Raw genomic sequence first — 54,693 nt, 5'->3', positions numbered from 1 at the left:
ACCTGATCTCATTGCATTTTGCGTCCGTCGTGACGCGAGGCGTCAGGTGCCGGGATTCTCGACCTTCCATTCGTGCTCGAAGATATGCCCTTCGGTGTCCTTGGCTTCGGCACGGAAGCGCTTGGCGCCATTCGAGACGTAGGTGAAGCGGATATTGGGATCCTCGGAAATCGAGATTCCGCCCTCCATCGCCAGCACCGGACTGTCGTCCTGCCAGATGTGCAGCTCGTTGACGAAGAAGGCCGGGATATAGAGCTGCGTGACCTGGTCCATCTGCAGGCCTGAATTATTCGGATGCCCGATCATGATCTGGGCTTCCCGCGTGCTGGTCGCAGGTCCCTGTTCGGACTTGGTGAATTGCCGGTAGCGCATCTGGCCGAGGCGGTTCTTGGCTTCCTCGACGTTCTTGCCGGCGGGCGCTGAGCAGCCGCCGGACGCCTTGACATAGACCTTGCTGACATAGAGCTTGCCGTCGCTGAGCTCCGCGACGGCGTGCACATTGGTGTAGTTGTTGACGCGGACACGGGTCGAGATCTCGGTGACGTTGGCGGCCGGCCCCAGCGTGAACTTCGCGGCCATCGGCGCCGGGTTCTCGTCGATCACAAGCGTGATCGCGACGACGCGGCGGCTGTCGCTCGGCTGCAGCTTGGTGCGCAGCGTCACTGGCACGATCGCGGCGTCTTCCGCACGCATCGGCATCTCGATGCCGATGACATCATTGCCGTCATTCATCGGACGGTTGCTGAAGATGTCCTGGACAAGACCCGGCCAGGGATCATAGGCCTCCGCGGCGGGCGCAGCCGGTGTGCCCAGCGCGATCGTGAGCAGGCTTGCGATGCAAAGCAGGCGGGCGCGATGTCCGGTCATGTTCGCGAAATCCTATGTAGCCGCGTCATCATAGGACGAACAGCTACTCCCATTCAATTTCCGAGAATGCTGCAGTTGCGTTGCGGGCGTTGTAATCGTCGAACAATTGCCAGCGCGGCCGCTCGGCGGCCGCGGCGTGCTCGGCCGCGGCCGTGATCGGTTTGCCGCTTGCGACCAGTGCGCGCACATCCGCGGCCAGCACCCCAAGATAACGCCGCTCGTCGGCAAGCGCGGCCGGCCACGCGCTCACGGGCCCGTGACCGGGAACCACGCGCTCGGCGGAGATCGCCGCGAGCTCGTCGAGCGTACGCAGCCAGCCCTTGAGGCTGCCGTCGACCACGGGAATATGGATGAGAAAAACCATGTCGCCGGCGAACAGGGTGCTGGTTTGCTCGTCGAGGACCGTGAGGTCGTTGTCGCTATGGGCGGGCGGCCACGCTTTCAGGGTGAGGGCCCGTCCGCCGAGGTCCAGCTTCAGCGTGTCCGCGACCAGCACGGTCGGGGGGATGATCTTCACCTCGTCGATCAGCTCGTCGCCCATGGTCCGGCGAAACCCGTCGAGGTAGAATTGTCCGCGCGCGGCCAGCGCGCGTGGCAAAGACTTGTGGCCGACGAAGCTGGTCCCGTCGCCGACGAAAGCCGCATTGCCGAAGCTGTGATCTGGATGGGCGTGGGTGTTGATCACATAGCGGATCGGCTTGTCGGTACGGCTGCGGACCGCGGCGAGCAGCTGTCGTCCTTCGCGGACGCTGCCGCCGGTGTCGATGACGGCGACGGCGCTGTCGCCGATCACGAATCCCACATTGGCGATGGCGCCTTCGTTCTCGCGCGTCATCAATGCGGTGACCCCGGTGTGAACGAATATTCCGGGAGCGACTTCGCTTACAGGCAATTCCGCCTCTTGCGCCCGCGCTATGGTCGGCGCCCAAAGCATCAGGAGCAGCGCAAGCACCGAACCGCCATGAGCCATGTTTCCGCCTCAGTTACTCCGCGACGCGCGATCGATGTCGTCGCGTTCCAGTTTGCGCTGCAGCAAGCAGCGCGGCGTGGTCGCGATCATTATTCCTGTTGCACGTCATGGTGCGCCGGGCAATTGCTGGATGGCGGCGATCGATCCGATCAAGAGGAGACCGCGTAATGAGAATTGTCGGATGCCGTCCTGTTCTGCTCGCGCTTGTCGGCTTCATCGCCTGTCTGGCCGGCCGCGACATCGCGCGGGCACAGGTCAATGATCAGGGCGAGCTTTCCATCGAGCTCATCGATGCCCGCGTGCTGCGCATCTGTGCCGATCCCCGCAACCTGCCGTTCTCGAACGACAAGGGCGAGGGGTTTGAGAACAAGATCGGCGAGCTGCTGGCCGGAAAGCTGCAAAAGAAGCTCGACTACATGTTCTTTCCGCAGGCGACCGGGTTCGTGCGGATGACGCTCGGCGCGCATCGCTGCGACGTGATCATGGGCTTTCCGCAAGGCGATGACCTCGCGCAGGGCACCAATCCCTATTACCGCACAGCCTATGCGATCGTTGCCAAGCCGGGCAGTGGGCTCGATGAGGTCACGACGCTCGAGGACCAGCGGCTGAAAGGCAAGCATATCGGCATCGTGGCGGGAACGCCGCCCGCGACCAACATGGCCATCAACGGGCTGATGACCAATGCGAAGCCTTATCCGCTGATGATCGATACGCGCTACGATTCGTCGGCCGAGGCGATGATGAACGATCTCGCCAAGGGTGAGATCGACGCCGGCATCCTGTGGGGGCCGATGGCGGGCTTCTACGCCAAGAAGGCCAACCCGCCGCTGCACATCACGCCGCTGGTCAAGGAGACCACGGGACCGAAGCTGATCTATCGCATCGGCATGGGCGTGCGGGCGTCCGACCAGAACTGGAAGCGCCAGCTCAATCGCCTGATCCAGGAGAACCAGCCCGAGATCAACAAGATCCTGCTCGACTACGGCGTCCCGCTGCTCGACGAGAACGACCGTCCAATCGGGCCGGAGACCGCGACCAAATCACCATGATCAGGCTCGCGGCCACGCTTGCGGTGATGTTCGTCGCCGCTTCGCCTGTCCGCGCGCAAGACCCACCCGCAGAGCCGGAGGGCTATCGCACCGAGGACTACCGCGCTCCGGTGCCGGTGACGCTTGCCGGCGCACGGGTGCTCACCACCGCGGAAGCGGAAGCGATCTGGCGCGACAAGTCCGCCGCCTTCGTCGACGTGCTGCCGCGTGCACCGAAGCCAAATCTGCCCGCCGGCACGGTGTGGCGCGAACGGCCGCACCTCAACATTCCCGGCAGCATCTGGCTGCCTGACACCGGCTACGGCAAGCTCGCCGCGCCCACGGAGGACTACCTGCGCCGCGGGCTGGTCCGCGCCTCAGGCGGTGACGCGACCAGATTGCTCGTGATCTACTGCCAGGAGAATTGCTGGATGTCGTGGAACGCGGCCAAGCGCGTGCTGTCCCACGGCTACCGCAACGTGGCGTGGTATCCGGAGGGAACTGACGGATGGGAGCGTGCCAAATTGCCGCTGGCGGATGCCGAGCCCGAGCCGCGCGAGGGAGAGCAGTAAGCCCGGCCTCGCGCGCCACGCGGGCCGTTACTTCTGCTTGTCGAGCTTGTTGATGGTCTTGCCGCCGTCGCTGTCCGTTGTGGTGAACGAGACCTTGTCACCGGCGTGGAAGGCCTCCAGCGATTGTCCCTTCGGCACCTTGTATTCCTGGATCGCGCCGCCGGACGCGCCCACCGTGCCGCCTTGCGTCTGCTGGATCGAGATGGTTCCACTCAGTCGGTCAATCTTGGTGACCATTCCCGACATGGATTGCTGGGCCAAAGCCGCTGTGGTGACCAGGCTCGCGGCGGCAAGGCTGGTCATGACGATCTTGGCTGCTTTCATGGAGGTCTCCCAAGTTCAGATATAGTTGGAGACAACGAGCGGGCAGTGCAGTTTGTTCCGGATCGGCGTGGCCCAACAGACTGTTACCCAAAAGACCGTCAAAACGGCGCGTTGACGATCCCGGGGCGTTCGGTCGCAGGCGTCAATCGAGCTCCTGCTGGATGGTGCGGCCGAGCGCGAACAGGCGCTGATCGATGGCGGTCGGCACCTCGCAGACGAATTTCACCACGCGCCCGCGGTCCTCGAAGATGCGGGTCTCCCAGACCAGCTGATTGCCGAGCTCGTCGACCTTGGCCTGGTCCGGCGGTGTCGCGTCCTGCAGCGCCTGCAGCTTGAGCGTGTCGTCGCGGATCTTCTCCGCGGCTTCGCGCTGCTTGCGCATCACGCGCTCGAGCCCGTTCATGACCGAGGCGCGCTGTCCGTTCAGCGTATCGAACAGACCGGCAAACAGCAGTTTTCCCGCATTCGCCTTGTCGGCCGCGGCAGCTGACAGGAATTCGGTGATTTCCTTCTGCGCTTCTTCGAGCGGAACGCGGCGCGCCGCGAGCTTGATCGCGAGCGCGCTGACTTTCGGGTCGTCCTTCCACTTGGTCTCGGCATCGCCGAGCGGCGGCCCGGCCCAGACTGCGGCGAGCGAAATCTCGGGCACCTTGGCCTGTTGGCAGGGCCAGTCCGGATAGCGCGGGTCGGCAGCCGATGCGGCCTGGTTCGACAGAACCATCGCGAGCAGCGCGCCCAGTCCTGTTCGCCAGCCTGTCATGCCTCGCCTCCGCCGGGTCCGCGGCGCACCAGGCCGCGCGATGGATCGTAAGCCAGGATCGCGCCGATCATGAAGACGACGGTGCAGCCGCCGACCACCGCGAGCGAAACCCAGTTCATCTTGCCGTACAGTGCAAACCGGATCAGCTCCACCGCATGCGTGAACGGATTGCACTGGCAGATATAATACAGCATCGGGCTGCCTTCCTGCACGCGCCACAGCGGGTAGAGGGCCGACGATGCGAAGAACATCGGGAAGATCACAAAGTTCATCACGCCGGCGAAATTTTCCAGCTGCTTGATGCTGGCCGAGATCAGCATGCCCAGCGCGCCGAGCATCAGGCCCGACAGCACCAGCGCCGGAAGTACGGTGAGGTAGCCGATGGTCGGCGGCGCGATGTCCCAGAACCAAGCGATGACGAGGAAGGCATAGACCTGGAGCAGCGACACCGCCGTGCCGGCGAGCAGCTTGCAGAACAACAGATAGCCGCGCGGCAGCGGGCTGACCAGCAGCGTGCGCATATTGCCCATCTCGCGGTCGTAGACCATCGACAGCGAGGACTGCATGCCGTTGAACAGCTGGATCATCGCCATCAGGCCGGGCGCGATATAGACCTCGTAGAGGATGTAAGTCTCGTAGGGCGGGATGATCGAGATGCCGAGCACCTGCCGGAAGCCGGCCGCGAAGATGAACAGCCAGACCAGCGGCCTGACCAGCGCCGACACGAAGCGCTCGCGCTGATGCAGGAAGCGCAGCGCCTCGCGCCACACGATGCCGTTCAGGCAGACGATGTATTCCGACAGCGAGAAGCCGCTTCGCTCAGGCGTAACCGTCGTGCTGGTCATGACGGCGGTCTCCCCGCGAGTGTTGCCGTTCCGGTCAGGCGCATGAACGCGGTGTTGACGTCCTGGGCGCCTGCGTCCGCGATCACCCGTGACATCGGGCCGTGCGCCAGCATTCGGCCCTGATGCAGCACGACGAGGTCGTCGTTTGGCATGATCTCGTCGAACAGATGCGTCGCCCAGAGCACGCCGATGCCCTGCTCGGCGACGAGCTGCCGGACATGGTCGAGAATGTCGGCGCGCGCCTTGACGTCGAGCCCGACCGTGGCCTCGTCGAGCAGCAGCAGCCGGGGCCGGTGCAGCAGCGCGCGGGCGATCTCAAGCCTTCGCATCTGGCCGCCCGAGAGATCGCGCACCTTGCTGGCGGCGCGGTCGGCAAGCCCGATGCGGCCGAGCACCTCGGCGCTGCGCAGCCGCGCCTCGCGCCGCGAGATGCCGTGCAGCGCGGCGTGATACAGCAGGTTCTGCGTCAGCGAGAGGTCGAGATCGAGCGTGCGCGGCTGGAACACCACGCCCATCAGCCGCAGCGCTTCACCCGGCGTCCGGCTGATGTCGTGGCCGAATATCTTGATCTGGCCGTTCTGGATGCCGAACAGCCGCGTCACCAGCGAGAACAGCGTGCTCTTGCCGGCGCCATTGAGACCCAGCAGCGCGGTGAAGCTCGCAGGCTGGACCGTGAAACTGACATCGATCAAAGCGCGGCGCGGACCGTAGCTGTGGCTGACATTGCCGATCGACAGGGCCGGCTGCACGGCCGCGGCTGTTCCAGGGCCTGCATCCGGCGAGAGCTGGTTCGCGATATGGGCGTCGGTTGCGGTCATGGCTGCGCGATCGTGATCCCCCAGGGCAGTTCGCCGACCTGAATGGTCTTGATCACCTTCTGGGCCGCGACGTCGATCACGGAGACGTCGTTGGAGACGCCGTTGGTGACCAGCAAATATTTTTCGTCCGGGGTGAAATCCATGTGCCAGACCCGCTGGCCGACCAGCAGATATTTGAGGACCTTGTGGGTCACACCGTCGACGACGGCGACGCGGTTGGCGGGGCCGAGCGCAATGAATGCGGTCTTGCCGTCCTTGGTCATGCCGATGCCGACCGGCTGGATCGCCTCGTTGCGCAGGCCCGGAATTTCGAAGGTGATCTTGCCGGTCACCTCGCGCTTGACCGGATCGATGATCGACACGGTGCCGCCGATCTCGGAGGAGACCCACAATTCGGAGCCGTCACGCTTGAACTGGGCGAAGCGCGGCCGCGAATCGACCAGCACATTGGCGACGATCTGGCGCGTCGACGTGTCGATGAAATGCGCCATGTTGGTGGTCTCGGAGGTGTTGATCAGGATCTTGCCGTCCGGGCTGATCGTCATGCCCTCAGGCTCGACGCCGACCTGGATGTCGCCGATCCGGGCGCGCTTTTCGAGGTCGATCACGGTGACCGTGTTGTCGTTCTCGTTGGCGACATACATGGTCTTGCCGGCGGCATCCTGGGTGAACAATTCAGGGTCGGGACCGGAGGGCAGGGTGTCGACGATCTCCTGGGTCTTGGTATCGATCACCTGGATCGTGTCGTCGTCGCCGACCGCAACCATCACGAACTTGCCGTCGCGCGAGAACTCGATGCCGCGCGGCCGCTGGCCGACCTTGATGGTTTTGGTCACCGTCCAGCTGCTGGTGTCGATCACCGTGACGGTGTTGCCCTTCTCGTTGGAGACGTAGGCAACGAAGGCGGACGCCGGTGTCGCGGCAAGCCAAACGAGCATCCCGGTCAACAGACAGCGGCGCCACATGCGTTTCATCTCCCTCACTGCAGCTTGCACTTCGTTTCAGGCCGGTCAACTCCGAGCGTGTCGAGTTCGGAGACCTGATGCAGGAAACCTTCCTGCGGCGAGACCGAAACAACCATACGACCATCGGCCAGCAGGATCGGCTGGCGAAGCTGCAGATTCCAGTCTCGCAGGGTCAAGCGCGTACCCTTGAAGGCGGCAATCGAGAAATCCTTGCCCTTGAGGAAGGCGATGACCTTCTTGGGGTCCCCCGAATTGGTGCGCGATGTGGCTTCCCCGATCATGCGCGCGGCGGTCCAGGCCTGCATGTCGAGCGCCGTCATGCGGCGCATGTTCAGCTTGACGAAGCGGTTCTGGATCTGGACCGCGCCCCACTGGTCATGCGCCGCGTCCCAGCTGGTCGGCACGAGGCCCGCCGAGCCCGCCACCGGCCGCGGGTCCCAGGTACGGTACGGCAGATAGTTCGCGAACACCTCGCTCTCGTCGGCGGCGACCAGCACGTCGTAAGCCGGCGCCTGCTGCGTGAACACCGGCATCTGGCGCTGGATCAAGGTCACGCCGCTGTCGGTGCGGCGCGCGCCGCCGGTGTCCTCGAAAGTCCGTTCCTGAACGATCTTGGCGCCGAAGCGGGTCGCGGCGCGGCGCAGCGCGTCGGCGTAAAGCTTGTCCTGATCATGCGAGCCGACCACCAGCAGCCAGCGCTTCCACTGCTTCCACACCAGATATTGGCCAAGCGCGTCCGCCAGCATCGAGCGGGTGGGTGCGATGTGGATGACGTTGGCGCGGCAGTCCTGCTCGCGCAGCCGGTCGTCGATTGCGCCGGCGTTGAGCAGCACGGTGCCGCGGTCGCGCAGCGCGTCGGCGACCTTGAGCAGGGCATCGGCCGGCAGGTCGGTGATGATATAGTCGTTGCGTCCGCCGAAGTCGGTCGCGACCTTGGCGACATCGTCGCTGTCCTTGACCTTGACCTCGTCGAGCACGAAGCGCTGATTGAGGAATTTCCCGGTCGTGTTGTTGTCCTCGATCGCAAGGCGCGCGCCGGCGATGCCGTCATTGTCGGCGGGTTGCTCGACCAGCGAGAGCGTCGATTTGACGCCGGCATGGCCGAGATAGCCGATATGAACCTCGACGGGATCAGCCGCCAGCGCGCCGGTCGCCACCATGCTGAGCGCGATCGTGCCGATCAGCCATCGCAACATAACTCCTCCCGCAGTCTTTTTTCACTCGGCATGGCGTTCGGAAATCCGGCCTCCATGCTGTTGACTTGCAAGATGCCGGAATTGGCCTAGCTTGCAACCCCGCTTTTTGTCGTTGCGACGTTACAAATTACGATTGGTTCACAATCATGAGATCAGCGTTTGCCTTCGCCGTTTCTTTGCTGGTGGTGTCTTCGGCGGCAGCGCGCGCCGAGCCGCCCAGGCTCGCGGTGTTCGACCTCGAGATGATCGACACCAGCCTGCAGGGGGAAGTGAGCGGGCCACGCAGTGATGAGCAGGCGCGGCTGCTCCGGGCCGGCGATCAGGTGCGCAAGGAGCTCGCGGACTCCGGCAAGTTCCGCGTGCTCGACATCGCGCCGGTCAATGCTGCGGCGCATGGCAGCAATCTTCAGGCCTGCGGTGGCTGCGATGTGAAGCTGGCCGGCGAGTTGGGCGCTGATCTCGTGATGACGGGCGTGGTGCAGAAGGTGTCCAACCTCATCCTCAACATCAATCTCTATTTGCGCGACGTGCGTAGCGGGCAATTGCTGGCGGCGGCGAGCGCCGACATGCGCGGCAACACCGACGAATCCTGGTCGCGTGCCACCGACTACCTCGTGCGCAACCGCCTGCTCGCGCCGAACTACGGCGTGCCGAAGGCGCAGTAGCCTGCGCTCACGAATGGACTTCCGTTATCCTGAGGTGCGAGCTTTGCGGCGCAATTGCGCCGCTGAGCGAGCCTCGAAGGATGAATCGGCCCGGTTACAGCCACACGTAGCAAATTCGGGCCGTGCATCCTTCGAGACCGGCCGCTTCGCGGCCTTCTCAGGATGATGGGATGAACGGACTGCGTGACGCTCACGCCTTCAACCGCGCGGCGTGCCAGCGCAGATGATCGGCCATGAAGGTCGAGATGAAGTAGTAACTGTGGTCATAGCCCGGCTGACGCCGCAGGGTGAGGGGGATGTTGGCCTTCTCGCATGCCGCCTTCAGCAATTCGGGCCGCAGCTGCTCGGTGAGAAAGCCGTCGGCATCGCCGTAGTCGACCAGCAGATCGGCGAAGCGGGCACCGTCCTCGATCAGGGCGACGGCGTCATGCTTGCGCCACGCCTGCTTGTTGCTGCCGAGATAGCCGCCGAGCGCCTTGTTGCCCCATGGCACCTGCGACGGCGCCACGATCGGCGCAAACGCGCTCGCCGCCCGATAACGATCGGGATGGCGCAGCGCGACCGTCAGCGCGCCATGGCCGCCCATGGAATGACCGAGGATCGACTGCCGCGTTGTGTCGACCGGGAACTGCTCGGCGATCAGCTTCGGCAATTCCTCGGTGATGTAGCTCCACATCCGGTAATTGGTCGCGAACGGCTGCTCCGTCGCATCGACATAGAAGCCGGCGCCAAGACCGAAATCGTAGGAGTTGGCGGGATCGCCGGGGACGCCTTCGCCGCGCGGGCTGGTGTCGGGCGCGACGAAGATCAGGCCGAGCTCGGCGCATGCCTGGCGGAATTCGCCCTTCTCGGTGACGTTGGCGTGGGTGCAAGTCAGGCCCGACAGGTAGGTGACGACGGGCAGCTTGGCGCCGGCCGCATGCTCAGGGACGAACACCGAAAAGGTCATGTCGGTCTTGGTCTCGCGGCTTGGATGCCGATAGACGCCTTGCGTGCCGCCATGCGACTTGTTCTGGGAAATCGTCTGCATTGTCGTATTCCTCTTGGTTGGAGCGCTGCGTCAGGCGACGCCGCTCTCGATCGCCAGCCGCACCAGCTCTGCCGAAGTGCGCACGCCAAGCTTCTGGCGCATGATCGATGACGTGTTTGCGACCGTCTTGTATGATGAATGCACCAGCCAGGCGATCTCCGACAGGCTCTTGCCGGAACTGAGCAGGCGCAGGATCTCCATCTCGCGCGAGGTGAGCTTGGAGAGCGGATTTTGCGCAAAGCCGGGCCGCGCAAACGCCACGTTGCGCGCGATCGCCGGTGGCAGATAGACGCCGCCATTGCCGACCTCGCGCACCGCTTCCACCAGATCGTTGGGATCGCCGGTCTTCGAAACGTAACCCTTGGCGCCGATGTCGATGGCGCGGGCGGCGAACACCGGGTCATCGTTCATGCTGAACATGATGAGGCGCGCAGACGCATCATGCGTCAGGATGCGGCGCGCCAGCTCGAATCCGGAGACCGTCGGCAGGTTGATGTCGATCACGCAGAGATCGGGCTTCTCCGCGACGAACGCCCGTTCGCCGCTTTCGGCATCCGCGGCTTCCAGCAGCGTGATCTCGGGATCGTCGGCGAACACGGTGCGGCAACCGGAGGCAACGATGGGATGATCGTCAACGATCAGAATGCGCATGGCGTTGTTCCGGCGACCTGCTTCGATTCACTCATCATCACGTCGGTTTGCGCGAAGGACAGGTCGGTTCCGACCGGTTGTGCACCTCGTGCGGGATTGCGATAGGGTGCGATTAGATAGCCGGGCAAATTTGGCTGTCAACGATCCTCTCGGAGGAGGGATCGCGGTCGGGGGCAACGTCATGTGGCAAAAGCTATCCTTGCGCGCGCGGATCAACCTGCTGCTGGCGCTGATCCTGGCGCTTGGCCTCGGCATCAATATTGCGCGGCTCGTGCTGGAAGCGGGGCCGCGTGTCCAGGCCGAGGACCAGAGCGTGATCCGCCTGGCGCGTGAATTCGTTGCGACGATCGTGGCCGGTCTCGACGAGGCGCCGGATCCCGATGCGCGGCTCGACCAGATCGTCCAGGACCTGAGCCGGCTGCGTCACGTCAGCATCACGCGGCAGGATGGCGCGACCGCAAAATCTCCTGATCGCCCCGAGGACGTCGGCGATCAACGCGCTCCGCCGCAGTGGTTCGTCGCGCTGGTTCATCCCGAGCAGACCTCGGTGCGGGTGCCGATCTCGGTGCACGGCAAGCCGCAATCGCTGGTCATCACCTCGCATCCCGACGACGAAATCGCCGAGATCTGGGATGGCATCGTCACCCAGATCGAGGTCGGCTCCGCGATCGCGGTCGCGCTGCTTCTGGTCACCATGCTGGTGGTCGGCCGCGCGCTGGCGCCACTGGAGGCACTGTCGCAGGCCATGACCGGCATCGAGGCCGGGGATTACGATGCCCGCGTCGAGCCCGGCGGATCGCCGGAATTGGCCGCCATCTGTGCCAAACTGAACCATCTGGCGGCGACCCTTGGCGATGCCGTCGAGGGCAAGCGGCAGCTCGCCGAGCGCGCGGTCTCGCTGCAGGATTCCGAGCGCAAGGAGATCGCGCGCGAATTGCACGATGAGTTCGGGCCCTATCTGTTTGCCTTGCGCGCGCATGCCGGCGCGCTGACCCGGCTTTCGGAAGTCGAAAAGCCGGACCCTGCGGCATTGCGCAAGCACGGCAATGCCATCCTCGAGCAGGTCAACGCGCTCCAGCAGTTCACGCGCCGGATTCTTGAGCGATTGCGGCCGGTCGGCCTGGCCGAACTCGGGCTTGCGGAAGCGCTCGGCGCGCTGGTGCGGCTATGGAGCGAAACGCACCCGGAGGTGGAGATCGAGAGCCGCATCTCGCCGGCGCTCGGCGATACCGGAGAGATGGCCGACCTCACGATCTATCGCATCGTCCAGGAGGCGCTCACCAACGTGTTCCGCCATGCCGGCGCGACGGCGGTCGATATCACGATCGAACCGGCGGAACGCCAGGCCGGCCTACGCGGCAGCCGCGACTGCGCGTTGGTGCGGGTTCGCGACAATGGCCGCGGCTTGCTGAGGGATCACAGGCTTGGCCGCGGATTGACCGGGATGCAGGAACGAATCCTCGCGCTCGGCGGCACGCTTAACATCAATTCCAGCGATGATGGCGTGACGGTCGAGGCGCTCGTGCCAAAGGCCGCACAGTCCTAGACGATTGGCTGTCGCCAATATCTGAAAGCCGCCCAAGCCAGCGCCGCCGCGCCGGCGATCCAGAGCACGACGATCGCGATCATTCCCGCCCGGCTGGTCGGACGCTGCAAGACGGCGCCGGCCTTGGCACGGCATTCCGCCATCACCTCGTCCGGCACGAGCGAGATCGCAAGCCAGATGCCGAGCGGCAGCAGGATCAGATCGTCGAGATAGCCGATCACCGGAATGAAATCCGGGATCAGATCGATGGGAGACAGCGCATAGGCCGCGACGGCGACGGCAAGGGCCTTGGCATACCAGGGCACGCGCGGATCACGCGATGCGAGATACAACGCAACGCTGTCCCGCTTGAGGTTGCGTGCCCAAACCCTGATCGAGGACAGCTTGATTGAGGACAACTTGGTTGGAGAAAGTCTGTCGGCGGACGGCATGGCGCAACGCCTGCGCGTCGGATGGAACCGCTATTCGAGCACCACATCGGCCGGCATACCGCCGTGCAGGCCCTTGTGGACGGAGGAGGGCGCGATGCCGAAATACTTCCGGAAGACGCGGCTGAAATGCGACGAACTCGAGAAGCCCCAGGAGAACGCGACGTCGGTGATGGTCTTGCCGTTCTGGGACTCCAGCTCCTGCCGGCAGTTCTGCAGCCGGGCCTTCCAGATGTAGTCGCTGACCGTCATGCCGCGATCGCTGAACAGCATGTGCAGATAGCGCTTCGAGCAACCAAGCGCCGCGGAAATGCGGTCGATGCAGAGATCCGGATCGCGCAGATGCTCGCGGATGAAGCCCTGGGCACGCACATAGGTGGCCTCGGCGCTGCCGCGGTCGAACATGGCGCCGGTCTCGCGCAGCGGCAACAGCAGCAAGTCGATCAGCGCATCAGCCACGCCGACGGCGTTGACCGGCGTCAGCGTCGGTGCCTCGCCGAAGGCGGCATGGACGAAATCATAGGCGATGCGGCCGGTGCCGTTGCGCGCCGACAGCTTGCACGGCGCCATCTTGGAGAGCTGGAAGCCGCGCTCCTTGAGCAGGTCCTTTGGAACGATGACAACCTCGTGCCGCGTCAGCGACGGGCTGATGATGGTGTGCGGACACGACACGTCGTAGGCGAAGCAGTCGCCCGGCATGATGTCGAAGTGCAGGCCGTCTTGCTCGAAATGCGAGACGCCGTGGGTCTGGAACACGATCTTGATGTAGGGGTGCTCGCTCAGCTTGATGCGCGAGATGGTATGCGCGATCCGGTGCTGGCTTGCCTCGATCTGACACAGCTTCAGGCGCGATACCGTCGTGAAATTGACCCGGGCTTCGAGCGAGGATCCTTCCAGCGCATCGACGTCGAACTGGCCGCAAAGGTCAGTGAGCGCATCCGACCAGCGCTGAATCTGCCGCTTGGGCGTCAATCCGTTCGTGCTAAGAGAATGGACTGTATCGGACATCTTTCCAGCCACCGATTCGATCCCCACGTGACTGCTCACCGAGCTTAAGTCTGGCCCGGAATGATGCGCCTTCTCCCTGATTCTGAATAGCTTAGGGAGGCGGCGGGATTTCTTCCCGGTTAATGTCGGGTGATCCTCCGACTTAGTTCTGGGCGCGTCAAGCGCAACCTTAGCACGCGTCAATCTGGCATCCGGATCGCGCCGGCCGCGATTGATGCCCTGCAACATGAAGCAAGCTTTCCAGCCAATTCAGGGCCGGGCGACAAAAATCTGACGAAGCTTCGCTTTTGAGCAAACGGCTCTTCTCTTTTGGGCAAGTCAGCGCGCTTCGAGAGGACTACGACTGGGGCACCAAAATGGAAGAAGTGGGGCCGTTTCGGCGGAAACCCTTGAGCTCTTGAACCTGGGAGGAAATCCACGATGCGCAAGATGCTTTACGCGACCGGCCTTGGGGCAATGGCGGTATTTGCCGCCGGAGCGGCCAACGCCAATGACGAACTCCACAAGATGTCGCAGAACCCGAAGGACTGGGTGATGCCGGCCGGAGACTACGCCAATCAGCGTTACTCCAAGCTGAATCAGATCAACGCCTCGAACGTCGGAAAGTTGCAGGTCGCCTGGACGTTTTCGACCGGCGTGCTGCGCGGCCACGAGGGTGGCCCGCTGATCGTCGGCAACATCATGTACGTCCACACCCCGTTCCCGAACAAGGTCTATGCTCTTGACCTTTCGCAGGACAACAAGATCGTCTGGAAGTACGAACCGAAGCAGGATCCGAACGTCATTCCGGTGATGTGCTGCGACACGGTCAACCGCGGCGTTGCCTATGGCGACGGCAAGATCTTCCTGCACCAGGCCGACACCACACTGGTGGCGCTCGATGCCAAGACCGGCAAGGTGGAGTGGACGGTGAAGAACGGCGATCCCAGCAAGGGCTCGACCGGTACCTCCGCGCCGCTGGTGGTCAAGGACAAGGTGCTGCTCGGCATCTCCGGCGGCGAGTTCGGCGTCCAGGCTCATGTGACCGCTTACGACATCAAGACCGGCAAGCAGGTCTGGCGCGGCTTCTCGGAAGGCCCGGATGACCAGCTCCTGGTCGACGACAAGACCACCGAGCTCGGCAAGCCGATCGGCAAGGATTCGAGCTTGAAGACCTGGCAGGGCGATCAGTGGAAGATCGGCGGCGGCGCGACCTGGGGCTGGATCTCCTACGATCCCGAACTGAACCTCGTCTATTATGGGTCGGGCAATCCCTCGACCTGGAATCCGAAGCAGCGTCCCGGCGACAACAAGTGGTCGATGACGATCTGGGCGCGTAACCCGGATACCGGCGTCGCCAAGTGGGTCTACCAGATGACGCCCCATGACGAATGGGACTATGACGGCGTCAACGAGATGATCCTCTCGGATCAGACGATCGACGGCAAGGCGCGCAAGCTGCTGACGCATTTCGATCGCAACGGCCTCGGCTACACGCTCGATCGCGCCACCGGCGAACTGCTGGTCGCCGAGAAGTACGATCCGAAGGTGAACTGGACCTCCGGCGTCGACATGAAGAAGGACTCGCCGACCTATGGTCGCCCGAAGGTTCTTGATGCCGCGTCGACCGACAAGGCGGGCGAGGACGTCAACGTCAAGGGCATCTGCCCGGCAGCGCTCGGCTCGAAGGACGAGCAGCCGGCAGCCTACTCGCCGGACACGCAGCTGTTCTACGTGCCGACCAACCACGTCTGCATGGACTACGAGCCGTTCAAGGTGAGCTACACCGCAGGTCAGCCCTATGTCGGCGCGACGCTGTCGATGTATCCGCCTCCCGGTGAGACCAACATGGGCAACTTCATCGCCTGGGACGGCAAGACCGGCAAGATCGTGTGGTCGAACAAGGAGCAGTTCTCGGTCTGGTCGGGTGCGCTCGCGACCGCCGGCGGCGTGGTGTTCTACGGCACGCTGGAAGGCTACCTGAAGGCTGTCGACGCCAAGACGGGCAAGGAGCTCTACAAGTTCAAGACCCCGTCCGGCATCATCGGCAACGTCACCACCTATGAACATGCCGGCAAGCAGTACGTCGCCATTCTGTCGGGTGTTGGCGGTTGGGCGGGCATCGGCCTCGCGGCCGGTCTGACTGATCCGACGGCCGGTCTCGGCGCAGTCGGCGGCTATGCCGCGCTGAGCAACTACACTGCGCTCGGCGGAACGCTCACCGTGTTCTCGCTGCCGCAGCAGTGAGCTGAGCGACCTCGTTCCGGCGCATGGAGCGATCTCCATGCGCCGGTCCGTCTTCAATCTGCACGCGAGGATATGCTTTTGCGTAAGATCTGGTTTGTGAGTGCTGCGATCTTTGTCGTGGCAATGGGTGGAGTTGCCTCCGCCGAGGACGCTGGCGACCCGACCGCCGTCAAGTCCGAGGACGGCAAGTATCTCGACAAGGATGGAAACCCGACGTTCAAGGTTACGGCCGACGGCACGACGGACTGGTACACCTACTCCGGCTATCGCCGCTATCATTCGGAGTGCCATGTCTGCCATGGCCCCGACGGCATGGGATCGACCTATGCGCCGGCGCTGTCGAATTCGCTGAAGACCATGAGCTACGCGGATTTCATGGGCGTGGTCGCGAGCGGACGCAAGAACGTTTCCACGGCGCAGGAGAACGTGATGCCGGCGTTCGGCGATAACCCCAACGTTGCCTGCTACATGGACGACCTCTATGTCTACCTGCGCGCCCGCGCCAATGACGCGGTTGGGCGTGTTCGGCCGGCCAAGCACGAAGACAAGTCGGAAGCCTATGGAAAGGCGGAAGACGCCTGCATGGGGCACAACGACAAGAAGTGAGCCCGTCCGGTGCGAACGAGAAACCTGTTTGACGTTTTGTGGAGACCAAGATGAAGACCCGCGCCGCAGTCGCATTTGAAGCAAAGAAGCCGCTTGAGATCGTCGAGCTCGATCTGGAGGGTCCCAAGGCCGGCGAGGTCCTGGTCGAGATCAAGGCGACGGGCATCTGTCACACCGATGCCTACACGCTCGACGGCTTCGACAGCGAGGGCATCTTCCCCTCGATCCTCGGGCACGAAGGTGCAGGCATCGTTCGCGAGGTCGGCGCCGGCGTGACGTCGGTCAAGCCTGGCGATCATGTGATCCCGCTCTACACGCCGGAATGCCGGCAGTGCAAAAGCTGCCTGAGCCAGAAGACCAATCTCTGCACCGCGATCCGCGCCACCCAGGGCAAGGGCGTGATGCCCGACGGCACCTCGCGCTTCAACTACAAGGGCAAGACGGTCTTCCACTATATGGGCTGCTCGACCTTCTCGAACTTCACCGTGCTGCCCGAGATCGCGGTGGCCAAGATTCGCGAGGACGCGCCGTTCGACAAGAGCTGCTACATCGGCTGCGGCGTCACCACCGGTGTCGGCGCGGTCGTCAACACCGCGAAGGTGACGCCGGGCTCCAACGTGGTCGTGTTCGGCCTCGGCGGCATCGGCCTCAACGTGATCCAGGGCGCCAAGATGGTCGGCGCCGACAAGATCATCGGCGTCGACATCAATGACTCCAAGGAAGCTTGGGGCAAGCAGTTCGGCATGACGCATTTCGTCAACCCGACCAAGGTTTCCGGCGACATCGTCCAGCACCTGGTGGGCCTGACCGATGGCGGCGCCGACTACACCTTCGACTGCACCGGCAACACCAACGTGATGCGGCAGGCGCTGGAAGCCTGCCATCGCGGCTGGGGCGTCTCGGTGGTGATCGGTGTCGCGGAATCCGGCAAGGAGATCGCGACCCGGCCGTTCCAGCTCGTCACCGGACGCGTCTGGAAGGGCACGGCCTTCGGCGGCGCGCGCGGCCGCACCGACGTGCCGAAGATCGTCGACTGGTACATGGGCGGAAAGATCCAGATCGATCCGATGATCACCCACGTGCTGAAACTCGACGAGATCAACAAGGGCTTCGACCTGATGCACGAGGGAAAATCGATCCGTTCGGTCGTCGTATTCTGAAATCAATACACCAAGCACTAGGAGGATAGGTCAATGACTGTTCATATCCACCCGTCGGTCGACAATGGCGTCAAGCAAGGCTCCGGCAGTTTTGCCGGCGGCACGCTGGTCTGCAAATGCGCGGACAAGCCGGTCAAGGTCGGCATCAAGGGCGACGTCGCCCACAACCATGCCTGCGGCTGCACCAAGTGCTGGAAGCCTTCGGGCGCCACCTTCTCGGTGGTCGCGGTGGTGCCGCGCGAGAACGTCACCGTGTTGGAGAACGGCGACAAGCTAAAGATCGTCGATGCCGCGGCGGTGATCCAGCGCCATGCCTGCACCGGATGCGGCACCCACATGTACGGCCGGATCGAGAACAAGGGCCATCCGTTCTATGGCCTCGACTTCATCCATCCCGAGCTGTTCCAGGAGTCCGGCTCGGCAGCGCCCGGATTTGCCGCCTTCGTGTCGTCGGTGATCGAGTCCGGCGTCAAGCCGGCCGATATGGCCGGGATCAGGTCGCGGCTCAAGGAGCTTGGGCTCGAGCCCTATGACTGCTTGTCGCCGCCGCTGATGGATGCGATCGCTACCCACGTGGCGAAGTCCAAGGCGGCCTGACGACGGCACCGTGACAAAGGCGGCCTGACCGGCTCGCCTTGACGAGATCCTGCGCCGGCAGAGGGTCTGCCGGCGAGGGATATGCTGGTGGTACCCGTGACCTTGAACCTTGCATGCCCTGCGGACGACCACAGGGCATGCATTTTATTTTCCGCTTTGCCCTCGTCCTTTCCCCGATCCTGCTGCTTTCGCCGGCCCGCGCCGCGTCACCGGAAGACCGCTATATCGCCGCGCGTGACGCCGCGATCGCCAAATTCGCCAAGCTGTCGAACGACAACAAGATCAATGAGGCCGTCGACAAGGCCGAGGTGGCCGCGCGCGACGAGCTGAAGGGGCAGCTGACGGCCATCCTGTCCCAGCCCGCCCGGCCGGGCTTTGCTCCGGCCCAGCTCAACCTCGACACTCTATATAAGGGCGATATGGGGTTCGGCATGCTGGACGGCCTGCGCTTCGATGCCGACACCGGCAGGGACGGGGCAAAGATAGGAGAAAAACGCGCCGACGGCAGCTTCGTCGAGCCGAAAGCCCATATCATTGTCACCACCGAGCCTCTGTTCACGCGCTGGCTGCACGAACACAAGACCTGGTGGGACAAGGGCAGCAAGAATGTGCCGCAGCAGGTCGATGCCGCCCTGAAGTTCGAGGGCCTCTACACCCAGGCGATCTCGACCGATGCCGCGGTGGTCAATTTCGACGACCTACCGATCGCCAAGCCGGCGTCGGCCGCCCTGGCTTACGGCTTCCTGGCCGGCCGCACCCAGGATTCGTTCCCCGACAAGGCCGACGAGGTGTTCGTGGCGGCGCTCGCCGGCGGCAAGATGTATGTCGCCTATGGCGAGATCGAGCCGGCGGTGCAAGTGCCGGCCTGCACCGCGATCCGCACCGACTACAACAAGAAGGCCGATGCGGCGGCCGAGAGGCTCGAGCGCAAGCAGATCACCAGGCAGGCCTATGACAAGCTCGGCGACCTGCGCCAGCAGGGCGAGGATGCGTTCAAGCGCTGCTTCACCGAGCGCGCGCCGCAACAGCCGGCCTTCGCCGCGGCCACCAGGCAGGCCCAGGCGCTGCTCGAGGTGGCGATCGGCAAATAGCTCGGCGAGCTATTGACCAGCGGCAATCCCAACTTCAGCACGGCATCTTGTCTGTCATGGATGCTAATCAGATAGATTGCCACAACAAGCTCCGTCCTCTGCGACATCAGCGCTTCGATCGCCTGCGCGTGATGTCGATCTATTGTGGCCGATGTCTTAGCAAGATCGCGGTGCCGATGATGGTTTCTTGTCGTCAGATTTCGCGGCTAGTCGTGCAGGGTTCGTGCAGGCGGGGTTTGCGGCGCGGGGTTTGATCGGCGACCCGCGCCAGCCTATCTTCCCCGAAAGTTCAGCATCCCCGTGGAGACGCCATGACCGCCATCAGCCCGTTCCGCATCGCCGTCAGCGACGATGTCCTCGAGGATCTGCGTAATCGGCTGCGCCGGACCCGCTGGCCGGAAGCCGAGCTGGTCGACGACTGGAGCCAGGGCGCGCCGCTGCAATGGATCAAGGACGTCTGCCACTATTGGGCCGAGACCTATGACTGGCGGCAGCGCGAGGCGCGGCTCAACCGCTTCAGCCAGTTCACCACCGAAATCGACGGGCTCGACATCCACTTCATCCATGTCCGCTCGAAGCATCCGGAGGCGCGGCCCTTGATCATCACCCATGGCTGGCCGGGATCGGTGGTCGAATTCCACAAGGTGATCGAGCCGTTGACCGATCCGACCGCGCATGGCGGCCGCGCCGCCGATGCCTTCCACGTGGTGTGCCCGTCATTGCCGGGCTTCGGCTTCTCGGCCAAGCCTATAGCGACGGGCTGGGGCGTCGACCGGATCGCGACGGCCTGGGCCGTCCTGATGCAGCGGCTCGGCTACGCCAGCTATTTCGCGCAAGGCGGCGACTGGGGCTCCGCGGTGACGACCGCGATCGGCGGACAGGATGCTGCGCATTGCGCCGGCATTCACATCACGCTTGCGATGTCGACCCGGCCCAATGTCGAGGGGCAGCCGACGCCGGAGGAGACGAGGGCGCTCAACGGCATCAAATATTATGCCGACTGGGATTCCGGCTATTCCAAGCAGCAGTCCACCCGGCCGCAGACGCTCGGCTATGGCCTGACGGATTCTCCGAGCGGGCAGGCGGCCTGGATCCTGGAAAAATTCTGGGCCTGGACCGATTGCGACGGCCATCCGGAAAACATCCTCAGCCGCGACGAACTGCTCGACAACGTCATGCTGTACTGGGTCACCGCGACGGCTGCGTCGTCGGCGCGGCTCTATTGGGAAAGTTTTGGGCCGGGCAAGCGAACCCCGCACAAGGTGAGCGTGCCGACTGGCGTTGCCGTGTTCCCCAAGGAGATCGTCACGCCGGTCCGCAAATGGATGGAGACAAACTTCACCAACATCCGGCACTGGAGCGAGATGCCGAAAGGCGGACATTTCTCGGCATTCGAGCAACCCGAGCTGTTCATCGGCGAGGTGCGCGAGTTCTTCGGGAAGCTGCGCCAAGCCTGACGCGTATGTTGGTCTGAAGCGGTTTGTGACAGAATGCGCCGTGCAACGGAGGACGTCGGCGTGCTGCTTGATCCCCGCCTCGGCGACTTTGAGGACAATGCCGCCAGCCCGGAACAGCGTTCGTTGTTCGCGATCTTGGGTAGCCTTCTGGTTGAGATAAGCCCGGCGAAACTGTTGTTCGCCTGGACGGTTTCGCTTCTGCTTCCGGGCGTACTGCTCGGCCTTGCGCCACTGGTCGCATCCGCCTGGATTTCGAGCCTTTCGCAACACGCTCTTGCCCTGTCCGAAGTGGGCGCCGTGCTGGCGCTGATTGTGATCGCGGCGTTGGGATGGCTCGGCGGACGACCGCTGCTTCAAATCGCGGAAACAAGCTTCTGGTCGCTGAACGCGCTCGCGGTCCAACCGAGTTATGCCTTCACACGTGAGGCGCTGGGCCATCTGGCGGAGCTGCTTTCGCGCACCGGCGCAACTCCTGCCTCTCGCACGAGGCTGCGCCGCGGTTGCTCGGTCGGCGCCGGCATACTGCTCTCCGCGGGGGCGGCATTGATCGCGGCCCTGGCCTGGCCTGCCTCGCGATGGACTGCGACCGTCAATGACCTTGTTCTGATCCATCGTCTGGTGTTGCCGACGTTCGCGAACGCTGTGGTGCTGGTGTCCTGCTATCTTGCGGTCGCGTCACTGGCCTGGAGCGTGGCCGACGCCAGTATGGAACAACCGGCCGACCTGGCCGGATTCGACGCGACGCCGTCCGGAGGACGCTGCTGGCGCCTTGCGCACCTGTCCGATCTTCACGTGGTCGGCGAGCGGTACGGCTTCCGCATCGAAAGCGGGACCGCCGGTCCGCAGGGAAACGAGCACTTCAAGCGCGTGTTGGCTCGCCTTGCCGAAATTCACATCATTGATCCGCTCGACCACGTGCTGATCAGCGGCGATATGACGGACGCCGGCCGGCCCGGCGAATGGGCGGAATTTCTCGATGCGTTGGCAGGTCATCCCGAGCTTGCAGCACGCATCATCATGCTTCCGGGCAATCATGACGTTAACGTCGTGGATCGTGCCAATCCTGCGCGCCTCGACCTGCCGTTCAGCCCAGGCAAGCGGCTACGGCAGATGCGTACCCTGTCGGCGATCGCGGCCGTCCAGGGCGATCGCGTGCGCGTCATCGACGGTTCCGGCAAACCGTCGGCCACGCTGAACCAGGCGCTTGCCCCTTATCATGATCGGATAACACAATTTGCGCAGCACGGGGGCGTGCTCCGCGCAGCGGCGCTCCGTGGCCTGTTCGATGATCAATTCCCGATGATCCTGCCGCCGGACCAGGACGGTGGCCTCGGGATCGCCATTCTCAACTCCAACGCCGAAACCCACTTCTCCTTCACCAACGCGCTCGGTTTGGTTTCGGAAGCGCAAACGCGGCGGTTGGAGGCTGCGATCCGTCATTTTCCGACGGCATGCTGGACCATCGCGTTACATCATCACGTGATGGAATATCCCATGCCGGTGAAGACATTTGCCGAGCGCATTGGGACAGCCTTGATCAACGGCAGCTGGTTTGTACGCAGGTTGCAACGGTTTTCCGATCGCTCGGTGGTGATGCACGGTCACCGGCATATCGACTGGATCGGTACATGTGGTGCGTCGAGGATCGTCTCGGCCCCGTCGCCGGTGATGGGGGCCGACGATGCAGCCAGCTATTTCTATATCCACAAAATGATGGTCGGCCCGGATCGGAAGCTCTGCCTCGCCGAGCCCGAGCGGGTTGAGATTGCCGCAAGCTAGGACGCTTCCGGCTTGTCATGGTGCGATCCGCCACACAGATCGGCTATCCATGCGGCCGACGGACTCTCGGCACAGAAGGTCAGAATAGCGAGCGTGATCGGCACGCCGATGAAGGTCCCAAACAGGCCCCAAAGCGAGCTCCAGAAGAAGATCGCAAACAGCACCAGAAACGGCGAGATCGACAATGTCGAGCCGGCCACCCGCGGTTCGATATAGCTGCCTACCACGAACTGGATGACGTTGAGGCAGGCGAACACGCCAAACACCGCGGGCCAGCTCTCGAACTGCGTCATGGCCAGCAGCGTGGGGAACAGCGTCGCGATGAAAGGACCGACGAAAGGAACGTAGTTGAGGACAAAGGCGATCACGCCCCATTCGAATGCGAATGGCAGCCCGGTCACGGCGGCGAACAGGCCGACCAAGAGACCCGTGACCGCGCTCATCTGCGTCCGCACCAGCATATATTTACGAAACTTGGCGGCCGTCGCTTTGCTGCCCTTGAGCAGGACGCGCGCAGCTGTGCGATTCTCCAGCCGCTGGATTCGTCGACCAGCGTCGTCGACCTCGAGAAGTCCCAGCACGACATAGACCAGCGCGATGAGCCAGAAACTCAACGTGGTGTTGACGCGCCCCGTGACGTATTGCGTGGTGCGCAGCAGCCAGCCGACATTGAAATGCTCCGCCCAGACGCCGGCGAACGAAACGCCATGGCCGTCGAGCCAGATCACCGCGGCATCGTAGAAGGCCTGATACCGCGCCGCATCCGCGATCAAGGAGCGCCCGACGCGGCCAAACCCCCATGCTGCCAGCGAGGCAAACGCGATGCAGGTGGCAACCGTAACAACGACGGTAACGGCGAGCGCGAGGAGTTTCGGCAGCCACGACTGCAGCCGTTGCTGAACGGGCCAGACGATCGCGATGATGAACAGGGCGGCCGCAAGCGGGGCGAGCACGCTGCGCGCCTGAGCCACCGCCGCAATGACCAGCACCGCGGCGATGATGCCGGTCGTGATCTTCAACCCGCCAGCCATCCTTGGGTTACCCGATCTCCGTGAACGCAGACATTGCCAGTCTGTCTCGTAGCGCGACAAGACCGGAAATGGACCTGCGGCGCAGCTACAGCAATCCTCGATAGATCCCCGGCGCGGAACCTTCGATGGCCACCGCGCCGACAGCTTTCGTATAGAAATCCGCCGGCCCGACGCCGCCGATGATGGCGTAGCCGAACCCCTGGTGCTTCATGTCCTCGAGGCAGGCGAACAGCAGCGCCTTGCCGATTCCGCCCTGCTGCGCCTTCGGCGCGACGCCGGTCGGACCGAAGAAGTTGCGACAGGCCGCGTCATGGCAGGCGAATCCGAGGATCTTCTTTTGCTGGATCGCGATGAAGCAGGAGACCGGTTGGCGGCTGAACGCGACCTCGGTTTCGCTGGCCCACGCCTCGCTGAATGTCTCCCGCACCCAGGCCACAACCTTGTGCTTTTCCGGGGCGAGCGCGCGGCGCATGACAATTCCGACCTTGAGCAATCGATCATAGGCGGGCCGGGAATCGGGCAGGGCGTAGAGCTTGACGAGCATGTCCATCCGGCGAGCTTAGTTGAAAACGCATCCCGCGGGCAAATCACGGGAGCAAGGTCGAGGCCGCCGGACTACCATTTGCGTTGCTGCTTGTTCGCGGCCTTGTTCGCGGTCATGGCTTCACGTGCAATCGCCCAGAAATACCCGCCGCAGAATGTAACGATCGCGACAATCACGCCGGCGGCGATCAGCTCTTGCATATCAGCGGTTCTCCAAGTAGGTGTATCTCGTTCATGTGGGAATTATGCCCACGAATGCGCCGACGAAAAGGCAGATCGGTTTCGGGACGTAACGAGGCCGAGCGAATGCAATGGTGACGGTCAGCGCAGCAGACAGGCGTCTTCGGGCGATCGTTGCTCTCGTCGTCATGGCCGGCGTCGGTTCGGCGCAAGCCGCCCGAACTCCCGATGTGTCGGACGCGAGTGGGAGCACCGTCTCCATGCCGATCGACACGCGGAGCCGGACGTCCGCGATGGACGGCGTGGTCCGCGCCGTCCAGCTTCCCAAGGGCGCTTCCGCGATCAGCGAGACCTACGGAGACTGGATCGTCAAATGCCAGCTCGACGGCGGGGCCAAGCTGTGTACCCTCGGGCAGACACAACTCGCCAAGGAAACCAATCAGCAAATCTTCGCCATCGAACTGATTCCCAGGGACGGAAAGGCCGAAGGCAACATCTTGATGCCGTTCGGGCTGAAGTTCGACGCCGGGGCCGTCCTCAAGCTTGACGGCAAGGATCTGGAGCAGACGCGCTTCTCCACCTGCACGGCGCAAGGCTGCTTGCTGCCGGTATCCTTTCCCACGGCCGTGACCGACACCATCAGCAGGGCCAAAATGCTCACCGTTGCCGCCCAGAACATCAGCAACGGGCAGGCCGTCGTCTTTAACGTCTCCCTCAACGGCTTCGCCGCGGCGCTGGAGCGCACCATTCAGCTCGGAAGCTGAGCGGCACGACGTTCCGCGCCCACCGCGCGATGGCTGCGACAGATCACCCCGACGGGCAAATCCCGCTTCCGTCGTCGGGCAAATCAGTGATCCAATCCCGCCCGTCTCACCCGATTGAGGGGCGCTTCGCGGTCGTCACGAACGTGGGTCGAGATGCGGTGGACGCCGATTGCGCAACTGACGAGTGCGCATGACGTGGACGGTGAAGTCGTGTGGTCCTGATGCCAAGCCTTTTTTTCATGATCCAAAGAACGAATAAAAGCCATGTCTGTCAATGGCTTAAACAGAGTCGCTTGAGCTGGGTCCCCATAGGCCCTTAGACCGTTCACCTTCAGGTGCCAGACCATAGCTTCGGCCCATCGTGTGACGGGCAAATACCGGGCATTTACGGTGGATGACGTCCGTTGATGTCAGGCCTGATCTGGAAGATAGTTGGAAACGCGAACAAATGGTGGGGGCCGCGATGACGGAAGTAGCGTTGCCCGAGACGCAGTATGCGCAGAGCGGCGACTTCAACATCGCCTATCAAGTCATGGGCGACGGGCCCACCGACATTATCCTAGTTCCGGGCATTATATCCCACATCGATTTTCAGCACGAACTCCCGGGCTATACGCGCTTTCTTCGTCGCTTGGCGAAGTTCTCAAGGGTCGTCACGTTCGACAAGAGAGGTCAAGGACTATCAGATCGGTTGGCCGACGTACCGTCTCTTGAGGAACGTATCGACGATGTCCGCACGATCATGGACGCCATCAACTCCAAGCGTGCTGCGCTAGTCGGCTTCTCTGAAGGCGCGTCGATGAGCGTTCTATTCGCGACGACCTACCCAGAGCGCGTGTCCCACTTGGTCTTATTCGGAGGGCTGGCGCGGATATCAGACCTGCTCCCGCCGAACCTCACGCCATCGGAGGTTCAGGAACGGTTAGCTTACGTCGTAAAGAGTTGGGGAAACGGGGACTTCCTCAAGCGAGTTTTCGCGAGTGATGCTGGCAATCCGGAGATACTCGCTCGCATCGCAAAATTCGAAAAGTTGGGCAGCAGTCCTGGCGCACTAAAATCCTACATACTTTCGAACCGACGGATAGACATCAACCCCATCCTCCCAGTCGTCCGCACGCCAACTCTAGTGCTGCACCGAACAACCGACGCGCAGGTGCCTGTAACGTTAGGCCGCAAGCTCGCCGCCGGTATCCCGGGAGCGAAATACATTGAATATCCGTCGGGCGATCACGCGTTCTGGACGGGAGACATTGAGCGAGTTACCGGAGACATCGAAGAATTCATCACTGGACAACGCGCCAGCGAGGGAATTGATCTGGAGCGCATACTCGCTACCGTTCTCTTTACTGATATCGTTGGGTCGACCAATCTGGCTTTGCAACTCGGCGATCACCGTTGGCGTGACCTCTTGGACAATCACGACGATCTTTCCGGCCGGATTGTCAGCAAGCATCGCGGCACTTTGGTGAAGAGCACAGGCGATGGCGTTCTGGCGACCTTTGACGGGCCGGGGCGGGCTGTGCGATGCGCCTTGGCGCTCAGTGAAGAGAGCAAGAGTATTGGCCTGCCCGTACGCGCAGGTCTTCATTGCGGCGAGGTCGAAATCAGAGGCAATGACATCGGTGGCATTGCCGTCCACGCAGCCGCGCGAGTGATGTCGCAGTCGGGAAGCAATGAGGTATTTGTCTCGCGGGTGGTCACCGACCTCGTAGCAGGCACCGATCTGAAGTTCTCCGAGCGAGGTTCATACGAATTAAAGGGGCTGCCCGGGAAATGGGACCTTTTCGCCGCGAGCAAATAGTATCCCGAGCGCTTGCGTCGTATTGTTCCTCCGCTATAAGCCGCGCAGGCCTCCGCATTTTGCGCTTCCGTTTCGTGTCGAGGCCGAGATCGCCGAGATGTCTATGCATGTCTGCTTTGCCCTCAACATCAACTTGACGGATAAGCAGCAAAGTACGTTCGAGGAACTCAACCTCAAGCCTGGCGCTGTTTGCAGACTGACAAAGTAAGGCGCCCGCATTGCGATGCCTACGTAGGCTTACGCCGTTCGCGCTCAGCCCTGTTCGCTGCTTTGAGCAGGTCTCCGATGTAGTCGGAGATGTCGCCGATCTCAGCTTGCAAGTCGGCCGCCGAGAAACCCTGCTCCTTGGCAGCCGCGACAAGACGGCGGGTCAGTTCGGCGATATCCTGCGACGCGCCGACGGTGCGAAACTGCTCGACAGCGTGAATGCTATTCTCGACCCAGAAATCGATAAACTCGCGGGCCTTGCTCACCGGATACCCCCCAACGCCAAACCAAGAACTAGCGTTAGCGCCGGTGCGTGAACACGGCAAGGCCGCCTCAGTTGTCCCTCTTCGTTTGCCATCGTAGCGATGGCCACGCCGCCGCCGCACCCCACAAGTCGAATTGCGCCCCGCTAGGCTTTATCCCAACGTCGGAGCACGCAGCCGACGGGGACGGCCTTTGCATCTATTGTTCCGACTATGATCGCGAAGACGATTATCAAGCTCGCGCAATCTGGTCTCAGGGACCCGCCGAGATTTCGGCGCAGGCGATCAAGGCACTGGAAGTCCGGTGACGCCGGGAGTTGATGTCTTCCCGCGCGCGCTCTGGAACGACCGCCTTATCCCAATTAGGAACGAGATACGCGAGCCAGCATTGGCGACAATGGACGACAAAAACCTGCAAGCGCACAGTGAACAAGCCCTTGTCGTGGTGGCCCTCAGCACGGCAACTCTGATCGCGTCCGTCGCCCTCTTGGTATCCGCATGGTAAGGCCGTCTCAGGTTAGGGCCTCGATGCTGAGATCAGATCAGGCTCAATATTTGAACCGCGTTCCGAGTGGAACCAGGACGACAGCACCGATCGCAACATCCGCTCCCGCGTTCGGGAACCGAAACATTCCGGCCCTCGGAGAATTAGCGCTTGGAGGCTTCGGGGCTTCGCAAGATGCGAGGCATATCATGATCCCACTGTCAGCGGGCAACGCCTTCCTCATAGTTGCGATTATGAGCGTCACTTTCCTGACTGAGGTCGCCTTTTTCCTCGTGATCGGGCTGTTCTGAAAGGAACGCGCGCACTGGCACGGTGCAGCCGATGTGAGGACCCAGTCCTTCTCCCGGCTCAACGACGAGGCTTATCCCAGCGCTCACCCGCTGGAATGATTGAGGGCGACTGCTCTTCAAATTCGCGGAGCCGGTCGATTTGCATTTTGAGCCTCGGCGAGAGTTCCGTCTCTGGTTCCAGCGACGCTCGCAGCGTCTCGCCGATCTCCCGGACAATGGCCCGGCTGTGAACGTGGTCGATGTCGATGCGGTTGCGCATTACACAGCCTCCGGTCGGAATGAACAACGCACCGGCAGGCCGAGAGTGCGCTCCCCCCGCAAACACATCGGGGCGCGGCTAGCGATTGTGAATAAACCGGAGACCGCCGCTTTTGGCTATCTTGCGCGAGCGCTGGTTTTTGACAACAGCGGGTCTTTGGTAACGACCTTTGGCTATCTGCGACATGCGCCGGGTTGTTCACCAGCGAGCGGCGGTCTCATGGCTTCTAAGTCTTGGCTAGCCTCTTCGTTCCCCAATTCTGATCGCGAACGGAATGAGGAACCTACGGAGCACAGAGCCGAAGCATCGACCATGCAAAGCGCCGGGCAACGCCGGCGATACTCATAGGAAATCGCTCGCGCTCGGGAACCAATTCCAAAAGTGTCGGGTTAATTGATGGGGCCGATGCAAGGGACCATCGCCATGAGGATCGAATATCTCGCTGCAATTGCGATAGCTGTTTGGACCGCTGGTGCTGGATTGGCAGCGGTCCATTCCGTCGGCTCGCCGCTCGAAACGCAGTCCACGCCGACCGCCACTGAATTGGCGACCCGAATAGCCACGTCCGTGGATGCGTTCTCGCCTCGGTCCGGCGGTTAACAGCCCCCACTCGAGTGCGTCTAGGCACCGGCCGCCACCCGTATTCGTCCGGGATGGAAGTTTTTCCTGCGCCGCAACATATTCGCGGTGTTCATCGAGTTCATATTTCCTCTCCGCCCGGCCGTCTCATTGACGGCCGGGCTTTTTACATGCGCGCCACGCGTTTTTTCGGCAGTTAGTTCTTCTTGAGATCGCTCAGCCTGCGCATGTAATAGCCGTGGCTCTGAACCGCCTGCCTGATCTCCTCGCTAACCCTGACGACCCTCTTCTTGCTCTTGCGCCACTTGCCCTGAGCGCTGATGTCCGGCACCGGAAATCCTTTTTTCACAACGAGGAGATCGCGCCTGACGTTGAAATACACCTCGACCATATTGTCTCCCAAAAGGCTGAAAGTATCCGTTCAGAGCAGAGCGCGGCCCGCAGAAATGCAATCGGCTCTTTCGCGCCTGCCTGTGAATATCGAGGAGAAATGCTGCGCTCGTTGTTTCGACAAGACATTTTCTGGTTGGATGTTGTTCGCATGCCGCACCCAACGACCAACGATTATCTGGACGAGTATGACCGGGAGCTAGACGAGATCGTTGCCGCCTGTGACGGCGATGTGCGGAGCGCTCTCAGGGCGCTCTTGCTGGTCAATGAGCAGTTGGAGCACATCCTGAACTGTTTGAACGCGGAACTCGTTGATCACATGTCGCGGCATCACCGACGGCAGACGTTACACTAAACCGCAACTATCGCTTCACCGGCAGGGGGCAGCCTCACGAAAGTCCCGCTGCCATCGGGGTCCTCGATCCAGTCGAAGCTTTCGGCAAACTTGAGCCCGGCAGCTAGATCATCGCGCTTTTCACCAGCAGCGCTCCAAACTGCATCAATCGTCTCTCGGCGGATGACCTGTCCCGCGCCAAGTCCGGCGGCCTTCATGGCGTCGATCAATTTGAGGCCGTGTTTCTTGATCTCGTCCATTTTGTCCTGGCGTGGTTTCAATCCTGCGGGCGAGCCAACCGGCTTCCAATTTACACGCCGGTGGCGCGATGAAGCTAGCTCAATCATAACGGCAGCAACCATGGTCGATTTCATCTTTCGGGCCAACATTGCTCACTACAAAGAACTTTTGGAAACGGAAGCCGACGCTCGGAAGATCGAGACCTTGCGCAAGCTTTGGCCGAGGAGGAAGCCAAGCTAGCCGAATGGCAGGCGCAAAATCGACGGTCACGCGGTGAGGATTGAGGACGCCGTTGACAATGATCAATGAGCCGCGCTGCATCGCCGGCTAGTCTAGCGTGATGATGTGGATGCCGATTGAAACCGCCCCGTTCGATCGCGACTTGGAGTTGGCCGTTATCGAGGCTAAGGGGGACATATACTCTCTGATCTTCCTCTGTCGTCGTGACCACAATGGCTGGATCAAGACGGCAACGGGCCGCGCCGTGGAGGTTCATCCCACTCACTGGCGCAATTGGGGCGAGCAGCAAGGCCGCTCGGCGTGGGGGCTACGCGAGCCCGATGCGCGACCTCTCACCCCAGGAATACCGCCGCAACATTCATGAGCATGCCGATGGTCGGGATGTTCCACACGAGCGAGCGCGCCAGCGGCAAGTCTGCTGCATACAAGATCGCGCAGGCGACGCGGCCCCAAAAAATAAAGCTGAGCGCCCCATAAGGTGAGCCAACTGTGGATGTCCGCTACAGCGGTTAGAAGGATTACGGCGGCGAAGAGCGGAAATGTCTCAAGATAGTTTCGGAGCGCTCGATCGGCCCTTCCGGCAACGCCAGTAAGCGGGGGAACGTGCTGCTCCCGCGAACTCGCGGTCCATCGGTAGCCTCGTTGCCGGCTCTGGAGGTGCGATACAGCGATAATGTGCACGATCCCAAGAAAGACGCTGGCGGCGAGCAAGGTAAGTTCAACAGTCACGTGCAATCTCAAATCGCGTCAGTCCGATTGCGGGCCGGGCGAGGCGCGCCGGCGCTGCCGAGCGCGAAAGAACGGTCGATCCGGGTGGGTCGCTTGGGCAAAATTTCATGACTTCCTCCCGGAGAGAAGCCAACCACGTGCCCGACCAAAATGCCAGTTCGGCACCATGTTCACCGCGCCCGCCACGCCGTATTCCTTGCAGACGAGGCACCAGGGGCGAAACACGCCGCGAGAATGGGATGTGTGACTCACAGATCGTGCAACAATTTCAGCGTCGTCCCGGCGAAGGCCGGGACCCATTGCCACGAATGCAAATTGTGGCGCGACGCTGGGGCCGCGGCCTGTTTTTCAACAACGCTATTCTGTGGTTATGGGTCCCGGCCTTCGCCGGGACGACGAATGGAGAAGGCCTACGCCGGCTTTCGCTCTCAATCCCGATACGACGGATCCGCCCGGTCGAGCTTGCGCAGCAGCGCGGGCCAGGCGAGTTCGCCGTTGCGGGCGGCGCGGCCCGGCTTCGGCAGCATCCGCTCATAAGTGTCTTCGAGGATATTTTGCGGCGGATAGATCAGCTTGGTATTGCAGGACAGCGCCATCACCTGGGTCTGGCAGGCGCGCTCGAGGCGGAACAGCACGTTGAAGGCGGCGGGCACGGTGCGGCCGACGACCAGAAGGCCATGGTTGCGCAGGATCATCGCCTCGTTGTCACCGAGGTCGCGGACCAGGCGTTCGCGCTCGTCGACATTGTCGGCGATGCCCTCGAAGTCGTGATAGGCGATGTGCAGGAAGCGCATCGAGGTCTGCGCCAGCGGCAGCAGGCCGCATTCCATCGCCGAGACCGCCATGCCGGCCGGGGTGTGGGTGTGCGCGACGCAATCCATGTCGTGCTTGGCCATGTGGATGGCGCTGTGAATGACGAAGCCCGCGACATTGACGTCGTAGTCGGTAGCGTTGAGCAGCGTGTTGCCTTCGACGTCGACCTTGATCAGGCTCGAGGCGTCGATCTCCTCATACAGCATGCCGTACGCGTTGATCAGGAACTGGTCGGTGGTGCCAGGCACGCGGCAGGAGATGTGGTTCGCGATCATCTCGGTCATGCCGTACATCGCCGTCAGCCGGTAACAGGCGGCGAGATCGACGCGGGCCTGCCATTCCTCGGCGCTCACCTGCTCGCGGACGGATTTGACGACCTTGATCGCGGGCGAACTGACGGGGGGATTCATGGCGTTCTCTCCTTGAGATATTTGCGGGGCCGCGGCCCGATTGTTGCCGCGGACCATAGCAGAATCCGCGCGGCGGCAAGCTGCGCTGCGTCTGCGTATTTGCAGGTCTGGCGGGCAAAAACCGAATGCGGATTGGCGCGCCGCGCCTTCAATGCCACAATGCGAAAAACAGCCGAGGCGCACCAAAATGAGCGATCGCAAGATACGTATCGCCGTCCTGCATTTCTCCCACGAAACCGTCTCGTTCCTGCCGAACGAGACCACGCTCGACGACTTCATCTATCCGGGCTCGCCGGCCAAAGGCGAGGCGCTGCTGCAGTTCGATCCCAAGAACTATATGGGCGGGTTCGTGCAGGTGGCGCGCGAGTTCTCCGAGGTCGAACTGGTCGGCATCGAATCCCCGCTCTGGCCGAAGACTTACACCGGATCCGGCTGGATCACCGAGGAAGCTTATCGCACCTTCACCGGCAAGATGATCGCCGGATTGAAGGAGGAGGGACCGTTCGACGGCGTCTATCTGTGCTTGCATGGCGCGATGGCCGTGCGCGGCGTGCCGCGTCCCGAAGCCGATCTGGCGCGGCAGGTGCGCGAAGTGGTCGGCCGCTCCGCCTTCATCGCCGCAACCTTCGATCCCCACGGCAATGAGGATGAGGCGTTCCTCGAGCAGGCGGACATGGCATTCGCGGTCAAATATTTCCCGCATTATGACGCGCATCTGCAGGGCGAACGCGCGGCGCGCATGCTGGTGCGGGCGATCCGAGGCGACTACAAGCCGGCGCACAGGACGATCAAGGTTCCCGTGATCTCGCCCACGGTGCTGCAGTGGACCGGGGCGCGGCCGTGGATGGACCTCGTGCAGCGCGCGCTGGTCTGGGAGGCCCGCGAGGTCGACGTCTACGTCAACATCTTCTTCGGCTTCCCGTTCGCCGACGTTCCCGATGTCGGCATGACCGTTCAGGTTCTGACCAACGACAATCCAAAGCTCGCCGAGCAGGTCGCGCGTGATCTCGCGGGCACGATCTGGCGTCCGCGCGAAGCCTTGCTGCAATCGACCAAACTGCACAGCATCGCCGAGGGCGTCGCGCTGGCCAAGCAGGCCGTCGCAGCTGGCAATACACCGGTGGTGCTGGCCGATCACAGCGACCGGTCGGGGGCGGCGACCTGGCTGCTGCGTGAGATCATCGCGCAGGACCTCGCCAACACCGTGATCGCAACCATTGCGGATGCCAGGGCGACGGCAAGCCTCAAGGCCGCCGGCGCCAAGGCCGGCGATGCCTTCGACATGGAGATCGGCGGCCGCGCCGACGAGTCGGCGGGCGATTCGGTTCGGATTCAGGGCACGGTTTCGGCGGCGGGCGAGGGCTACGGCCAGTTCTGGGTCTGCGTGCGCTTCGGCCGCAACAATGTACTGATCCTGTCCACCTATCTGGTGCAGGTCATGGAGCCGTTCTCGCTCAAGGCGCTGGTGCCCGACATTGGCACCTTTGACGTGATGGCGATCAAGTCGCGGGTCCATTTCCGGCGCGGCTTCGACGACAATGGATTTGCCAAGATGATCCTCCTGGTCGAACCCGACGAGCCGTTCCTCGGTACCACGCGTCTCGACAAGCTGCCGTACAAGAACGTCGATCTCGCGCAGTTCTATCCGTACGGCAATCCGGCATTTTCGGAGGCGTCGTCATGACGGAGAACCGCTATCGCCTGGTCGGCTCGACCGCCTCGCCCTATGCGATCAAGTTGCGCGCGCTGATGCGCTACCGCCGGATCCCGCACGACTGGGTGATCATGACCAAGGCTTTGCGCGAGGCAACCGCGCATCTGAAGCCGATGCTGATCCCGGTGCTGCAATATCCCGACGGCAGCTACCGCGGCGAGACCACGACGCTGGCCTATGATCTGGAAGCGCGGCATCAGGGACGGTCGGTGATCCCCGAAGACAAGGCCATCGCTTTCATCTGCGATCTGCTCGAGGACCTCGCCGACGAATGGGCGGTGAAGCCGTTGTTTCTCTATCGCTGGTGGGATCCGGAAGACCAGGCCTATGTCTCGCGCTGGGCCGGCGAGGAGTGGTCGACATCGCAGGCCGAGGCCGGCAGCTGCGAGGAGATCGAGGAGTTCCGGCAGCGGCAGATTTCGCGCATGGTCATTCTCGGCGCGACGGATGAGAACAGGCCGCTGCTGGAGGAGAGCTACCGGCGTACGCTTGCAGCGTTCGAGCCGCATGTCGGCATGAGGAGCTATCTGTTCGGCAGCCGGCCGTCGCTGGCGGATTTTGCCTGGTTCGGCCAGCTCAGCGAGATGGCGACCGACCCGACCCCGATGCGGATCATGCGCGAGCGCGCGCCGTTCACCGATCACTGGGTACGGCGGCTCGACGATGCATCAGGTGTCGAGGGTGACTGGTATCCTCGTGAGCAGGCGCTTGGCGGGTTCGCCGAGGCGCTGCTTCGGATCGCCGGCGAACTTTATCTGCCGTTCCTTGCGGCCAACGCGGACGCCTTCGCCAAGGGCCTCGAACGGCTCGAGATCAACGTCTGGGGACTGCCCTACGCGTTGGCGCCGTTCAAATATCAGGTCAAATGCCTGCAGCAGCTGCGCCAGAAGTTTACTGCGCTCGATGCCGGCGAGCGCGCGGCGTTGAAACCGGTGCTGGAACGCACCAGGTGCTGGGCGATCCTGAACGGTGGCTGATCGATCAGCGACGATAGGCGGATTCGAAACGGTCGGCGCCTACGTCCGGTGCCTGCTCCCAAGCGCGACCGCGATCGTCTCCGGCTGCTTGATCCGCTCGATCAGCATGTCGATGCGGTCGCCGCCCCAGAACAATTCGCCGTTGAACACCATGCTGGGAACGCCGAATACGCCGAGCGCTTCGGCCTCGTCGATGATGCGATCATGTTCGGCGCGGGCAGGGCCGCGAACATAGGCCTCGAAGGCGTCGGCGGAGCCGCCGACCGCGGTGATCACGCCGGCTATCTCCGCCAGCTCGTCGATTTCCAGCTCGTGGTTCCAGAACCTCCGGAACACCGTATCGTGATAAGGCCGGAACACCCCGTGACGCTGCGCGAACAGCATCCCGGCGCTGGCGTAGAAGGCGTCATATATCCGGCGCGGGCCCTTCATGGTCAGTCCCTGCGCGTTGGCGAACCGGCGCGCATCCATGTAGGCGTAGCGCACCTTGCGCCAGAAGTGCGGCGTGCGCTCCTCGACCGTGCCCATGAATTCGGGAATGCGCAGCGTGTAGGGCAGCCATTCCAGCTCGACGCCGCACGTCTCCTTGAGTTCGAACAGCCGCTTGTTGGCGACATAGGCATAGGGAGACTTGTAGTCGGTGTAGATTCGGACCCGCGGCTTTTCCATCATCATTCCTCATCTCGTCGCGACAATTGTTCCCGATCCCGTGCGGGGGCGCAATGCGGCGTGACGAAGGGGAGATCGCGGGCAAACGAACGGGCCCCGGTGCAGTCAAGCATCGCGGGGCCCTGCTACTTCGTTTTAGCGAAGGATGTCTGGTATCGACCAGTCGTGTTTCGGGACCTAAAAGCGCGTGGCCTTTGCGCTCCTGTCCTGCGGATATGTTCAGATTGTCGGTGGCGCACGCGGCTAGCAGCTGCTGTTTGCCTCAACGTGCACCGGGACCTTGCCGCTGAGCAAGGTCGCTGGCTTGCGCCGGTGGCGTCATGCTCCTCTCCAAGGGTGGGCCCGCGGACATCTGTCCGCTTCTGCTGCCTGACAGCCGATCCCATAATCGTCCGTCAATTCCTGCGACGCGAGGAGCAGACGCTCCAGCACCCCAACAGGTGCAGTCAGCGAAATGCTGCGGCAGTTATGGCCATCTGTCAAGTTAACGAGCGGGGTAATTCAGGTCAGGATTCCTGTCGCGACTTTCGATATTGGGTGAAATCCGGATCGTGCGTCATTTTCCAGTAGTCGACGAACCGCCACGGCATCGCCGAAAACACCCGGCCGCTGCTGTTGCGGTAGTAGGTCGTCATGCCCGGATGCGTCCAGATCAATTGCTCGTGCTCGGCGTCGACGTCGCGGATATACGCGTCATGCGCGTCGGGATGCACGTCGATCGCGGCGATGTCGTTCTCGATCATCTCGACAAGGCAGGCGGAGATGTAGCGGCTCTGGCACTCCGACTGGAAGATGACGCTGCCGCCATGTGCAGGCCCCGAATTGGGGCCGAGCATCAGAAAGAGATTGGGGAAATTGGGCACGGTGAGGCCGAGATAGGCGGTCGGATTGTCGTCGCGCCACGCCTGCTTGAGGGTCTTGCCGTCACGCCCGGTGATATTGAGACGCGCCGCCATCTCGGAGACCTTGAAGCCGGTCGAGATCACGACGACATCGTGCTGCCGCGATGTGCCATCGGCGGTGACGATTCCGTCTACGGCGAAATGGTCGATCTTGTCGGTCACCAGCTCGACATTCGGTTTGGTCAGCGTCTTGAACCAGTTGTTGTCGAGCAGGATGCGCTTGCCGTAGGGCGGATAGGTCGGCATGCATTTCTCGATCAGGTCGGGGCGATCCTTCAGCTCGGAGAGGATGAAGTCGGCCAGCTCCTGGCGATGCCGGTCGTTGCCCTTGTTGACGGCGCGGTCCGGATGCGGCCAGGCCGGATCCTTGCGCAGGAACGGCAGCAATCCGTCGCCGTAACGCCAGAACATGTTGAAGCGATACCACTGCACATAGAACGGCAGATGCGCCAGCAGCCACTGCGCACCTTCGGTGATCGGATCGGAATAGCCCTTCACTGGCCGCGCCCACTGCGCGGTGCGCTGATAGACGGTGACCGAGGCGACGCGGTCGGCGATCGACGGCACCAGCTGCATCGCGGTCGCGCCGGTGCCGATCACGGCGACATGCCTGCCGTCGAGCTTGATATCGTCGGACCACAGCGCCGAATGAACCTTCAGACCGGTGAAGGCCTCGTCTCCCTCAAAGCGGGCAGGCAAGGGATCATTGAGCTGGCCGATCGCACTGACCAGCGCGGTGGATTCGAAAGTCTCTTCGCCGCGCGCGGTCTTCAGTGTCGAGATCCAGCGTCGCTTGCCTTCGTCCCAGCGCGAGGCGACGAGCTCGGTATTGAGGCGCACGTGCTTGCGGATGTCGTATTCGCGCACGACCTTGAGCAGATAATCGAGCAGCTCCTGGCGCTGCGCGAAATAGCGGGTCCACGGATTGCGGGCGCCGAACGAGAAGGAATAGGAGTGGTTCGGCGTATCTACGCCGCAGCCGGGATAGCGGTTGACGTACCAGGTGCCGCCGATCTCGTCCTGTCTCTCGACAATCGTATAGGGGATGCCGAGCCGGCCGAGTGCGACGCCAAGCGCGATCGCGCAGACCCCGGCGCCGACGATCAGCACATGCTGCTGCGCCAGCTTCTCGCCAGAAGGGCGCTCGCGCCAGCGCGCGTCGCGTGGGATGAAGCCCATCTCCTCCCGCATCAGCGGCGCATATTCCGGCGCGACATTGTCGCCGAGCGTCGCGCGCATCATCCGCAGCATCAGCTCATTGCCGGGATCGGTGATGACGGGCTTCGGGGTGCCGTTCGCGAACAGGTTCAGGACCGCCGCGCGAATCTCGTCCTGGATCTCCTGAAGCACACCGGCGTCGGGATCCGGGATCAGGCGGACGTCGCGCTTCGGCTTGTAGGGCGGCTCGAGCCACTTCTCGTCGCCGGTCATGTGCACCAGCACCATCAGCAGCACGCGGATGTCACCCTCGGCGATGGCGGAGGACAGATCGAGGTGTTTGCGCGGAAGCTCGATATTCATGCGTTGTCCTCAGCTGCGTGGGGCTTCCGGCAGGCCGCCATAGGCGGCCCAGGTGGTGCCTGCGATGTAGCCGGCATCGACCGGGAGATTGATGCCGGTGACGCCGCTGCTCTGCGGCGAGAGCAGCCATGCGATCACCTGCGCCACTTCGATCGGCTCGACCAGCCGGTTCAGCGCGGTCGGCCGCGCCAGCAGATCCTTGTTCAGGGCGCCCGATGCGATGCCCGCCTCGAGCGCTGCCGTGCGGGTGAAGCCGGGCGACACCGCGTTGACGCGGACGCCGGAACGGCCCCATTCGGCGGCGAGCGTCTGCGTGATCTGGATAACGCCGGCCTTCGCCGCGGTATAGGCGTGGATCGGGCCCGACGTCATGCCGGCCACCGAGGCGACGTTGACGATCGCGCCGTGCCGACGCTTCGCCATGGCGATGCCGACGCTGCGCGCGACCAGAAAGGTGCCGCGCAGGTCGATATTGACCTCGCGATCCCATTGCTCCATCCGCACCCGTTCGATCGTGTGCATCTTACCGAACACGCCGGCGGCGTTGACGAGGCCGGTGATCGGACCATGCGCGGTCTCGATATCGGCAATGCCTGCGACAACGGCGCTCTCGCTCGCGACGTCGAACGGCGCCGGCCACAGGACGGCGGCTGTTCCAACCAGCGGCTCGGGCGCGATGTCGACGATGACGACGCGATGCCCCTGATCGGCGAGCAGTGTCGCGGTCGCCGCGCCGATGCCGCGGCTGCCGCCGGTGACGAGGATGGTGCCCTCAGCGCTCATGACTTTCTTCCCTTGTCGCTGGTGGTGAACAGGCCGCGGGTGACCAGCTTTTGATAGGCCGTGATCACATAGTCGGGCACCGCGGTGACGCCGCGCTCGGAATAGGAATAGCGGCGGCTGAGATAACCGCGCGCGCCCATCAGCACCTGGACGATGGCCTCGAATTCCTCGTCGCTGAAGGCGTTGGTCGCGCCCGCAGCCCGCGCGCGTTGCAGGATCCGCACATAGGCGCTCGAGATGTTGTCAAAATGCTTCTGGTAGCCGATCGGCGCGAAGAATTCGGCCTCGTTGAGGATGCGCAGGAATTCCGGCACCTCGCGGATGAAATCGAAGAAGGCGCTGAAGCGCTCGACCTCTTGCCGGGCCTCGCTTGCGGTGCCGGTGCGCGCATGGATGAAGCGGACCATGTCGAGGCCGATCTTCGGCAGCAGCTGGTCGAGCAGCTCCTGGCGGTTCTCGAAATGATTGTAGAAGGTGCCCTGCGCGACGCCGGCAGCTTCGGTGATGCGCGCGACCGAGGCTTCGGCATAGCCGTATTTGCCGACGACCTTGGTCGCGGCGTCGAAGATCTTCTGCTTGGTCCAGGCGTTGCGCTCGACCCGGTTAAGTTTTGTCACTTTGGCGGATGTCGCTTGCGTCATGCGGTGGCCTCGAGTTCGGCACGGAGCACGCGTTTGAGCACCTTGCCGGATGGATTGCGCGGCAGGCTGTCGCGGATGACGAGCTGCCGCGGCACCTTGAAACCGGCGAGCCGTGTCCGGCAGTGGTCGGTGAGACCGGGCAGGTCGAGCTTGGCGTCGTCGGCCAGCACCACGATCGCGACCGGCTTCTCGCCCCAGCGCGCGTCCGGCAGGCCGATCACCGCGACCTCGCGCACTTCAGGCATTTCGTAGATGACGCGCTCGACCTCGGAGGAGGCGATGTTCTCGCCGCCGGAGATGATCATGTCCTTCTTGCGATCGGTCAGATACAGGAAGCCGTCGTCGTCGAGATAGCCGACATCGCCGGTACGGAACCAGTCGCCGAAGAACGCGGATGCGGTCTTCTCGGGATCCTTCCAGTAGCCCTGTGTGACCTTCGGGCCGCGCAGGCAGATCTCGCCGTTCTGGCCGGCCGGCAGGCGCTTGCCGGCATCGTCACGGATCTCGATCTCGACATGGGCGATGGCGCGGCCGGTCGAACCGATCTTCTCGATCTCGCGGCCCGCGTCCATGAAGGTGTCACCGCCGCAGCTTTCGGTGAGGCCGTAGGCATCGATGTAGCGCGCGTTCTTGAAATAGTCAGAGAAGGCGCGGATGCGGACCTCCGGCGTCTTCTCGCCGCCGCCGATCGCCCATTGCAGGCTGGAGACGTCATAGCGCTCGCGGTTCGGGCAGGTGAGGAGCGCCGTCGTCATGACCGGCGCGAACCATGCCGCGTTCAGTTTCTCCCGCTCGATCGCGGCGAGTGCGGGTTCAGGCTCGAAGGTGCGGTGGATGCACAGCATGCCGCCATGCCAGAGCACCGCGATGCCGGGCAGGTCGAGCGCGCCGACGTGATAGAGCGGACCGACCACGAGCAACCGCGTGTCGGTATTGAGCCCGAGCACCAAGGTCTGGTCGGCGGACTTCCAGTAGACGTTCTCGTAAGTGAGCATCACCCCCTTGGGACGATCGGTCGTGCCCGAGGTGTACATCAGCCGCATCAGGTCGCGTGGCTGGCAGACATGCATCGGCGCCGGCGCGATGTCGGGCGCAAGGTTGGTGACGCTGGACTGCGCGACCTCATCGAGCAGCACGACCGGCGCGCCGCCGGCGGCGATCGCGGCAAACTCCTCGTCGGCGACCAAGAGGCGCGCGCCGGAATTGCCGACGATGTAGCCGACCTCATCGGCCGAGAGGCGATAGTTGATCGGCAGGAACACCGCGCCGATATGGCTGGTCGCAAACACCAACTCGAGAAAGGCCGTGCTGTTCTTCATCAGCACGGCGACGACGTCGCCGGGCGCGATCCCGCGCGCCGCGAGCCAACCGCCGACCTGCCGGATCCGCAGATCGAAGTCGGCGTAGGAGACGTCCTCGCCGCGATATTTCAGCGCACAGCGGTCCGGAGTCCGCCGGGCATGAAATGCGATGAAGCTGGAAAGGTTGATCATTTGCCGCCCGCGGGGCCGATTCCGGCGCCGTTTTCTCCCTAGATGAATTATGAGTCGTAATTCATCTTTGGCTTGACGTCACCCCCCTTGCTCTGAAAACATCGTGGCCATGGAGACGAAACGATCTCCGGCAGGGATTTTGGGAACGCGAACCCGACAGGGAGGGGAATGATGAAGAGGACCCGGAAACCGGGCATCACCCGGCGCTCGACGCTTGCGCTGATGGGCGCCGGTGCGGTGAGCTTTGCCGCGCCATGGGTGGCGCGCGCACAGGCCAAGACGATCAAGATCGGCATGCCGACCATTCTGTCGGGCCGCGTCGCGCAGCTCGGGACGTCCTCGCGCAACGCAGTGCTGCTGGAGGTCGAGAAGGTCAATGCCGCCGGCGGCCTTGCCGGGCGGCAGATCGAGATGGTGATCCGCGACTCCAAGGGACAGCCGCAGGAGGCCGCGCGCATCGCGCGCGAGCTCGTCAACACCGACGGCTGCGAGATGCTGCTCGACGGCGAAGCGTCCTCGGGATCGTTCGCGGTTCACGAAGTGGCGCGCGATCTCGGGGTGCTGTGCATCCACACCTGCTCGGAAGCGTCATCGCTGACCGCCGATCCCAAGCAGCACATCCCGAACGCCTTCCGTTGTGTGCGGCAGGGCATTCATGATTCGATCGTCGGCGCCAGCTACGCTGCAGGGATCGCCAAGGCCAAGGGCCTGAAGAAATGGGCGACCTGTTCGCCCGACTATGCCTATGGCCGCGACACCACCGGCGAGTTCGTGCTCTACCTGAAGAAGTTCGCGCCCGACGTCGAGATCATCAGCGAGTCCTGGCCAAAGCTGTTCCAGCCCGATTACACCGAGGTGGTGACCAAGATCCTGCAGGCCAAGCCGCAGGCGCTTTATTCGTGCCTGTGGGGCGGCGATCTCACCTCCTACATCGACCAGGCCAACATCTACGCGATGTTCACCCAGATGGAGGTGTTCGCGGTCAACATGGCCGACTACACCGCACTCACGGTGGTGAAGAACCTGCCCAAGGGCATCCACTCCGGCGACCGCTACATCAAGACATTCCCGCCGACGCCCGAAAATGCGGCCTGGGGCGATGCCTACAAGGCCAAGTACAACGAGTATCCGACCAACTGGTCGTGGCAGAACGCCACGGCGGTCATGTTCCTCAACGAGGCCGTCAAGAAGGCGAACTCGACCGACGGCAAGAAGGTCGCGGAGGCGCTCACCGGCCTCACCATCAAGTGCCCGTTCGGCGCCGACGGCACGGTGACCATGCGCGCCGACGATCACACGCTGGTCGGCTACGCCATCGGCTGGGGCACCACGATCCCGCAGGAGCCCTACGTGCCTGATGTGAAGGCCGGAGACTGGAAGACCATCTTCGAGCTCGAAGCCGAGTGGAAGAAGAGCAAGGGCTACACCTGATCCGCATGTGCGGCGGAGGCTGCCGCCGGCTGCCTCCGCCGCGCATCTGATGTTTGTCGCGCGCCGACGTTGCGGCCCGCCGTGATGGATGATTTTCCGTGGACCTCGACGCGCTCGCCAGTTGCCTCGCCAGCCCTGCCTGCCTGGTAACGCAAACCACCAGCGGCCTGATCATCGGCATGCTGCTGTTCCTTGTCGCCGTTGGGCTGACGCTGATCTTCGGCGTGCTCAAGGTGGTCAATTTCAGCCACGGCGCCTTCTATATGTTCGGCGCTTATTTCGCGATGACGGCCTATCAGCTCACCGGCAGCTTCGCGCTGGCGATGCTGAGCGGCGCCGTCGGCACCGCGATCCTCGGCCTGATCTTCGAGCGCGTGTTCATGAGCCGGGTCTACGGCCGCGACGTGCTGATGCAGCTTTTGGTGTGCTACGCCTTCGTGCTGATTTTCGACGATGTGGTCCGCATGATCTGGGGGCCTGAGTTCAAGTCGATGGGCATGCCGGCTGCATTCCAGGTGCCGCCGCTGTTCATCGCCGGCGGCGTGGTGCCGCCGTACTATCTGCTCTTGATCGGGGTGGCGCTCGCCGCGGCCGTTGTTCTCGGCCTGGGGCTGGCGCGCTCCAGGATCGGCAAGGTGATCCGTGCGGCTGCGCATAATCCCGGAATGGTCTCGGCGCTCGGGATCAACACCGGGCTGATCTATGGCGGCGTATTCGCGCTCGGCGGCATGCTGGCGGGACTGGCGGGAGCGCTTGCCGCGCCGGTGCGCTCGCTGACGCCGGGCATGGGCTTCTCGGTGCTGATCGAGTCCTTCATCGTGACCGTGATCGGCGGCATGGGTTCGATCTTGGGAGCGTTGATCGGCGCGCTTTTGATCGGCCTGATCCGCTCCTTCGGATCGCTCGGCTTCCCGCTGTTCACCGAGGGCTTGATGTATCTGTTCATGGTGGTCGTGCTGGTGTCGCGCCCGACCGGGCTGTTCGGCAAGGAGGTCGCATGACCGAATTGCAGGCCGGGCAGGGCACGCAGCCCCTCGATGTTGCCCGGATCGACGCCAGGCCGCAGCGGTACCGCGATGTGCTGATCGCGCTCGCGGCCTTTGTCCTGCTCGCGCTGCTGCCGTTCATCTTCGGCAGCAAGCAGCTGCTCGACTTCGTGATCCGCTGCGCGGCCTATGGATTGTTCGCGACGTCGCTCAACCTTCTGGTCGGCTACACCGGTTTGATCTCGTTCGGCCACGGCATGTTCTTCGGCCTCGGTGCCTATGGTTTCGGGCTGATGATGCAGAAGACCGGCGTGCCGATCCCGGTGGCCTTCGTCGCCACGCTGGCGATGACCCTGGTCGTCGCCGTCGTCATCGGCGCGATCTGCGTGCGGTTGAAGGAAATCTATTTCGCGTTCGTCACGCTGGCATTCCAGATGCTGATTCACTCGACCATCCTGTCGTGGCAGTCGCTGACCGGCGGCGACCAGGGCCTGCGCGGCGGGATTCCGCGGCCGCCGTTTCTCGGCATCGATCTGTCGAACCATCTGCATCTCTACATCACGAGCTGCGCCCTGCTGGTGATCGGCCTGCTGCTCATGCGCCAGATCGCGCAATCGCCGTTCGGCTACACGCTGCGCATGATCCGCGACAACGCCACGCGGGCGAGCTTCATCGGCATCGATGTCTGGCGCGCCAAGCTGACGATCTTCGTGCTCGCTGCGCTGTTCGCGTCGACCGGCGGCATCATCATGGCGCTGTTCGTCTCCGGCGCCTATCCCGAGTTCGCGTATTGGACGATCTCGGGCGAGGGCATCTTCATCAACATGCTCGGCGGCGTGACAACCTTCCTCGGACCGATGGTCGGCACGGTGCTGCTGCTGATCCTCAACGATACCGTTACCCGCCTGACCGAGTATCACGGCATCGTGCTCGGCATTGTGATCCTGTTCTTTGCCATCGGCCTGCGAAAGGGCCTGATGGACTTTGTCGTCGAATGGTTCGCGCAGCGTCGCGGAGAAGCCGGGGAGCGCGCGCCATGAGTGCACAGACGCGGATCAGCGTCGTAACCGGCGGCGCCAGCGGCATCGGCGCGGCGTGCGTGCGTGAGCTCGCAGCGGCCGGCGATCTCGTCGCCGTTCTCGACCGCGATCTTGCCAAGGCGCAGGCGGTTGCGGCGGAAGTCGGCGGCAAGGCGTTTGCGGCCGATGTGGCGGACGAGCGCAGCGTCGAGGCGTGTGCGGCCGCGATCGAGCGCGACTGCGGCCCGGTCGCGGTGCTGGTCAACAGCGCCGGCATCATCCAGGTGCCGGCCCGGCCGCACGAGCTTCCGATGACCTCCTGGGACGACGTCGTGCGGGTCGACCAGCGCGGCACCTATGTCGCCTGCGTTGCCTTTGCGCGGCAGATGATCGCGCGCAAGTGCGGCAGCATCGTCAACATCGCCTCGATTGCCGGCATGCGCGCGATGCCGTTGCATGCCTATGCACCCGCCAAGGCGGCGGTGATTGCCATCACCGAATGCCTCGCGGCCGAATGGGGGCCGTCCGGTATCCGTGTCAATGCCGTGTCCCCCGGCTATACGCTGACGCCGGCGCTGAAGAATGCCATCGATCGGGGAGAGCGGGATGTCTCGGCGCTGGCTGCCAATGCAGCACTTCGCCGCCTCGTCGACCCCTCGGAGATCGGCCGCGTCGTCGCATTCCTGGCGTCCGACGCGGCCTCCGCGATGACCGGCGCCAACGTGCCGGTCGATTGCGGCTGGCTTGCCGGCACGTCGTGGAGCACCTATGGCGGGTTGCGGGAGGCGAGCGGTTAGTCATGCTGGAAATTCGCGGACTCTCGAAATCCTTTGGCGGCGTCAAGGCGACCGACAACGTCTCGCTCGACTTCGCTGACGGTTCGCTCACCGCCGTGATCGGCCCCAACGGCGCCGGCAAGAGCACATTCTTCAACCTGATCACGGGCGCGCTGCAGCCTGATGCCGGGCAGATCTTGCTCAACGGTGTCGACATGGCGGGCAAGGCCCCGCCGGAGATCGTGCGCCATGGCATCGGCCGCGCCTTCCAGGTCGCGAGCATCTTCCCGTCGCTGACGGTGGAGGAGACGATGCTCGCTGCAGTCTGTGCCGATCAGCGCCGCGCCGGCGTGATGCATCGCCGGTTTCCGCTGGCCGAGACGCGCGACCGCGCCGAGCATACGATGGAGCTGCTCGGCCTTGCCGGGAAGCGCAACCGGACCGCGGCGACGCTGTCGCATGGCGACCAGAAGCTGCTCGATATCGCGCTCGCGCTGGTGCTCGAGCCCAAGGTGCTGCTGCTTGACGAGCCGACCGCGGGCATGGGTACCGAGGAGCGCTGGCGCATGATCGACAAGGTGCGTGAGCTCTGGGAGAAGCAGAAGATCACCGTCGTGTTCATCGAGCACGACATGGACATCGTATTCAAGATCGCGCCCCAAATCGTCGTGCTGTGCTATGGCCGGATCCTGGCGACCGGAACGCCGGACGCGATCCGCAGGAACGATGCCGTGATCGAGGCTTATCTCGGCAGCGACGACCACGCGGGAGCGGTGGCATGAGCGCGCAGCCGGTGGTGCAGGTCGAGGACCTCGACGTCTATTACGGCACCAGCCAGATCCTGTTCGGCGTCGGCCTGTCGGTGCGGCAGGGCGAGACCATGGCGCTGCTCGGCCGCAACGGCGCCGGCAAGTCGACCACCATGAAGGCCATCATGGGGCTGGCGCCGGCGCACCGCGGCAGGGTGACCCTGCGCGGCCAGGTGGTCTCGGGAATGCGGCCGCATCACATCGCGCGGGCCGGGCTCGGCTTCGTGCCGGAAGACCGCCAGATCTTTCCCGAGCATACCGTCGAGGACAATCTCGTCATCGGCCAGAAGAAGGGGCCTGATGGCGAGGACGAGTGGTCGATCCGCCGCGTCTATGACGTGTTCCCGCTGCTTGAGCCGCTGCGGCACCGGATCGCCGGAAGGCTCTCCGGCGGCGAGCAGCAGATGCTGGCGATCGCCCGCACGCTGATGGGCAATCCCGTGCTGCTGCTGCTGGATGAGCCGAGCGAGGGGCTGGCGCCGATCATCGTGCAGCGCATCGGCGAACTGCTGCGGCAGCTCCGCGGCACCGGTGCCACAGTATTGATCGCCGAGCAGAACATGCATTTTTGCCTTGGCCTTGCGAGCCACGCGACGGTTATCGACAAGGGACAGATCGTCTACACATCCTCGATCGAAGAGCTGAAGGCCAACGACAACATCCGGCAGCGCTATCTGGCGCTGTAGGGCATGATCCGCGAAAAGCGCGCAGCGGTTTTCCCTCGCGACAAGCGCGCAGCGTTTGCGCGGGGATCATACCCAAAGGACAGGGCACTTCGACAGCGATGGGAGGACAAATGGCGGGCAAGCTGACGCCGACGCATGAAGCGCCGTATCGTGGGCTGAAGGTACTCGATTTCGGGCAGGGGATTGCCTCGCCCTATTGCGCGATGCTGCTCGGTGTCTACGGCGCCGACGTCATCAAGGTCGAACCGCCGGAGGGCGACTGGTCGCGCTATCTCGGCACGACCTACGGCAATCACACAACACTGTCGGCGGTCTACAACCGCGGCAAGCGCAGCCTGTGCCTCGACATGAAGCACAAGGACGGGATCGCGATCGCGCAGCGGCTGTCGCGCGAGGCCGACGTGCTCATCGAAGGATTTCGTCCCGGCGTCGCGGAGCGGCTCGGGCTCGGCTACGAGGGCCTGTCGCGCGACAATCCCGCCCTGGTCTATCTGTCGGTCAGCGGCTTCGGGCAGAGCGGCCCGTACGCCAAGCGGCCCGGCTCGGATTCGGTGGCGCAGGCGTTCTCGGGGCTGGTCTCGGTCAATCTCGGCGCCGATGGCGTGCCGCATCGGGTCGGCACCACGATTTCCGACGTCGTCACCGGCGTCTATGCGTTCCAGGCCATCGCCACGACGCTGTTCGCGCGTGCGACCGTCGGCACCGGCCGCTGGATCGACGTCAATCTCTGCCAGTCGACGTCGGCGCTGCTCGGCCACAAGGTGGCGGAGTTCATCCTCGAGGGCGGCGCGCCGCGCGCGCTGAACGTTCCGGCCGGCACCTACCAGACCCGGGACGGCTGGATGATGGTCACCCTGGTGAACGAGCCGCAATACAAGCGGCTGTGCGGTGCGATCGGCCGTGAGGATCTCGCCGCCGACCCGCGTTTTGCCGACTTCGCCCGGCGCGCCGATGCGGCCGACGCGCTGATCCCGCAATTGCGCGAGGTGTTCCTGACCCAGGCGACGGACGCCTGGCTGACCCGGCTGCATGCGGCCGATATCATCGCCGAGCGGATCCTCGATCCCGGCGAATGGCTGCGCAACGTCCATGTCGAGGCGACCAGGGCATCGGTGCGCCAGGACACACCCGGCGTCGGCGCGGTCTACACGCCACGCACGCCGGGGATCGCGAGCCTGTCCGAGGATTACCTTTGCCCCGCGCCTGACGTCGGGCAGGATAGCCGCGCCGTGCTGACGGAGGCTGGCTTCGGTTCCGCCGAGATCGATGGCCTGCTGCTCTCGGGCGCGGTGCGGCAGATCAAGAGCTAACGGGAGGCAACACATCATGAGCACCGACCTCGTTCGTTACTCGGTCACCGACCAGATTGCGGAGATCGTGCTGGATCGCGCGCCGGTCAATGCACTCAGCATTCCCCTGATCGACGCGCTGCTGGCGGCGCTGGCGAAAGCGCGCGACGACGACGCGGTGCGTGCCGTCATCATCAGCAGCGCTCACAAGGTGTTTTGCGCCGGCCTCGATCTCGACATCGTCAGGGGCAAGCCCGCGATCGAGACCAAGACATTTCTCGAGCGGCTGTATTTCGCGCTGAACGATACGCAGTACCGCATGGGCAAGCCGACGATTGCGGCGATCGATGGCGCGGTGCGCGCCGGCGGCATGACGATCGCGATCTCCTGCGACATGATCGTCGCGGGCGACGGCTCGACCTTCGGCTATCCCGAGATCGATGTCGGCCTGATCCCGGCGATCCATTTCGTGCAGTTGCCGCGGCTGGTCGGTAAGCACCAGGCATTCGGCCCGCTGTTCCTTGGCGAGCCCTTCGATGCCGCGACCGCCTTTCGCATGGGCCTGCTCAGCCAGGTGGTGCCGAAGGGCACCGCGCTCGCGCGCGCCGGCGAGATCGCACGCAAGCTGGCGGCGAAATCGCCGATCGTGATGAAGATCGGCCGCGACGCCTTCATGCGTGCGGTCGATGCCGATTTCCGCCGCTCGGTGGAGAACACGGCGGAAAGCTTCGTTGTGGTCGCATCGACGGAAGATTGCCAGGAAGGGCTCAATGCGTTCGTCGAGAAGCGGACGCCCAACTACAAGGGACGGTAAATGGCTGGATTGTATTTCGAGGAGTTCGAGATCGGACAGGAATTCCATCACGAATTCAGCCGAACCGTGACCGAGATGGACAACACCATGTTCAGCCTCCTGACCATGAACCCGCAGCCATTGCATATCGACGCGCATTTCTCCGAGAAGACCGAGTTCGGCCAGCGGCTGTTCAACAGCCTCTATACGCTCGGCATCATGATCGGCATGAGCGTGTACGATACGACGCTGGGAACGACCGTCGGCAATCTCGGCATGACCGACGTCAAGTTCCCGAAGCCGGTGTTCCATGGCGATACGCTGAAGGCGCACACCAGGATCATCGGCAAGCGCGCCAGCAAGTCGCGGCCGACCCAGGGCATCGTCGAGTTCGAGCACACCATGACCAACCAGCGCGGCGAGGTGGTGGCGAGCTGCCGCCGGACCGGCCTGATGCACTGCAAGCCGAAGGCGTAAGCGATGCGATCGTTCCTGTTCGTTCCCGGCGACAGCACCCGGAAATATGAAAGCGCGAAGAAGACCGCAGCCGATGCGCTGATCCTCGACCTCGAGGATTCCATCGCGCCGGACCAGAAGGTGGTTGCGCGGGGCATCACGCGCCAGATGCTCGATGCGCGCAATCCGGAGCAGAAGCTTTATATCCGCGTCAACGCGCTCGACACCGATCTGACGCTCGGCGATCTCGCCGCCGTGATGCCCGGCAAACCCGATGGAATCGTGCTGCCGAAATGCGCCGGTGCCGCCGACGTCAACCGGCTCGCACTCTATCTTGACGCATTCGAGGCGGCCTCTGATATCGCGCAGGGCACCACCCGGATCGTGACGGTCGCGACCGAGACGGCGCGGGCGGTGCTGAAAATCCTCGATTTCGAGAACATGAGCCCGCGGCTGTGGGGCATGATGTGGGGCGCGGAGGATCTCGCGGCCTCGCTCGGGGCAACGCGCAACCGCAGTGACGGCCGCTATCACTCGCCCTTCATCCTGGCGCGCGATCTCTGCCTGATCGGCGCGGCCGCCGCCGGCGTCGTCGCGATCGACACCATCGCGACCGACATCAACGATCTCGATGCTTTGAAGGCCGAGGCGGTCGCCGCGCGCCAGGATGGCTTCCTCGCCAAGGCCGTGATCCACCCCAAGCATGTCGACGTCGTCAATGCGGCCTTCATGCCGACGGATGAGGAAATCGCATGGTCGGAGCGGGTGATCGCCGCGTTCGCCAATAATCCATCGGGAGTCGCCAGGATGGACGGCAAGATGCTGGACAAGCCGCATCTGCGCGCCGCCGAGAAGATCCTGGCGTCGCGCAGGAAATAGTCGGGGAGGCGGGCTCGACACCGCGATGTTGCGCGATAGCGAGGTGCGGCTGCGGCGGTCGCTGGCGATCGACTAACCGCAGGAATCAGGAATGAGCGACGGCCGACTTGCCGTCCTGCTGCTTTGACCACGAGACGTAGTAGGCGACGGCCGTCATCGCCGCGATGCCGGCGATGCTGACCGCGACCTGCCTTGCCAGTGAGTATGGGCCCGTAATCAGGATCAGGTGCGCAGCGAATGAGAGGAAGACGCCTGCACAGAACACGGCCAGCCATTCCTCGCCGCACTTGATGATCGGCTGCAAGGCGGGAGATCGCAGATATTCCCAATCGCGCGGCACCAGCCAGCTAAACAAAAATGTCAGGACCAGGAAGTGCAGGATGCGATGAGGCGCGATCTCCTCCCGGTCGTTTGGCAGCAGCACATCGCTCAGCCCACTCGGCATCATTTGCGCGAGTGCCGGGATATCGCTGATCGAGACAATTGTCAGGGCGAACAGCAGATACAGCAACGCCATGGCGCGCAGCGCGGGAGCCGCCTGCATCGCGCGGATCGCGGGCGCATATCGCGCGCCGATCAGCGCGAGCCAGCCGCCCATCACGAACAGCAATTGCCAGCAGAACGGATTGAGGTACCAGTCGCCATACGGATATGACGACAGGTTCCAGTTGAGCAGCCGGCCGGCCGCGTAGAGGGTCACGGACGCGACGACCGTCGCGTTCGGCACGTACAACAGCCCGAACACGATGACGGGCTGGAACGCCATCAAGGCAATGGTGAGTTGCAGCACGTCGAGATTGAGCGGCTTGGCCTGCAGGAACAGGCCGTAGATCAACGTCCGGATCGGGTGATCGATGAAGCCGGTGATGTTGAACTCGCTGATGATCTCGGGCGCCGCGGTCCGGGTAGCGACATAGCTGATCAACTCGACATAGATCACGAACAGAACGATATAGGCGGCATAGAGCTGCCATACGCGCTTGAAGATGCGGGTTGCGGCCACCAGGAATCCGCGTTCCAGCGTCATCCTGGCGTAGATGAGCGTCACGGCGTAGCCGCCGACGAATACAAAAAGGTCGGTTGCGCCGCTGAAGCCGAAGTTGCGCATGGTCAGCGCGCCGACGACGTTGTGCGGAATATGGTCCAGAAACAGAAACCAGTTTGCGATGCCAAGCAGCAGCGCGATCCTGAGATCGCCATCGGCTTTCGCGATCTCGGCGTTTGTTGTCGAAGTCATCTGAAGCTGAAATTTGCCGGCCCGAGAAACGAATCGCTAATCTAGAGGGAACCCGCGCCTGGTCCGAATAGACTTTGCGTGAACCCTATCTAGTCCGTTTCGGGTTCCGGCCAAGTGGCCGGCTCAAGAAAGATCACGTTTTCGCAATCAACCCGTGAGCGGTGTCAGACCGGTTCGTGTTTGCGCAGGTCGCGGGTGTGATCCAGCGTATTGGCTTGCAGGTTCGCGCCGGTCACGGGGAGCTCCGGCAGGGCGGCCTCGGCCAGCAGGTCGTCCGTGACATCCTCGACCGAACGCTCGGCAATCTCGTGAATGAAGCTGATGTTCGTATATTCGCCCGAGGCGATTCGTGAGACGACGTCGCGTCGTGTCATTTTGGGATCGACGATCGCCTCGCGGCCACGGCGGCCATAGTCGATCATCACGACGAAATACTGCATTGCCTGATCGTTCGATGTTCTGACTGTTACTACGCATTATTTCCGATAATCGGAAGTATGTCAAGGGTGAATTGTTGAAAACCGAAATTCAGGCACGCATGGCCGGACCGATTCGGTCCGAAGGCGTCCGAATCGGTCCGGCCGGTCCCTGAAGCAGCGCGGTTACTTCTCGGACGATCGCCCGCCCTGCGTCCGGGCAGATTTGCGACCCTTCGCCGCCGACTTGCCGCGCAGCCTTTCGATCTGGCCGCGGGGCAGGGTGACACAGATTTCGCCGATCCATTCGAGCTTTACGCCGTTGATCGGCTTGGCATTAAAGCTCTTGAGGTTGACGGTGCCGGACGAACTGCCGCGTTCGATCGTCTTCAGATACCGCTCGCCGCTCTTCAGCCGGACCGCAGCTTCCTCTCCGTAGAAGCTCGACAGCGGATAGCGCTGCTCGCGATACACCACGATGACGTCGCCGTTCTCGTATTTCGGCAGCATCGAATCGCCTGAGACCTCGAAAGCGACGGTCTCCTCCGTCATCGGGAACGGAAGCTCGATTTCGCCGAGACCCTCCGGCGGGACCTGCTCAAGCTCCGGCTGGATCGAGGCGCCGGCGCCGACCCGGCCCACGATCGGCACCGAATTCAGCTCCAAATACTCCATGATCGGGGCAATCTCGGATGCCTTGATCAACCTTATTCCCGACAGGATTTCGGAGACCGCCCCGGCCCGAACCCCCATCGCGCGGGCAAGCCCGCCTTTGCTCTTCCCGGTCTTTTCCAGTGCCCGTTCGATCAGTGCCGCGTCCAGCATGTTTCATCCTTTCCCAAACCCGAAGACACTATAGCCGTTACGATTATCAGAAACAAGTCTGACTCTTTTCTTCGGAATAGCGGAAGATGTGCAAGGCGCTGGCGGAATGACAGAAATGGGAATTTGGAATGGAAATGATGAACTGGCTGCCGGAGCATTCGGCAGCCCTGCAGGATCTCCGCGCCCGCGGCTTGTCCTATTCGGAAATCGCGGACACGATCAACGCTACCTTCAATACGGCCTATACGCGCAACGCGGCGCTCAGCCGAGCGCAGCGCATGGGGTTGGCGGGCCTCGAAAGGCCCGAGCCGTCCCTGCCGGGGCACCTCGATCCGCCCAAACCGTCCCTGCCGGAGCTCCCAAGGATCGGGCGGCTGCGTGAAGGGCACACTGAACTGACGCCGGATCTGCTTCGCGGGCCAAAGATCTTCACTGAAACGGTGGAGATGCCGCAACTTCGTTGCGCAGCGGTTGTGCCGCGGCATCTTTCGCTGCTCGACCTCAAGCCCGGAGACTGCCGCTATCCCTATGGCGGGGATAGCGACGACGAGACAATGACCTTCTGCGGCCATCCGTGCCGGTCGGGCTCGAGCTACTGCACCCCGCATTTTCACCGGAGTCGCGATCCTGAGCCCACGGCGAGGCCGGTGTTGAGCGCCGCCTGGCTCCAAGCCATCGGGGCCGGTTGAGGCAATTCATCACCTGACCGACGGACATCGGTCCGCAACCACGATCGCGCGGAAGCCTCCGCGCGCCCATTACCAATGCCGCGAGCCAAGCGCCGGAAGCCGCACGATCCCGCCGGAGCGCGCGAAGCGGTCAATGCGCGACGCGGATGGTTGGGCCGTCCGTAAAAAAAAGCTGTGATTCCACTAAAAGAGGCGGAAGGCGAGCGGGCTGCGGCTTAGGGCCGATATGTCAGGTAAACTGCCTCTCACGTGATTAGCATCCTCAATCACACTGACGAGGGCTGCTGCGCTTTGCTATTGTTTTTGCGCAGAGAGAAGCCCACGGTTTTATCGCCTATGCGCGGGAGCAGCCTTATGGTGCAAGCTCTCATTGTACACAAGGACCGGCTGCCTCAGCCGCAAAAGATGCATCAAGCGGCACAATATGTCCGCATGTCCACCGACTACCAGAAATACTCTATCGAAAATCAGGCGGTGGTTATCGCGGCCTACGCCGAGCTTCATAAACTCACGATCGTGCGCACCTATCGCGATGAGGGCGAAAGCGGCCTGAAGATCGAGAATCGAACTGGCTTGACCGAACTGATTGACGATGTTCAGTCCGGTCGAATTGAGTTTGGTCATTTGCTGGTATTTGACGTCAGTCGATGGGGGCGCTTTCAGGACGTTGATGAGAGCGCGCACTACGAGTTCATATGTCGAAGGGCCGGCGTCAAGGTTGCCTATTGCGCCGAGCAATTCGACAACGACGGCAGTCTCCTTTCGAGCATAGTTAAGAATATCAAGAGGGTCATGGCGGCAGAGTTCAGCCGGGAGCTTTCGGCCAAGGTTCTTGCAGGAGCTTTGCGTCTGGCAAGTCGCGGGTTCAAGGTGGGTGCCCCGGCGCCTTATGGTCTAGAGAGGCGACTCGTTGACGATAAATGTAGGCCGAAAGGTGTTTTGAAGAGCGGTGAGCGGAAGTCTCTTACCACCGACCGTGTCACACTCGGGCCAGGCTCAAGAGATCAAGTCGACGTCGTGAAGTGGGTCTTCGATGAATATCTACGATGCAAATCGCAGGCGGAAATCGCGCGAGAGCTTAACCGAAGAGGCATCCTTACGAACCGAGGATACCGATGGCAGCAAAGTGCGATAAGTGCCTTCTTCATAACGAAGCGTATATCGGCAACTCCATCTACAATCGTGACACTGCGAAACTAGGAGCGAAGCGAACGCACAATCCGAGAGAGCTCTGGATCACGCGTAAGGGCGCGATCGAGCCGATCATTAAGCGTGATACATTTCTGCGCGCAAAGAAGACAATGGAGGAGCGTTGCGTCTGTATTTCCGAGAAGGAGATGCTCGTGCGCCTTCGTAAGGTCCTGATGAAGAACGGCAAGCTCAACGCCTCGATTATTAATGCAAGCCCCGGTTTACCTTCGCTCACCACGTATCTAGCAGGCTGTTGAAAAAAGGCGGTCGCCGCCGACCGAGGATCATGATTCATTGGCTCCGACGAGATTCGGAGATGGTGCGTGCGCGGCGGCGACAATCGA

General features: G+C 63.0%; 56 protein-coding genes and 1 pseudogene. 28 read left to right on the top strand and 29 right to left on the bottom strand.

All coding sequences use genetic code 11. The features are described 5' to 3' along the window. Positions 1–42: 42 nt before the first annotated feature. Together Q2M23_RS26745 and Q2M23_RS26740 are read right to left on the bottom strand one after the other, a co-directional pair. Positions 43–867: a quinoprotein dehydrogenase-associated SoxYZ-like carrier gene (locus Q2M23_RS26745; protein WP_316397603.1), complete on the bottom strand. Its 825-nt coding sequence runs from the start codon at positions 865–867 to the stop codon at positions 43–45. 43 nt (positions 868–910) lie between these two features. Then, on the bottom strand, positions 911–1,801 hold the full coding sequence (locus tag Q2M23_RS26740) for a quinoprotein relay system zinc metallohydrolase 2 (protein ID WP_410469770.1): 891 nt from the start codon (positions 1,799–1,801) through the stop codon (positions 911–913). 203 nt (positions 1,802–2,004) lie between these two features. On the opposite strand from Q2M23_RS26740, the gene Q2M23_RS26735 reads away from it, so the two are divergent. Both Q2M23_RS26735 and Q2M23_RS26730 read left to right on the top strand, forming a co-directional pair. Then, positions 2,005–2,886 (top strand): substrate-binding domain-containing protein, encoded by an 882-nt coding sequence (locus tag Q2M23_RS26735; protein ID WP_076834162.1) that lies wholly within the window; start codon positions 2,005–2,007, stop codon positions 2,884–2,886. Next, complete coding sequence (locus Q2M23_RS26730) at positions 2,883–3,437, top strand: PQQ-dependent catabolism-associated CXXCW motif protein (RefSeq protein WP_253625929.1); 555 nt, start codon at positions 2,883–2,885, stop codon at positions 3,435–3,437. Before Q2M23_RS26735 ends, Q2M23_RS26730 begins: the two co-directional genes overlap by 4 nt. 27 nt (positions 3,438–3,464) lie before the next feature. On the opposite strand, the gene Q2M23_RS26725 is transcribed toward Q2M23_RS26730, so the two are convergent. The 6 genes from Q2M23_RS26725 to Q2M23_RS26700 form a co-directional block, all read right to left on the bottom strand. Beyond that, positions 3,465–3,761 carry a copper-binding protein gene (locus Q2M23_RS26725; protein WP_016847793.1) on the bottom strand — a complete coding sequence of 99 codons (297 nt, stop codon included), beginning with the start codon at positions 3,759–3,761 and terminating at the stop codon, positions 3,465–3,467. Positions 3,762–3,903: 142 nt separating this feature from the next. Beyond that, positions 3,904–4,521, bottom strand: coding sequence for a hypothetical protein (locus Q2M23_RS26720; protein WP_076834158.1), 618 nt, complete (start codon positions 4,519–4,521; stop codon positions 3,904–3,906). After that, entirely contained in the window at positions 4,518–5,366 is an 849-nt protein-coding gene (locus tag Q2M23_RS26715; RefSeq protein WP_028336929.1) for an ABC transporter permease, read from the bottom strand. Before Q2M23_RS26715 ends, Q2M23_RS26720 begins: the two co-directional genes overlap by 4 nt. Then, positions 5,363–6,184 (bottom strand): ABC transporter ATP-binding protein, encoded by an 822-nt coding sequence (locus tag Q2M23_RS26710; protein ID WP_316397601.1) that lies wholly within the window; start codon positions 6,182–6,184, stop codon positions 5,363–5,365. The genes Q2M23_RS26715 and Q2M23_RS26710 overlap by 4 nt, the downstream gene beginning before the upstream one ends. Then, positions 6,181–7,158 carry a YVTN family beta-propeller repeat protein gene (locus Q2M23_RS26705; protein ID WP_016847797.1) on the bottom strand — a complete coding sequence of 326 codons (978 nt, stop codon included), beginning with the start codon at positions 7,156–7,158 and terminating at the stop codon, positions 6,181–6,183. Before Q2M23_RS26705 ends, Q2M23_RS26710 begins: the two co-directional genes overlap by 4 nt. A gap of 5 nt (positions 7,159–7,163) precedes the next feature. Continuing rightward, positions 7,164–8,345 (bottom strand): ABC transporter substrate-binding protein, encoded by a 1,182-nt coding sequence (locus Q2M23_RS26700; protein ID WP_316397600.1) that lies wholly within the window; start codon positions 8,343–8,345, stop codon positions 7,164–7,166. A gap of 146 nt (positions 8,346–8,491) precedes the next feature. Between Q2M23_RS26700 and Q2M23_RS26695 the strand changes: the two genes are divergently transcribed. Continuing rightward, a complete protein-coding gene (locus Q2M23_RS26695; protein WP_316397599.1) occupies positions 8,492–9,010 on the top strand; it encodes a DUF3280 domain-containing protein in 519 nt (172 codons plus the stop codon). Positions 9,011–9,200: 190 nt separating this feature from the next. On the opposite strand, the gene fghA is transcribed toward Q2M23_RS26695, so the two are convergent. Both fghA and Q2M23_RS26685 read right to left on the bottom strand, forming a co-directional pair. After that, positions 9,201–10,040, bottom strand: coding sequence for an S-formylglutathione hydrolase (gene fghA, locus Q2M23_RS26690; protein ID WP_316397598.1), 840 nt, complete (start codon positions 10,038–10,040; stop codon positions 9,201–9,203). A gap of 30 nt (positions 10,041–10,070) precedes the next feature. Beyond that, positions 10,071–10,691, bottom strand: a complete 621-nt coding sequence (locus tag Q2M23_RS26685; RefSeq protein ID WP_016847801.1) for a response regulator transcription factor — start codon at positions 10,689–10,691, stop codon at positions 10,071–10,073. A gap of 181 nt (positions 10,692–10,872) precedes the next feature. Between Q2M23_RS26685 and Q2M23_RS26680 the strand changes: the two genes are divergently transcribed. Beyond that, complete coding sequence (locus Q2M23_RS26680) at positions 10,873–12,237, top strand: histidine kinase (protein WP_316397597.1); 1,365 nt, start codon at positions 10,873–10,875, stop codon at positions 12,235–12,237. On the opposite strand, the gene Q2M23_RS26675 is transcribed toward Q2M23_RS26680, so the two are convergent. Together Q2M23_RS26675 and Q2M23_RS26670 are read right to left on the bottom strand one after the other, a co-directional pair. Beyond that, a complete protein-coding gene (locus Q2M23_RS26675; protein WP_076834149.1) occupies positions 12,234–12,668 on the bottom strand; it encodes a YkvA family protein in 435 nt (144 codons plus the stop codon). The two genes, Q2M23_RS26680 and Q2M23_RS26675, sit on opposite strands and share 4 nt — an antisense overlap. A gap of 30 nt (positions 12,669–12,698) precedes the next feature. Next, complete coding sequence (locus tag Q2M23_RS26670; protein WP_016847804.1) at positions 12,699–13,673, bottom strand: helix-turn-helix domain-containing protein; 975 nt, start codon at positions 13,671–13,673, stop codon at positions 12,699–12,701. A 420-nt stretch (positions 13,674–14,093) separates the two neighbouring features. Here Q2M23_RS26670 and xoxF5 point away from each other — a divergent pair, with 420 nt between their 5' ends. The 7 genes from xoxF5 to Q2M23_RS26635 all read left to right on the top strand — a co-directional run bounded on the left by xoxF5 (position 14,094) and on the right by Q2M23_RS26635 (position 22,589). Beyond that, the gene (gene xoxF5 / locus Q2M23_RS26665; protein ID WP_076834147.1) at positions 14,094–15,899 is read left to right on the top strand and encodes a lanthanide-dependent methanol dehydrogenase XoxF5; all 1,806 of its coding nucleotides are present in this window, start codon (positions 14,094–14,096) and stop codon (positions 15,897–15,899) included. 123 nt (positions 15,900–16,022) lie between these two features. After that, positions 16,023–16,505, top strand: a complete 483-nt coding sequence (locus tag Q2M23_RS26660) for a c-type cytochrome, methanol metabolism-related (protein ID WP_076834145.1) — start codon at positions 16,023–16,025, stop codon at positions 16,503–16,505. Positions 16,506–16,555: 50 nt separating this feature from the next. After that, a complete protein-coding gene (locus Q2M23_RS26655) occupies positions 16,556–17,665 on the top strand; it encodes an S-(hydroxymethyl)glutathione dehydrogenase/class III alcohol dehydrogenase (protein WP_316397596.1) in 1,110 nt (369 codons plus the stop codon). 33 nt (positions 17,666–17,698) lie between these two features. Beyond that, complete coding sequence (gene gfa / locus Q2M23_RS26650) at positions 17,699–18,262, top strand: S-(hydroxymethyl)glutathione synthase (protein ID WP_016847312.1); 564 nt, start codon at positions 17,699–17,701, stop codon at positions 18,260–18,262. A gap of 137 nt (positions 18,263–18,399) precedes the next feature. After that, the gene (locus tag Q2M23_RS26645) at positions 18,400–19,353 is read left to right on the top strand and encodes a hypothetical protein (protein WP_316397595.1); all 954 of its coding nucleotides are present in this window, start codon (positions 18,400–18,402) and stop codon (positions 19,351–19,353) included. A gap of 311 nt (positions 19,354–19,664) precedes the next feature. Further along, positions 19,665–20,810 carry an epoxide hydrolase gene (locus tag Q2M23_RS26640; protein WP_316397594.1) on the top strand — a complete coding sequence of 382 codons (1,146 nt, stop codon included), beginning with the start codon at positions 19,665–19,667 and terminating at the stop codon, positions 20,808–20,810. Positions 20,811–20,870: 60 nt separating this feature from the next. Beyond that, the gene (locus tag Q2M23_RS26635) at positions 20,871–22,589 is read left to right on the top strand and encodes a metallophosphoesterase family protein (protein WP_316397593.1); all 1,719 of its coding nucleotides are present in this window, start codon (positions 20,871–20,873) and stop codon (positions 22,587–22,589) included. Here the strand turns inward: Q2M23_RS26635 and Q2M23_RS26630 are convergent. The 3 genes from Q2M23_RS26630 to Q2M23_RS26620 form a co-directional block, all read right to left on the bottom strand. Then, a complete protein-coding gene (locus Q2M23_RS26630) occupies positions 22,586–23,620 on the bottom strand; it encodes an AI-2E family transporter (protein ID WP_316397592.1) in 1,035 nt (344 codons plus the stop codon). The two genes, Q2M23_RS26635 and Q2M23_RS26630, sit on opposite strands and share 4 nt — an antisense overlap. An 85-nt stretch (positions 23,621–23,705) precedes the next feature. After that, positions 23,706–24,170: a GNAT family N-acetyltransferase gene (locus Q2M23_RS26625; RefSeq protein WP_316397591.1), complete on the bottom strand. Its 465-nt coding sequence runs from the start codon at positions 24,168–24,170 to the stop codon at positions 23,706–23,708. Between the two features lie 65 nt (positions 24,171–24,235). Then, positions 24,236–24,364: a hypothetical protein gene (locus tag Q2M23_RS26620; protein ID WP_316397590.1), complete on the bottom strand. Its 129-nt coding sequence runs from the start codon at positions 24,362–24,364 to the stop codon at positions 24,236–24,238. Positions 24,365–24,474: 110 nt separating this feature from the next. Here Q2M23_RS26620 and Q2M23_RS26615 point away from each other — a divergent pair, with 110 nt between their 5' ends. After that, positions 24,475–25,107, top strand: a complete 633-nt coding sequence (locus tag Q2M23_RS26615; RefSeq protein WP_316397589.1) for an invasion associated locus B family protein — start codon at positions 24,475–24,477, stop codon at positions 25,105–25,107. A 394-nt stretch (positions 25,108–25,501) separates the two neighbouring features. After that, a complete protein-coding gene (locus Q2M23_RS26610; protein WP_316397588.1) occupies positions 25,502–26,908 on the top strand; it encodes an adenylate/guanylate cyclase domain-containing protein in 1,407 nt (468 codons plus the stop codon). Positions 26,909–27,135: 227 nt separating this feature from the next. On the opposite strand, the gene Q2M23_RS26605 is transcribed toward Q2M23_RS26610, so the two are convergent. From Q2M23_RS26605 to Q2M23_RS26595, 3 genes are all read right to left on the bottom strand, one after another. Then, the gene (locus Q2M23_RS26605; RefSeq protein ID WP_253607710.1) at positions 27,136–27,381 is read right to left on the bottom strand and encodes a hypothetical protein; all 246 of its coding nucleotides are present in this window, start codon (positions 27,379–27,381) and stop codon (positions 27,136–27,138) included. Positions 27,382–28,231: 850 nt separating this feature from the next. Further along, positions 28,232–28,432 carry a hypothetical protein gene (locus Q2M23_RS26600; RefSeq protein ID WP_225645917.1) on the bottom strand — a complete coding sequence of 67 codons (201 nt, stop codon included), beginning with the start codon at positions 28,430–28,432 and terminating at the stop codon, positions 28,232–28,234. A gap of 775 nt (positions 28,433–29,207) precedes the next feature. Continuing rightward, a complete protein-coding gene (locus Q2M23_RS26595; protein WP_229158027.1) occupies positions 29,208–29,402 on the bottom strand; it encodes a hypothetical protein in 195 nt (64 codons plus the stop codon). 150 nt (positions 29,403–29,552) lie between these two features. On the opposite strand from Q2M23_RS26595, the gene Q2M23_RS26590 reads away from it, so the two are divergent. Further along, positions 29,553–29,756 carry a hypothetical protein gene (locus Q2M23_RS26590; RefSeq protein WP_229158037.1) on the top strand — a complete coding sequence of 68 codons (204 nt, stop codon included), beginning with the start codon at positions 29,553–29,555 and terminating at the stop codon, positions 29,754–29,756. Here the strand turns inward: Q2M23_RS26590 and Q2M23_RS26585 are convergent. The 3 genes from Q2M23_RS26585 to Q2M23_RS26580 form a co-directional block, all read right to left on the bottom strand. Further along, a complete protein-coding gene (locus Q2M23_RS26585) occupies positions 29,753–29,995 on the bottom strand; it encodes a hypothetical protein (protein ID WP_316397586.1) in 243 nt (80 codons plus the stop codon). The genes Q2M23_RS26590 and Q2M23_RS26585 overlap by 4 nt on opposite strands. 481 nt (positions 29,996–30,476) lie before the next feature. Further along, positions 30,477–30,944, bottom strand: coding sequence for an MAPEG family protein (locus tag Q2M23_RS44080; protein WP_410469769.1), 468 nt, complete (start codon positions 30,942–30,944; stop codon positions 30,477–30,479). 428 nt (positions 30,945–31,372) lie between these two features. Further along, positions 31,373–32,167, bottom strand: a complete 795-nt coding sequence (locus Q2M23_RS26580; protein ID WP_021080321.1) for a class II aldolase/adducin family protein — start codon at positions 32,165–32,167, stop codon at positions 31,373–31,375. Positions 32,168–32,354: 187 nt separating this feature from the next. Here Q2M23_RS26580 and Q2M23_RS26575 point away from each other — a divergent pair, with 187 nt between their 5' ends. Together Q2M23_RS26575 and Q2M23_RS26570 are read left to right on the top strand one after the other, a co-directional pair. After that, positions 32,355–33,851, top strand: coding sequence for a M81 family metallopeptidase (locus Q2M23_RS26575; RefSeq protein WP_316397585.1), 1,497 nt, complete (start codon positions 32,355–32,357; stop codon positions 33,849–33,851). After that, complete coding sequence (locus tag Q2M23_RS26570) at positions 33,848–34,858, top strand: glutathione S-transferase N-terminal domain-containing protein (RefSeq protein ID WP_316397584.1); 1,011 nt, start codon at positions 33,848–33,850, stop codon at positions 34,856–34,858. Before Q2M23_RS26575 ends, Q2M23_RS26570 begins: the two co-directional genes overlap by 4 nt. Before the next feature lie 39 nt (positions 34,859–34,897). Here Q2M23_RS26570 and Q2M23_RS26565 read toward each other — a convergent pair whose 3' ends face one another. From Q2M23_RS26565 to Q2M23_RS26545, 5 genes are all read right to left on the bottom strand, one after another. After that, entirely contained in the window at positions 34,898–35,527 is a 630-nt protein-coding gene (locus tag Q2M23_RS26565; RefSeq protein ID WP_316397621.1) for a 2-hydroxychromene-2-carboxylate isomerase, read from the bottom strand. A 506-nt stretch (positions 35,528–36,033) separates the two neighbouring features. Continuing rightward, the gene (locus tag Q2M23_RS26560; protein WP_316397583.1) at positions 36,034–37,950 is read right to left on the bottom strand and encodes a flavin-containing monooxygenase; all 1,917 of its coding nucleotides are present in this window, start codon (positions 37,948–37,950) and stop codon (positions 36,034–36,036) included. 9 nt (positions 37,951–37,959) lie between these two features. Beyond that, complete coding sequence (locus Q2M23_RS26555; protein ID WP_316397582.1) at positions 37,960–38,733, bottom strand: SDR family NAD(P)-dependent oxidoreductase; 774 nt, start codon at positions 38,731–38,733, stop codon at positions 37,960–37,962. Next, positions 38,730–39,374, bottom strand: coding sequence for a TetR/AcrR family transcriptional regulator (locus tag Q2M23_RS26550; RefSeq protein WP_075968242.1), 645 nt, complete (start codon positions 39,372–39,374; stop codon positions 38,730–38,732). Before Q2M23_RS26550 ends, Q2M23_RS26555 begins: the two co-directional genes overlap by 4 nt. After that, a complete protein-coding gene (locus Q2M23_RS26545; protein WP_316397581.1) occupies positions 39,371–40,867 on the bottom strand; it encodes an AMP-binding protein in 1,497 nt (498 codons plus the stop codon). The genes Q2M23_RS26550 and Q2M23_RS26545 overlap by 4 nt, the downstream gene beginning before the upstream one ends. Positions 40,868–41,038: 171 nt before the next feature. Here Q2M23_RS26545 and Q2M23_RS26540 point away from each other — a divergent pair, with 171 nt between their 5' ends. The 10 genes from Q2M23_RS26540 (at position 41,039) to Q2M23_RS26495 (ending at position 49,991) form a co-directional block, all read left to right on the top strand. After that, the gene (locus Q2M23_RS26540; RefSeq protein WP_038383532.1) at positions 41,039–42,298 is read left to right on the top strand and encodes an ABC transporter substrate-binding protein; all 1,260 of its coding nucleotides are present in this window, start codon (positions 41,039–41,041) and stop codon (positions 42,296–42,298) included. A 98-nt stretch (positions 42,299–42,396) separates the two neighbouring features. Then, positions 42,397–43,299, top strand: coding sequence for a branched-chain amino acid ABC transporter permease (locus Q2M23_RS26535; protein WP_316397580.1), 903 nt, complete (start codon positions 42,397–42,399; stop codon positions 43,297–43,299). Further along, on the top strand, positions 43,296–44,324 hold the full coding sequence (locus Q2M23_RS26530) for a branched-chain amino acid ABC transporter permease (protein WP_225645904.1): 1,029 nt from the start codon (positions 43,296–43,298) through the stop codon (positions 44,322–44,324). Before Q2M23_RS26535 ends, Q2M23_RS26530 begins: the two co-directional genes overlap by 4 nt. Beyond that, positions 44,321–45,100: an SDR family oxidoreductase gene (locus tag Q2M23_RS26525; protein ID WP_316397579.1), complete on the top strand. Its 780-nt coding sequence runs from the start codon at positions 44,321–44,323 to the stop codon at positions 45,098–45,100. The genes Q2M23_RS26530 and Q2M23_RS26525 overlap by 4 nt, the downstream gene beginning before the upstream one ends. A 2-nt stretch (positions 45,101–45,102) precedes the next feature. After that, on the top strand, positions 45,103–45,861 hold the full coding sequence (locus Q2M23_RS26520) for an ABC transporter ATP-binding protein (RefSeq protein ID WP_076834112.1): 759 nt from the start codon (positions 45,103–45,105) through the stop codon (positions 45,859–45,861). Next, positions 45,858–46,574: an ABC transporter ATP-binding protein gene (locus Q2M23_RS26515; RefSeq protein WP_075968245.1), complete on the top strand. Its 717-nt coding sequence runs from the start codon at positions 45,858–45,860 to the stop codon at positions 46,572–46,574. The genes Q2M23_RS26520 and Q2M23_RS26515 overlap by 4 nt, the downstream gene beginning before the upstream one ends. A 110-nt stretch (positions 46,575–46,684) precedes the next feature. Continuing rightward, on the top strand, positions 46,685–47,884 hold the full coding sequence (locus Q2M23_RS26510) for a CoA transferase (RefSeq protein ID WP_316397578.1): 1,200 nt from the start codon (positions 46,685–46,687) through the stop codon (positions 47,882–47,884). 16 nt (positions 47,885–47,900) lie between these two features. Further along, positions 47,901–48,677 carry an enoyl-CoA hydratase/isomerase family protein gene (locus Q2M23_RS26505; protein ID WP_316397577.1) on the top strand — a complete coding sequence of 259 codons (777 nt, stop codon included), beginning with the start codon at positions 47,901–47,903 and terminating at the stop codon, positions 48,675–48,677. After that, on the top strand, positions 48,678–49,133 hold the full coding sequence (locus Q2M23_RS26500) for a MaoC family dehydratase (protein WP_016847346.1): 456 nt from the start codon (positions 48,678–48,680) through the stop codon (positions 49,131–49,133). A gap of 3 nt (positions 49,134–49,136) precedes the next feature. Next, a complete protein-coding gene (locus Q2M23_RS26495) occupies positions 49,137–49,991 on the top strand; it encodes an HpcH/HpaI aldolase/citrate lyase family protein (protein WP_253625954.1) in 855 nt (284 codons plus the stop codon). 85 nt (positions 49,992–50,076) lie between these two features. On the opposite strand, the gene Q2M23_RS26490 is transcribed toward Q2M23_RS26495, so the two are convergent. From Q2M23_RS26490 to Q2M23_RS26480, 3 genes are all read right to left on the bottom strand, one after another. Further along, positions 50,077–51,228 (bottom strand): OpgC domain-containing protein, encoded by a 1,152-nt coding sequence (locus tag Q2M23_RS26490; protein WP_316397576.1) that lies wholly within the window; start codon positions 51,226–51,228, stop codon positions 50,077–50,079. A 164-nt stretch (positions 51,229–51,392) separates the two neighbouring features. After that, positions 51,393–51,668 carry a hypothetical protein gene (locus Q2M23_RS26485; RefSeq protein WP_168856034.1) on the bottom strand — a complete coding sequence of 92 codons (276 nt, stop codon included), beginning with the start codon at positions 51,666–51,668 and terminating at the stop codon, positions 51,393–51,395. Positions 51,669–51,830: 162 nt separating this feature from the next. Beyond that, entirely contained in the window at positions 51,831–52,469 is a 639-nt protein-coding gene (locus Q2M23_RS26480) for a helix-turn-helix transcriptional regulator (RefSeq protein WP_016847350.1), read from the bottom strand. Positions 52,470–52,597: 128 nt separating this feature from the next. On the opposite strand from Q2M23_RS26480, the gene Q2M23_RS26475 reads away from it, so the two are divergent. Further along, complete coding sequence (locus Q2M23_RS26475) at positions 52,598–53,158, top strand: GcrA family cell cycle regulator (protein ID WP_316397575.1); 561 nt, start codon at positions 52,598–52,600, stop codon at positions 53,156–53,158. A gap of 336 nt (positions 53,159–53,494) precedes the next feature. Beyond that, positions 53,495–54,606: pseudogene (locus Q2M23_RS26470) on the top strand (recombinase family protein). The last annotated feature ends 87 nt before the right edge of the window (positions 54,607–54,693 follow it).

The sequence above is a fragment of the Bradyrhizobium sp. 33ap4 genome (genome assembly GCF_032654765.1).
GTDB lineage: Bacteria > Pseudomonadota > Alphaproteobacteria > Rhizobiales > Xanthobacteraceae > Bradyrhizobium > Bradyrhizobium australafricanum.
Note: the sequence above shows the minus strand (reverse complement) of the source record. Positions and strands in the feature narration are given on the sequence as shown.

Excerpts from the sequence above, each read along its gene's own strand:
- Q2M23_RS26685 (WP_016847801.1), bottom strand. The coding sequence starts at position 10,691 with ATGCGCATTCTGATCGTTGACGATCATCCCATCGTTGCCTCCGGTTGC.
- Q2M23_RS26545 (WP_316397581.1), bottom strand. The coding sequence starts at position 40,867 with ATGATCAACCTTTCCAGCTTCATCGCATTTCATGCCCGGCGGACTCCG.
- Q2M23_RS26585 (WP_316397586.1), bottom strand. The coding sequence starts at position 29,995 with ATGGACGAGATCAAGAAACACGGCCTCAAATTGATCGACGCCATGAAG.
- Q2M23_RS26495 (WP_253625954.1), top strand. The coding sequence starts at position 49,137 with ATGCGATCGTTCCTGTTCGTTCCCGGCGACAGCACCCGGAAATATGAA.
- fghA (WP_316397598.1), bottom strand. The coding sequence starts at position 10,040 with ATGCAGACGATTTCCCAGAACAAGTCGCATGGCGGCACGCAAGGCGTC.
- Q2M23_RS26625 (WP_316397591.1), bottom strand. The coding sequence starts at position 24,170 with ATGGACATGCTCGTCAAGCTCTACGCCCTGCCCGATTCCCGGCCCGCC.
- Q2M23_RS26645 (WP_316397595.1), top strand. The coding sequence starts at position 18,400 with ATGCATTTTATTTTCCGCTTTGCCCTCGTCCTTTCCCCGATCCTGCTG.
- Q2M23_RS26730 (WP_253625929.1), top strand. The coding sequence starts at position 2,883 with ATGATCAGGCTCGCGGCCACGCTTGCGGTGATGTTCGTCGCCGCTTCG.
- Q2M23_RS26735 (WP_076834162.1), top strand. The coding sequence starts at position 2,005 with ATGAGAATTGTCGGATGCCGTCCTGTTCTGCTCGCGCTTGTCGGCTTC.
- Q2M23_RS26515 (WP_075968245.1), top strand. The coding sequence starts at position 45,858 with ATGAGCGCGCAGCCGGTGGTGCAGGTCGAGGACCTCGACGTCTATTAC.
- Q2M23_RS26670 (WP_016847804.1), bottom strand. The coding sequence starts at position 13,673 with ATGTCCGATACAGTCCATTCTCTTAGCACGAACGGATTGACGCCCAAG.
- Q2M23_RS26740 (WP_410469770.1), bottom strand. The coding sequence starts at position 1,801 with ATGCTTTGGGCGCCGACCATAGCGCGGGCGCAAGAGGCGGAATTGCCT.
- Q2M23_RS26520 (WP_076834112.1), top strand. The coding sequence starts at position 45,103 with ATGCTGGAAATTCGCGGACTCTCGAAATCCTTTGGCGGCGTCAAGGCG.
- Q2M23_RS26710 (WP_316397601.1), bottom strand. The coding sequence starts at position 6,184 with ATGACCGCAACCGACGCCCATATCGCGAACCAGCTCTCGCCGGATGCA.
- Q2M23_RS26630 (WP_316397592.1), bottom strand. The coding sequence starts at position 23,620 with ATGGCTGGCGGGTTGAAGATCACGACCGGCATCATCGCCGCGGTGCTG.
- Q2M23_RS26550 (WP_075968242.1), bottom strand. The coding sequence starts at position 39,374 with ATGACGCAAGCGACATCCGCCAAAGTGACAAAACTTAACCGGGTCGAG.
- Q2M23_RS26600 (WP_225645917.1), bottom strand. The coding sequence starts at position 28,432 with ATGCGCAACCGCATCGACATCGACCACGTTCACAGCCGGGCCATTGTC.
- Q2M23_RS26610 (WP_316397588.1), top strand. The coding sequence starts at position 25,502 with ATGACGTCCGTTGATGTCAGGCCTGATCTGGAAGATAGTTGGAAACGC.
- Q2M23_RS26565 (WP_316397621.1), bottom strand. The coding sequence starts at position 35,527 with ATGGAAAAGCCGCGGGTCCGAATCTACACCGACTACAAGTCTCCCTAT.
- Q2M23_RS26655 (WP_316397596.1), top strand. The coding sequence starts at position 16,556 with ATGAAGACCCGCGCCGCAGTCGCATTTGAAGCAAAGAAGCCGCTTGAG.
- gfa (WP_016847312.1), top strand. The coding sequence starts at position 17,699 with ATGACTGTTCATATCCACCCGTCGGTCGACAATGGCGTCAAGCAAGGC.
- Q2M23_RS26485 (WP_168856034.1), bottom strand. The coding sequence starts at position 51,668 with ATGCAGTATTTCGTCGTGATGATCGACTATGGCCGCCGTGGCCGCGAG.
- Q2M23_RS26475 (WP_316397575.1), top strand. The coding sequence starts at position 52,598 with ATGGAAATGATGAACTGGCTGCCGGAGCATTCGGCAGCCCTGCAGGAT.
- Q2M23_RS26505 (WP_316397577.1), top strand. The coding sequence starts at position 47,901 with ATGAGCACCGACCTCGTTCGTTACTCGGTCACCGACCAGATTGCGGAG.
- Q2M23_RS26675 (WP_076834149.1), bottom strand. The coding sequence starts at position 12,668 with ATGCCGTCCGCCGACAGACTTTCTCCAACCAAGTTGTCCTCAATCAAG.
- Q2M23_RS26525 (WP_316397579.1), top strand. The coding sequence starts at position 44,321 with ATGAGTGCACAGACGCGGATCAGCGTCGTAACCGGCGGCGCCAGCGGC.
- Q2M23_RS26595 (WP_229158027.1), bottom strand. The coding sequence starts at position 29,402 with ATGGTCGAGGTGTATTTCAACGTCAGGCGCGATCTCCTCGTTGTGAAA.
- Q2M23_RS26700 (WP_316397600.1), bottom strand. The coding sequence starts at position 8,345 with ATGTTGCGATGGCTGATCGGCACGATCGCGCTCAGCATGGTGGCGACC.
- Q2M23_RS26580 (WP_021080321.1), bottom strand. The coding sequence starts at position 32,167 with ATGAATCCCCCCGTCAGTTCGCCCGCGATCAAGGTCGTCAAATCCGTC.
- Q2M23_RS26725 (WP_016847793.1), bottom strand. The coding sequence starts at position 3,761 with ATGAAAGCAGCCAAGATCGTCATGACCAGCCTTGCCGCCGCGAGCCTG.
- Q2M23_RS26660 (WP_076834145.1), top strand. The coding sequence starts at position 16,023 with ATGGGTGGAGTTGCCTCCGCCGAGGACGCTGGCGACCCGACCGCCGTC.
- Q2M23_RS26590 (WP_229158037.1), top strand. The coding sequence starts at position 29,553 with ATGCCGCACCCAACGACCAACGATTATCTGGACGAGTATGACCGGGAG.
- Q2M23_RS26560 (WP_316397583.1), bottom strand. The coding sequence starts at position 37,950 with ATGAATATCGAGCTTCCGCGCAAACACCTCGATCTGTCCTCCGCCATC.
- Q2M23_RS26510 (WP_316397578.1), top strand. The coding sequence starts at position 46,685 with ATGGCGGGCAAGCTGACGCCGACGCATGAAGCGCCGTATCGTGGGCTG.
- Q2M23_RS26530 (WP_225645904.1), top strand. The coding sequence starts at position 43,296 with ATGACCGAATTGCAGGCCGGGCAGGGCACGCAGCCCCTCGATGTTGCC.
- Q2M23_RS26695 (WP_316397599.1), top strand. The coding sequence starts at position 8,492 with ATGAGATCAGCGTTTGCCTTCGCCGTTTCTTTGCTGGTGGTGTCTTCG.
- Q2M23_RS26540 (WP_038383532.1), top strand. The coding sequence starts at position 41,039 with ATGAAGAGGACCCGGAAACCGGGCATCACCCGGCGCTCGACGCTTGCG.
- Q2M23_RS26615 (WP_316397589.1), top strand. The coding sequence starts at position 24,475 with ATGGTGACGGTCAGCGCAGCAGACAGGCGTCTTCGGGCGATCGTTGCT.
- Q2M23_RS26715 (WP_028336929.1), bottom strand. The coding sequence starts at position 5,366 with ATGACCAGCACGACGGTTACGCCTGAGCGAAGCGGCTTCTCGCTGTCG.
- Q2M23_RS26570 (WP_316397584.1), top strand. The coding sequence starts at position 33,848 with ATGACGGAGAACCGCTATCGCCTGGTCGGCTCGACCGCCTCGCCCTAT.
- Q2M23_RS26575 (WP_316397585.1), top strand. The coding sequence starts at position 32,355 with ATGAGCGATCGCAAGATACGTATCGCCGTCCTGCATTTCTCCCACGAA.
- Q2M23_RS26620 (WP_316397590.1), bottom strand. The coding sequence starts at position 24,364 with ATGCAAGAGCTGATCGCCGCCGGCGTGATTGTCGCGATCGTTACATTC.
- Q2M23_RS26745 (WP_316397603.1), bottom strand. The coding sequence starts at position 867 with ATGACCGGACATCGCGCCCGCCTGCTTTGCATCGCAAGCCTGCTCACG.
- Q2M23_RS26720 (WP_076834158.1), bottom strand. The coding sequence starts at position 4,521 with ATGACAGGCTGGCGAACAGGACTGGGCGCGCTGCTCGCGATGGTTCTG.
- Q2M23_RS26680 (WP_316397597.1), top strand. The coding sequence starts at position 10,873 with ATGTGGCAAAAGCTATCCTTGCGCGCGCGGATCAACCTGCTGCTGGCG.
- Q2M23_RS26500 (WP_016847346.1), top strand. The coding sequence starts at position 48,678 with ATGGCTGGATTGTATTTCGAGGAGTTCGAGATCGGACAGGAATTCCAT.
- Q2M23_RS26490 (WP_316397576.1), bottom strand. The coding sequence starts at position 51,228 with ATGACTTCGACAACAAACGCCGAGATCGCGAAAGCCGATGGCGATCTC.
- Q2M23_RS26480 (WP_016847350.1), bottom strand. The coding sequence starts at position 52,469 with ATGCTGGACGCGGCACTGATCGAACGGGCACTGGAAAAGACCGGGAAG.
- Q2M23_RS26705 (WP_016847797.1), bottom strand. The coding sequence starts at position 7,158 with ATGAAACGCATGTGGCGCCGCTGTCTGTTGACCGGGATGCTCGTTTGG.
- Q2M23_RS26640 (WP_316397594.1), top strand. The coding sequence starts at position 19,665 with ATGACCGCCATCAGCCCGTTCCGCATCGCCGTCAGCGACGATGTCCTC.
- xoxF5 (WP_076834147.1), top strand. The coding sequence starts at position 14,094 with ATGCGCAAGATGCTTTACGCGACCGGCCTTGGGGCAATGGCGGTATTT.
- Q2M23_RS26555 (WP_316397582.1), bottom strand. The coding sequence starts at position 38,733 with ATGAGCGCTGAGGGCACCATCCTCGTCACCGGCGGCAGCCGCGGCATC.